General features: G+C 69.3%; 51 protein-coding genes and 1 pseudogene (1 of these 52 running past the window's edge). 25 read left to right on the plus strand and 27 right to left on the minus strand.

The genetic code is table 11. The features are described from left to right. Positions 1-281 precede the first annotated feature (281 nt). Positions 282-647, minus strand: coding sequence for a VOC family protein (locus tag P2Q00_RS47555; protein WP_275781165.1), 366 nt, complete (start codon positions 645-647; stop codon positions 282-284). A gap of 92 nt (positions 648-739) precedes the next feature. On the opposite strand from P2Q00_RS47555, the gene P2Q00_RS47560 reads away from it, so the two are divergent. Beyond that, on the plus strand, positions 740-1,705 hold the full coding sequence (locus tag P2Q00_RS47560) for a helix-turn-helix transcriptional regulator (protein WP_275781166.1): 966 nt from the start codon (positions 740-742) through the stop codon (positions 1,703-1,705). A 169-nt stretch (positions 1,706-1,874) separates the two neighbouring features. Further along, positions 1,875-3,239 (plus strand): hypothetical protein, encoded by a 1,365-nt coding sequence (locus P2Q00_RS47565; protein ID WP_275781167.1) that lies wholly within the window; start codon positions 1,875-1,877, stop codon positions 3,237-3,239. Between the two features lie 102 nt (positions 3,240-3,341). Here the strand turns inward: P2Q00_RS47565 and P2Q00_RS47570 are convergent, their stop codons facing one another. The 10 genes from P2Q00_RS47570 to P2Q00_RS47615 all read right to left on the minus strand — a co-directional run bounded on the left by P2Q00_RS47570 (position 3,342) and on the right by P2Q00_RS47615 (position 15,333). After that, entirely contained in the window at positions 3,342-4,301 is a 960-nt protein-coding gene (locus P2Q00_RS47570) for a hypothetical protein (RefSeq protein ID WP_275781168.1), read from the minus strand. 1 nt (position 4,302) lies between these two features. Continuing rightward, on the minus strand, positions 4,303-8,802 hold the full coding sequence (locus tag P2Q00_RS47575) for a PDDEXK-like endonuclease domain-containing protein (RefSeq protein ID WP_275781169.1): 4,500 nt from the start codon (positions 8,800-8,802) through the stop codon (positions 4,303-4,305). Positions 8,803-9,008: 206 nt separating this feature from the next. Further along, a complete protein-coding gene (locus tag P2Q00_RS47580) occupies positions 9,009-9,827 on the minus strand; it encodes a nuclease-related domain-containing protein (RefSeq protein WP_275781170.1) in 819 nt (272 codons plus the stop codon). Positions 9,828-10,256: 429 nt separating this feature from the next. Further along, the gene (locus P2Q00_RS47585; protein ID WP_275781171.1) at positions 10,257-10,811 is read right to left on the minus strand and encodes a flavoprotein; all 555 of its coding nucleotides are present in this window, start codon (positions 10,809-10,811) and stop codon (positions 10,257-10,259) included. Next, a complete protein-coding gene (locus P2Q00_RS47590; RefSeq protein WP_275781173.1) occupies positions 10,808-11,533 on the minus strand; it encodes a WbqC family protein in 726 nt (241 codons plus the stop codon). The genes P2Q00_RS47585 and P2Q00_RS47590 overlap by 4 nt, the downstream gene beginning before the upstream one ends. 28 nt (positions 11,534-11,561) lie before the next feature. After that, positions 11,562-12,251 (minus strand): YdcF family protein, encoded by a 690-nt coding sequence (locus P2Q00_RS47595; protein WP_275781174.1) that lies wholly within the window; start codon positions 12,249-12,251, stop codon positions 11,562-11,564. Positions 12,252-12,546: 295 nt separating this feature from the next. Continuing rightward, entirely contained in the window at positions 12,547-13,653 is a 1,107-nt protein-coding gene (locus P2Q00_RS47600) for a methyltransferase domain-containing protein (protein WP_275781175.1), read from the minus strand. Further along, a complete protein-coding gene (tgmB, locus tag P2Q00_RS47605) occupies positions 13,650-14,627 on the minus strand; it encodes an ATP-grasp ribosomal peptide maturase (protein WP_275781176.1) in 978 nt (325 codons plus the stop codon). The genes P2Q00_RS47600 and tgmB overlap by 4 nt, the downstream gene beginning before the upstream one ends. Further along, positions 14,624-14,848: a putative ATP-grasp-modified RiPP gene (gene tgmA, locus P2Q00_RS47610; protein WP_275781177.1), complete on the minus strand. Its 225-nt coding sequence runs from the start codon at positions 14,846-14,848 to the stop codon at positions 14,624-14,626. The genes tgmB and tgmA overlap by 4 nt, the downstream gene beginning before the upstream one ends. 68 nt (positions 14,849-14,916) lie before the next feature. After that, on the minus strand, positions 14,917-15,333 hold the full coding sequence (locus P2Q00_RS47615) for an ATP-binding protein (protein ID WP_275781178.1): 417 nt from the start codon (positions 15,331-15,333) through the stop codon (positions 14,917-14,919). A gap of 147 nt (positions 15,334-15,480) precedes the next feature. Here P2Q00_RS47615 and P2Q00_RS47620 point away from each other — a divergent pair. The 3 genes and pseudogenes from P2Q00_RS47620 to P2Q00_RS47630 all read left to right on the plus strand — a co-directional run bounded on the left by P2Q00_RS47620 (position 15,481) and on the right by P2Q00_RS47630 (position 18,363). Next, positions 15,481-16,608, plus strand: a pseudogene (locus P2Q00_RS47620) (helix-turn-helix domain-containing protein). Positions 16,609-16,621: 13 nt separating this feature from the next. After that, a complete protein-coding gene (locus P2Q00_RS47625) occupies positions 16,622-17,203 on the plus strand; it encodes an HD domain-containing protein (protein WP_275781179.1) in 582 nt (193 codons plus the stop codon). Positions 17,204-17,517: 314 nt separating this feature from the next. Further along, positions 17,518-18,363 (plus strand): hypothetical protein, encoded by an 846-nt coding sequence (locus tag P2Q00_RS47630; RefSeq protein ID WP_275781180.1) that lies wholly within the window; start codon positions 17,518-17,520, stop codon positions 18,361-18,363. 86 nt (positions 18,364-18,449) lie between these two features. Here P2Q00_RS47630 and P2Q00_RS47635 read toward each other — a convergent pair whose 3' ends face one another. From P2Q00_RS47635 to P2Q00_RS47655, 5 genes are all read right to left on the minus strand, one after another. Further along, positions 18,450-18,809: a hypothetical protein gene (locus tag P2Q00_RS47635; RefSeq protein WP_275781182.1), complete on the minus strand. Its 360-nt coding sequence runs from the start codon at positions 18,807-18,809 to the stop codon at positions 18,450-18,452. 34 nt (positions 18,810-18,843) lie between these two features. Continuing rightward, positions 18,844-19,731, minus strand: a complete 888-nt coding sequence (locus P2Q00_RS47640) for a glycine betaine ABC transporter substrate-binding protein (RefSeq protein ID WP_275781183.1) — start codon at positions 19,729-19,731, stop codon at positions 18,844-18,846. Between the two features lie 26 nt (positions 19,732-19,757). Further along, positions 19,758-20,402: a hypothetical protein gene (locus P2Q00_RS47645; protein ID WP_275781184.1), complete on the minus strand. Its 645-nt coding sequence runs from the start codon at positions 20,400-20,402 to the stop codon at positions 19,758-19,760. A 192-nt stretch (positions 20,403-20,594) separates the two neighbouring features. Continuing rightward, on the minus strand, positions 20,595-24,680 hold the full coding sequence (locus P2Q00_RS47650; RefSeq protein ID WP_275781185.1) for an nSTAND1 domain-containing NTPase: 4,086 nt from the start codon (positions 24,678-24,680) through the stop codon (positions 20,595-20,597). A 211-nt stretch (positions 24,681-24,891) separates the two neighbouring features. Then, the gene (locus P2Q00_RS47655) at positions 24,892-26,238 is read right to left on the minus strand and encodes a glycoside hydrolase family protein (protein ID WP_275781186.1); all 1,347 of its coding nucleotides are present in this window, start codon (positions 26,236-26,238) and stop codon (positions 24,892-24,894) included. A 296-nt stretch (positions 26,239-26,534) separates the two neighbouring features. Between P2Q00_RS47655 and P2Q00_RS47660 the strand changes: the two genes are divergently transcribed. The 4 genes from P2Q00_RS47660 to P2Q00_RS47675 all read left to right on the plus strand — a co-directional run bounded on the left by P2Q00_RS47660 (position 26,535) and on the right by P2Q00_RS47675 (position 30,910). Further along, positions 26,535-27,554: a LacI family DNA-binding transcriptional regulator gene (locus P2Q00_RS47660; RefSeq protein ID WP_275781187.1), complete on the plus strand. Its 1,020-nt coding sequence runs from the start codon at positions 26,535-26,537 to the stop codon at positions 27,552-27,554. Between the two features lie 76 nt (positions 27,555-27,630). After that, positions 27,631-28,986, plus strand: coding sequence for an ABC transporter substrate-binding protein (locus P2Q00_RS47665; protein WP_275781189.1), 1,356 nt, complete (start codon positions 27,631-27,633; stop codon positions 28,984-28,986). 203 nt (positions 28,987-29,189) lie between these two features. Further along, positions 29,190-30,059 (plus strand): carbohydrate ABC transporter permease, encoded by an 870-nt coding sequence (locus P2Q00_RS47670; RefSeq protein ID WP_275781191.1) that lies wholly within the window; start codon positions 29,190-29,192, stop codon positions 30,057-30,059. An 8-nt stretch (positions 30,060-30,067) separates the two neighbouring features. After that, the gene (locus tag P2Q00_RS47675) at positions 30,068-30,910 is read left to right on the plus strand and encodes a carbohydrate ABC transporter permease (protein ID WP_275781192.1); all 843 of its coding nucleotides are present in this window, start codon (positions 30,068-30,070) and stop codon (positions 30,908-30,910) included. Positions 30,911-30,949: 39 nt separating this feature from the next. On the opposite strand, the gene P2Q00_RS47680 is transcribed toward P2Q00_RS47675, so the two are convergent. Further along, positions 30,950-32,389, minus strand: coding sequence for a HAMP domain-containing sensor histidine kinase (locus tag P2Q00_RS47680; RefSeq protein WP_275781193.1), 1,440 nt, complete (start codon positions 32,387-32,389; stop codon positions 30,950-30,952). Next, on the minus strand, positions 32,390-33,097 hold the full coding sequence (locus tag P2Q00_RS47685; protein WP_275781243.1) for a response regulator transcription factor: 708 nt from the start codon (positions 33,095-33,097) through the stop codon (positions 32,390-32,392). 205 nt (positions 33,098-33,302) lie between these two features. On the opposite strand from P2Q00_RS47685, the gene P2Q00_RS47690 reads away from it, so the two are divergent. Next, complete coding sequence (locus P2Q00_RS47690) at positions 33,303-34,115, plus strand: helix-turn-helix domain-containing protein (RefSeq protein WP_275781194.1); 813 nt, start codon at positions 33,303-33,305, stop codon at positions 34,113-34,115. Between the two features lie 65 nt (positions 34,116-34,180). Beyond that, positions 34,181-35,590 (plus strand): MFS transporter, encoded by a 1,410-nt coding sequence (locus P2Q00_RS47695; protein WP_275781195.1) that lies wholly within the window; start codon positions 34,181-34,183, stop codon positions 35,588-35,590. On the opposite strand, the gene P2Q00_RS47700 is transcribed toward P2Q00_RS47695, so the two are convergent. Next, positions 35,587-36,477, minus strand: a complete 891-nt coding sequence (locus P2Q00_RS47700; protein WP_275781196.1) for an NADP-dependent oxidoreductase — start codon at positions 36,475-36,477, stop codon at positions 35,587-35,589. The genes P2Q00_RS47695 and P2Q00_RS47700 overlap by 4 nt on opposite strands. A 131-nt stretch (positions 36,478-36,608) precedes the next feature. Here P2Q00_RS47700 and P2Q00_RS47705 point away from each other — a divergent pair, with 131 nt between their 5' ends. After that, positions 36,609-37,019 carry a winged helix-turn-helix transcriptional regulator gene (locus P2Q00_RS47705; protein ID WP_275781197.1) on the plus strand — a complete coding sequence of 137 codons (411 nt, stop codon included), beginning with the start codon at positions 36,609-36,611 and terminating at the stop codon, positions 37,017-37,019. A 180-nt stretch (positions 37,020-37,199) separates the two neighbouring features. Here P2Q00_RS47705 and P2Q00_RS47710 read toward each other — a convergent pair whose 3' ends face one another. Together P2Q00_RS47710 and P2Q00_RS47715 are read right to left on the minus strand one after the other, a co-directional pair. Beyond that, positions 37,200-37,673, minus strand: coding sequence for a MarR family winged helix-turn-helix transcriptional regulator (locus P2Q00_RS47710; protein ID WP_275781198.1), 474 nt, complete (start codon positions 37,671-37,673; stop codon positions 37,200-37,202). A 55-nt stretch (positions 37,674-37,728) separates the two neighbouring features. Next, on the minus strand, positions 37,729-38,199 hold the full coding sequence (locus tag P2Q00_RS47715; RefSeq protein ID WP_338059422.1) for a hypothetical protein: 471 nt from the start codon (positions 38,197-38,199) through the stop codon (positions 37,729-37,731). A gap of 172 nt (positions 38,200-38,371) precedes the next feature. Here P2Q00_RS47715 and P2Q00_RS47720 point away from each other — a divergent pair, with 172 nt between their 5' ends. From P2Q00_RS47720 to P2Q00_RS47735, 4 genes are all read left to right on the plus strand, one after another. Continuing rightward, a complete protein-coding gene (locus P2Q00_RS47720; RefSeq protein ID WP_275781199.1) occupies positions 38,372-38,710 on the plus strand; it encodes a YnfA family protein in 339 nt (112 codons plus the stop codon). 65 nt (positions 38,711-38,775) lie between these two features. Next, complete coding sequence (locus tag P2Q00_RS47725) at positions 38,776-39,552, plus strand: SDR family NAD(P)-dependent oxidoreductase (protein ID WP_275781200.1); 777 nt, start codon at positions 38,776-38,778, stop codon at positions 39,550-39,552. Further along, positions 39,552-39,704, plus strand: a complete 153-nt coding sequence (locus P2Q00_RS47730) for a hypothetical protein (RefSeq protein ID WP_275781201.1) — start codon at positions 39,552-39,554, stop codon at positions 39,702-39,704. The genes P2Q00_RS47725 and P2Q00_RS47730 overlap by 1 nt, the downstream gene beginning before the upstream one ends. A 17-nt stretch (positions 39,705-39,721) precedes the next feature. After that, positions 39,722-40,984 (plus strand): tyrosine-protein phosphatase, encoded by a 1,263-nt coding sequence (locus tag P2Q00_RS47735; RefSeq protein ID WP_275781202.1) that lies wholly within the window; start codon positions 39,722-39,724, stop codon positions 40,982-40,984. A gap of 37 nt (positions 40,985-41,021) precedes the next feature. Here the strand turns inward: P2Q00_RS47735 and P2Q00_RS47740 are convergent, their stop codons facing one another. Then, positions 41,022-42,215, minus strand: coding sequence for an RtcB family protein (locus P2Q00_RS47740; RefSeq protein ID WP_275781246.1), 1,194 nt, complete (start codon positions 42,213-42,215; stop codon positions 41,022-41,024). 205 nt (positions 42,216-42,420) lie between these two features. On the opposite strand from P2Q00_RS47740, the gene P2Q00_RS47745 reads away from it, so the two are divergent. From P2Q00_RS47745 to P2Q00_RS47755, 3 genes are all read left to right on the plus strand, one after another. Next, positions 42,421-43,284: a DUF3558 domain-containing protein gene (locus P2Q00_RS47745; RefSeq protein ID WP_275781203.1), complete on the plus strand. Its 864-nt coding sequence runs from the start codon at positions 42,421-42,423 to the stop codon at positions 43,282-43,284. Positions 43,285-43,419: 135 nt separating this feature from the next. Then, positions 43,420-44,331 carry a DUF3558 family protein gene (locus P2Q00_RS47750; protein ID WP_275781204.1) on the plus strand — a complete coding sequence of 304 codons (912 nt, stop codon included), beginning with the start codon at positions 43,420-43,422 and terminating at the stop codon, positions 44,329-44,331. A gap of 167 nt (positions 44,332-44,498) precedes the next feature. Beyond that, positions 44,499-45,746 (plus strand): DUF2637 domain-containing protein, encoded by a 1,248-nt coding sequence (locus P2Q00_RS47755; RefSeq protein WP_275781205.1) that lies wholly within the window; start codon positions 44,499-44,501, stop codon positions 45,744-45,746. Between the two features lie 59 nt (positions 45,747-45,805). Here the strand turns inward: P2Q00_RS47755 and lysS are convergent, their stop codons facing one another. Next, on the minus strand, positions 45,806-47,551 hold the full coding sequence (gene lysS / locus P2Q00_RS47760; RefSeq protein WP_275781206.1) for a lysine--tRNA ligase: 1,746 nt from the start codon (positions 47,549-47,551) through the stop codon (positions 45,806-45,808). A gap of 147 nt (positions 47,552-47,698) precedes the next feature. Between lysS and argS the strand changes: the two genes are divergently transcribed. Next, the gene (gene argS, locus P2Q00_RS47765) at positions 47,699-49,459 is read left to right on the plus strand and encodes an arginine--tRNA ligase (RefSeq protein WP_275781207.1); all 1,761 of its coding nucleotides are present in this window, start codon (positions 47,699-47,701) and stop codon (positions 49,457-49,459) included. 96 nt (positions 49,460-49,555) lie between these two features. Here argS and P2Q00_RS47770 read toward each other — a convergent pair whose 3' ends face one another. Beyond that, entirely contained in the window at positions 49,556-50,020 is a 465-nt protein-coding gene (locus P2Q00_RS47770; RefSeq protein ID WP_275781209.1) for a peptidoglycan-binding domain-containing protein, read from the minus strand. Positions 50,021-50,317: 297 nt separating this feature from the next. On the opposite strand from P2Q00_RS47770, the gene P2Q00_RS47775 reads away from it, so the two are divergent. Both P2Q00_RS47775 and P2Q00_RS47780 read left to right on the plus strand, forming a co-directional pair. Then, positions 50,318-51,133: a peptidoglycan-binding protein gene (locus P2Q00_RS47775; protein ID WP_275781210.1), complete on the plus strand. Its 816-nt coding sequence runs from the start codon at positions 50,318-50,320 to the stop codon at positions 51,131-51,133. Next, on the plus strand, positions 51,130-52,008 hold the full coding sequence (locus P2Q00_RS47780) for a helix-turn-helix domain-containing protein (protein WP_275781212.1): 879 nt from the start codon (positions 51,130-51,132) through the stop codon (positions 52,006-52,008). Before P2Q00_RS47775 ends, P2Q00_RS47780 begins: the two co-directional genes overlap by 4 nt. A gap of 136 nt (positions 52,009-52,144) precedes the next feature. On the opposite strand, the gene P2Q00_RS47785 is transcribed toward P2Q00_RS47780, so the two are convergent. After that, positions 52,145-52,555 (minus strand): ATP-binding protein, encoded by a 411-nt coding sequence (locus tag P2Q00_RS47785; protein WP_275781213.1) that lies wholly within the window; start codon positions 52,553-52,555, stop codon positions 52,145-52,147. Positions 52,556-52,761: 206 nt separating this feature from the next. Continuing rightward, complete coding sequence (locus P2Q00_RS47790; RefSeq protein ID WP_275781214.1) at positions 52,762-53,751, minus strand: helix-turn-helix domain-containing protein; 990 nt, start codon at positions 53,749-53,751, stop codon at positions 52,762-52,764. Between the two features lie 252 nt (positions 53,752-54,003). Here P2Q00_RS47790 and P2Q00_RS47795 point away from each other — a divergent pair, with 252 nt between their 5' ends. The 3 genes from P2Q00_RS47795 to P2Q00_RS47805 all read left to right on the plus strand — a co-directional run bounded on the left by P2Q00_RS47795 (position 54,004) and on the right by P2Q00_RS47805 (position 56,086). Next, positions 54,004-54,693 carry a hypothetical protein gene (locus P2Q00_RS47795; RefSeq protein WP_275781215.1) on the plus strand — a complete coding sequence of 230 codons (690 nt, stop codon included), beginning with the start codon at positions 54,004-54,006 and terminating at the stop codon, positions 54,691-54,693. Further along, a complete protein-coding gene (locus P2Q00_RS47800; protein WP_275781216.1) occupies positions 54,681-55,211 on the plus strand; it encodes a hypothetical protein in 531 nt (176 codons plus the stop codon). The genes P2Q00_RS47795 and P2Q00_RS47800 overlap by 13 nt, the downstream gene beginning before the upstream one ends. A 104-nt stretch (positions 55,212-55,315) precedes the next feature. Further along, positions 55,316-56,086, plus strand: coding sequence for a DUF4253 domain-containing protein (locus P2Q00_RS47805; protein WP_275781217.1), 771 nt, complete (start codon positions 55,316-55,318; stop codon positions 56,084-56,086). Between the two features lie 215 nt (positions 56,087-56,301). Here P2Q00_RS47805 and P2Q00_RS47810 read toward each other — a convergent pair whose 3' ends face one another. After that, positions 56,302-57,338, minus strand: partial view of an aminotransferase-like domain-containing protein gene (locus tag P2Q00_RS47810; RefSeq protein WP_275781219.1) — the 3' portion only. It continues 190 nt past the right edge of the window; the window shows 1,037 of its 1,227 coding nt (coding positions 191-1,227); its start codon lies beyond the right edge, outside the window; the stop codon is at positions 56,302-56,304.

Consider the following 57,338-nt stretch of genomic DNA (forward strand, 5'->3'; position numbering starts at 1 on the left):
GCCACATACGCGGCCGCTTCGTCTTTGTCTGCCATGACTCGTCCGATCCGCCCGGCCCGAGGGCCCGAGGGCGAGCCCCGGGCCAGGTTTTCACATCACGGACTTACACGATCTTTCAGACACGCTCCACGCGGCGATGGGACGTGTCTGGCACCGCTTCACGAGCCGCCTACGGCTCTCGACGCTCAGGGGCGCATTCGCGTGGAGCACCCGTCGTCCTCTCGAAGTCGGACGACGGCAGGCGCGACACCTATCGTGCGCGCCTGCCGCATTGCGGCCTTTCAGCCCTGCGGTGCGACGCGGATACGGTTCCCGTCAGGATCAGCTGCGAGGAAGGTCAGACCGAACCCCGCATCATGAGGCTCCTGCAGGATCGTGACGCCCTTGGACTGCCACTGCTTGAAGATCGCGTTGACCTCGTCGGGCCCACTGTCGATGGCCAGGCACACCTCACTGGTACGCGGGACGTCCGCTGACAGATCCTCGAACTGGCCGGACCACACAGCGAGGTCAGCGCCTGGCCCGAGGTCGAAGGTGATGTATCCCGGAGTCTCGAACGAGGGGCTCATTCCGAGGAGGTCGCCGTAGAAACGTGCTGCGGCGGGAGCGTCGTTCACGTAGACGATGGACACGACGGATGTGGTCATGGTTCTTCCTTCTCGCAGGTCGTGGGTACGCATCCGCCAGCCTGACCGGGATATGCGCCGCATCATGTCGCAATTCCTGAAAAACTTGGCGTGTGACCCCAGACCGCTTCTTCTCCCTGATGCTGCTCCTGGCATCGAGGAATGCCGTGACCACACAGGAACTCGCCTCGGCGCTCGGGGTGTCCCTTCGAACCGTCACCCGGGACCTGAACTGGCTCCGCGAGGCCGGTCTGCCGGTGACCGCGCAACGGGGCCGCCTCGGAGGCGTGACCATGCTGCCCGGGTCCGGGCTCGACCTCACGCGACTCACACCGGGCGAGCGTGATCATCTCTCGCTCACCGGGCTGGACGAGAAGCAACGTGCGGAGCTCGACGCATCGGCCGAAAGCCGGCGCGCGCTCTCCAAGATCGCCGCTACACAGCCACGTCGAGTGCATGAGCTCCTGCCGCTCACCGACGTAGTGCACGTGGACAGCCGTCCCTGGCGTCAGGCCCGTGCTTCCGGCACGACCCCGGCTTCGCTGATCGGCCCGGTGCGGCGCGGTCGCCGGCTACGGATCGAGTACGACAGCCCACGCGAGTCATGCCCACGCGACCTGGTCGTGGATCCCTACGGGCTGTTCGCCAAGGCCGGCATCTGGTACCTCGTCGCCGACTGTGCCCAAGTGCCACGGATGTACCGACTCGAACGGATCACCACGTGGAAAGAAGTCGACCAGCCACGACGGATCCGCGAGAACCAGTCCCTGACCACCGTCGCTGCAGCGCTCGTTGACCAGTGGGAACACAACCATGCGATAGAGGTCAGCGCCACCATCGACAAGACCCAGATCGAGCGAGCGCGACGGATCCTCGGCCAACGACTCGTCCAGGACGACCATGAGGAATCCGCCACCGGCCACAGGGTGAGGATCCGCTTCCTGGACCTGGAGGACGTGCGAACGCTACTGCCGTTCGGGAGCGCCATCAATGTGCACGGCCCCGCCGAAGCCAGGGCTCACCTCCGCGACCTCGCCACCAAGCTTGCCCACCACTATGCGCCGTCACCAGCGTCCTGACCCGCAACACCTAGCTGGCAGCGCGATATTCACGGCACCGAGTTCCGCGTGCCCCCATCACGTAGATATGCGCACTTGCGTACGCCCCGTACCGGGCACATAGCTTCCGCCTTGACGTGTACAGATCGCATAGACACTGGGGGCGTGCAGGTTGAAGGCGAAACCAAGAGTGACGAAAGGCGTGTTACGGGACCTCGCGCAGCCGTCGAACGTAGCCGTTCAGTCGGACGTGGCGCTGGTCGGCAGCGTCGAGACGGCCGTGGCAAGGGACGACAAGAAGCGTGCAGAGAAAGGCACTTCGCTCCGGCGTAAGAGCGGCCTGGAGGCCCTGCCAAGGGCGGAACTTGGGCAGTCGGTAGAGCTGGCTCCGTGGCACGTACTGCACGATCTCGCCCAGGCTCTTTCCCTCTCTCGACAAGGCGCTGGGCGCGGTCTCGCCGAGCATTGGGGAAGCCTCAAGTACAGCCAGGCGCTCGATGCCGTAGCGGATAGCTACATACAGCTGTCCGCCGAAGCCAAAGGGATAGCCCGGGACTACAAGCGTCTGCAGTCTCGAGAATTGGGACAAGGTTTCGCCCTTGCCCTGGCACGACACGCCCTCGAGCGTCGCTATCCAGATCGTTTCGTGTCTTTCGTCAGCGCCGATGTAGTCATACGCGCTGGGTGGTCCAAGGGCTCGGCCGGTTACCCCTACCGGCCCGACTTCTTCGCCGAGGTCTGGAAACCGGGTGAGCCGTCCCGCGTCTTCCCAATTGCGACCACGGGGAACCATGGAGGCCCCAAACCTTCCTACACCCAACTCGCGGCGTCCTCGGCCCATGTCGAGGCCATGCACATCGGCGCGTGGAACGAAACCCCGTGCCTTGTCTTCAGTACGGAGTTCCCTTCGGAAGGGCCCGTCACAGTCCATGTCCTGCACGCTCGTGGAGAGGACGGCTGGCTATATGGCTCGCCCGCGCATCCGCTGCGGGGCTTGAACACTCCCGCCGAAAACGGGAACATCGTGCCGGGCATCCAGCTGCCCACCCACGGTGACGGCGCTCCCGAGTCCGAGCCCGGTTTCCATGTCCAGTCCCAGGACTCGGCGTGGTTCCAGCACGTCGTGGCACGGACAGCGATCGCCGGAACAGCTGCCTTCGCAGGCGATGGCGCTACAACCGCTCGCTACCTCACCACCGATCAGGGGAGTCGGCGCTACGACGCCGGTATCGCGCATGCGGCATCAGGAAGTGTCCAGGACTCGGCATACAGGCTCCTCGGCATCCCCTTCGTCGGCACGGATCACGTCTTCCGGCTGAACAACAAGCGCGTAGAGGCGTTCTCCGGAGTCGCAGCCGATCTCTTCGCCCTCCTCTCCGCTGGGAAGGCCGAGGATTACCGCGGCGAAATTTACGCAAGGCGCGGCGCCTGGCCAGGAAAGACGTGGGATCCGAAGTGGGGAGGCCCTGTCTCGATTCGAGAAGACGGAACAGTCCTGGCCATGCGCCTACTGCGCTTGAGGAAGAGCACGAGCACTGAGGACGCCTCGACGTAACCCGCCTTCAGGCTCAGTGTTCTATGTTCTGCGCGGGCGGAGGAGGCACCGTCAGACACTCCGCACTTTCTCCGCCCACGCTGGATCGAGCGCGCCCCCGGTTCATGCGCCCGCTGTTGTTCCACCACCCGGATGGCGACGAGCGACAGAGGCCGGCGTTGGGCGCTGTGGGGAGGCATTGGGATTGCGACCACGACCTCGCTCTGCGGGGGCACGCGGAGTAGGCGGAGCGGGAGGCGCTGCTGCCGTCGCCGCGAGATCGTTCAGAGTGGCGTTCACCACCGGCCAGCACATATCGAGCGTGTCGCGGTTCGGTACGTGTCCGGTCCGTTTCTCCGCCAGGGGATGAACGAGATTCCTGTAGTGCCGGACCAGCTCCGAGGCCAGTTTGGCATCGTGCTCGATCCATTTGTTTTCGTACGCGAAGTCGACGAAGTCGTTCAGCCCCATGTTCCGCAACGGCTTCGGCATGCGTGCACCTGCGGTGCGGACCTGCGCGGCATGCGCGAGCACACCCTCCAGGAGGCTGCCCAGCATGATGACCGCCGACGTGTAGGCGCCGTGCTCGTAGCAGGTGCGTGCCTCGTCCAGCCGGAGTTGCACAGTGGCGGCGAGTTCCGGGTCGCTCACGACCTCTGTCACGGAGACCTTCAGCTCGACACGCGGCAGCTGTCGTACTTCGTCCTCGAATCCTGCTTCGCAGCGGACGAGGACCAGTTGGCCTCTCTCCTCGCCGATGCGGCGTCCGTCGAGCACGAGTATCTCGTTGAGCCGCTTCAGCGTGGCCTGGTACTCCTGCTGCTGGTTGTAGTACTCAAGGCGGTTCGCCAGGCGCAGGACGGCGCGCTCGGTCTCGTCCGTGCCGTCCTCCTGACGCTCCTTGAGGAGGTCCTTGGCCCACTTGTGCCTGGGCGTGCCGGCATACTCAGGAACGTCGTCCCAGCCCGCGCGCTGGAAGAACTCGGCTATCTGGTACCCCTTCCGGTAGAGCAGCGGCGGCTCGTCCCCGCAGATCAGGTGGGCGATCTCGGTCAGTGTGCTGTCGTCGAAGATTTCGGTCACTTCAGGCTCCTTCGAGAGACACGGACGCATCCTCATCGGGCATCGCGTCGAGTTCGTCGGTGGTGGGGTCGGCCTCATCCATCTCGACCGGGGCCCAGCTGCTTCCCGCATCGCCCTGGACCTCCTCGGTGACTCCGGGCCGGATGCCGAGAGCGTCGAGGCGCTTCCACAGCGGGGTCAGCGAATCCTCCGGGGACAGGGCGAACTCGCTGCTGCGTATGCGCCAGAACTGCCAGCCGGCCCGGCGCAGTTCGCGCTCCCGCTCGTAGTCCTCGCGGATCTGGTCGGGGGTGGAGTGATACGGACTGCCGTCGCACTCCACGGCGAGGCGGCCCGTCTCTCCGACGACGACGAGGTCGATGCGTTTGCCGCTGACCTTCCACTGGGGGACGACGTGGTAGCCGCGTTCCTTGATCCTGCGGAAGACCCGCTGCTCGAAGAGGGACTCGAACGGATCGCACGGTTCGTCGGGCGAGACGGCGGACAGGCCGGGAGAGGTGCCCTGGAGTTCCGGCGGCGCCTGCATGTAGGTGAGCAGGGAGTGGCGCAGGTCTCTGCTGTTCAGCTGATCCGGTGTAGCGGAGGTGAACAGCCACATCTGGTCGCGGGCCCGGCTGGCGGCCACGTTGAACCGCCTTCCGTCACCTGGGCCGTTCACGAGCCGTATGTTGTCGGCGTCGACGACCAGGGAGAGCAGGATGACGTCCCGTTCGTCTCCCTGGAACTGTTCGGCCGTGCCAACACGGATGTTGTGCCGGTCCCGGATCGGGGAGTCGATCCGCGTGTCGATGAGGTTCTCCAACAACCTTGTCTGGAGTCCGGAACGGAGCACGATGACTCCGAAACTCCGTTTCGCGTACGCCTCGTCCTCCGCGAGTTCCAGCAGCTTGGCGACGATGCGTTCGGCCTCGGGCCGGTTGACCAGAGTCTCTCGCCGTCCCTCGCAGTGGCCTTCCTGGACATGGACGACTTCGAGGGGGCGCAGCCGGTCCGCTCCGTACTGGCGCAGCGGCACGAGTTCGTTGTCGGGATAGAACTGGGCAGAGGACCACTTGATAATCTCCGGCATGCACCGGAAGTGCTCGGTGAGCCGGATCGTCTCGCTGAAGCGCGCCGACAGCAGGTCGTAGAGGTTGGACTTGGGGCTGAGCCCGTCCCTCTGCCAGTCGGTGAGATGGGGCAGGAGCGAGTCGAGGAGTTCGTTGAGCCGCTCGTGCTTGCCTCCCGTGTAGAACGGGACACACTGCTTGTCGTCACCCACGACGATGATCCTCGGAGCGAGCCACAGCAGCATCAGCCCGTCCAGTCCGACCTGGCTCGCCTCGTCCACGATGACGACGTCGAAGGCGTCCGGCTCGGGATCGATCATCTCGGCCACCTGCTTGATCGGCATGACCCATGCCGGGACCGCGGCACGCGCGTCACGCATCGCGGAGCGGGCGGCCTTCAGGTGCCTCTTGCCGAGTGCCGTCATTCCCCTGCCCGCGTTCGCCGTGGCCGACGCGTAGGCGCTCAGTGCCTGTTTCTGTCCGGCCGTCATCCGGTCCAGGCAGTGGTACAGCGCCCGGTCGGCCGCCAGTTGGGTCACGGTCCTCCCCAACTGCGCTTCGGCTGCTTGCAGTTCTCCTTCTAGCTTGGCTTCCCTGCCAGGTGCCAGCATCGTGTCCTGGAAGGTGCGCGCTCGCCGCCACGCCCAGGCTCCGTCCAGGTCCATGAGGCGGGTCTCCCAAGCCGTCTCGGCCGGGGACTCGGCGAAACGCCGGGCCAGTTCGGGATGGTCCTCGGACAGCCGGTCCAGGAGTTTGCGGGCTTGACGGCGATCGGCCTCCCGGTGGAACGCCTCGGTCAGCGCGTCGATCGCGGACGTGTACGCCTGCGGATCACGGGCGGTGACGGCCCGGTGCACCTCCGCCAGTTCGGCGACTCCGCGGGCATCGGGCCGCGGCAGCTGCTCGGCGATGGAACGCAGCCTCTCCTCCGCCGCAAGGGCGCGGAGCAGTTGTTCCGCACCATTCGCCGACGTACGGACGTCGTCCCACTGCTGTGCCGTGCGTACGGTGGCCTTGATCCGGGCCTTGAGCAGGACATCGTGCAGCTCACGCACGGAGTGGGTGAACCCGTCGACCGCGCGGAGGGTCGGCACCCGGTCCAGCAGCTGCGACAGAGCCACCTCCGTGGAGCCCTCGGCCCCAGGCACGCCGACGCTCTGCCAGCGCTCGTTCAGCTGCCGGACGCACTGGCGAGCCGCCAGATGGGCCACCAGAGCGGAGATCTCCTCAGGCGTGCTGGACTGCCGCCCGTCCACCCGGCAGTCCCGCAAAAGGACTTCGGCTTCCTTCTGCACCGGCTTCGGAGCCAGCTTGCGCAGCTTTCCGCCGCCGCGCAGATGCTGTTCGAGGTCCTTGCCAGCAGCGATAAGACGCGCTTCCTCGGCAAGCGCCACATCGGGTACGTCGAGCACGGCGAAGGACAGGTGCTGAAGCACACTCTGCACCTCTGCGGCACGGGCGGACGACTGGCGTACTCCCTCCCACAACTGCTGTCGCCGACCTGCCATCCCGTCCTGCAAGGCGGTCGTGGTCCACTCCTCGGGCGGCCAGGCGGCTGGGTCCCCCGGCAGGCCCTCGCTCTGCAGCGCTTGTTCCGCCGCGTCCAGCAGCTCGACCAACGTCGTGATCAACTCGCTTCCCTGATCGGCGAGTTCGAGAGCGAGCGGGTCGGACGACGGTCCGGTACAGGCGCGCAGAGCGGCGTCCAGGGCGTTGACCGCCTCTTCGAACAGCACGGGCGCGACGAAGTCCGCGGGGTCTGGGCAACGGGCGGCATGCTCGTCCAGCACTCCGGCTCCGTGCCGGGACACCAGACCCAGCAGACGCTGTGCCTCGTCCTGGCTCAGCGAAGGTTCTCGGGGTGCCGAGGCGGGCAGGGCGGGCATCCAGTCATACTTCGGTGCACCGGCAGTGAGGGTCTCCACGATCTCCGCGAGCCGCCCCCGGTAACCGGGTGCCACGTCGGGGTGTTCGTACCACTCCGCCTCACGAACAGCGCGGAGTTCGTCACGGAGCCGCGCGCGGGTGTCCGACAGTTCCGAGCGCAGCGCCTCATGGCTCTTGATCCTCGCGTCGAGACGCTCCTTCGACTGGGTGGCACTGAGCTGGGAGAGCGCGCGCACGGATTGTTCCAGGTCGTCGCTGCCGTCCTGGCGCCGGTCGCCCTGGAGGACACAAAGGCTGCGCAGTTCGGCCGGCAGTTGCTGCCGGAGGACCTTTAGCGCCTGGCCCTTCTCACTCGTCACGAGCACCCGCTTGCCGTCTGCCAGCAAGGCACACACCAGGTTGGCGATGGTGTGCGTCTTTCCGGTGCCGGGCGGTCCCTGGACGACGACGCCCGTATCGGTCTGAAGGCGCCTCAGTACATCCCGCTGGGCTTCGTTCGACAGCAGCGGGAACAGCGGGTCGGGGCCGAGCGCGGGCGCCACGTCACGACCCCCCGCCGTACCCCACAGCCTGCGGTCCTCCGCTTCCAGCTGGTACAGCAACTGGGCCAGCCCCAGGGGAGCGACGGCACCGGGCTGGGCGAGGCGGTTCGCGATGCCGTCGTAGAAGTTCACGAGGGCGCCCTGGCCCCGCTGGCGGAGAATGATCGCCGGCGAGAACCCGAGCGTGGGCACCGGCAGCATCGGGTCGGCGGACGGGCGGCCCCAGCCACGGTGGAACGCCGCCGCGCGATCGGTGCCGAACGCCCTCTCCGACCAGTCGGCGAGCATGCCCTGGCAGTCACGGGACAGCGGATGGAATCCGTCCGCGTCGACACGGTCCCGCAGCGGGCTCAGCAGACGGGTGCTGTAGCCCTCGTCCGCGCCAAGGAACTCGCCGTCTTCCAGCCGCGCGGGGTCTCCGGGTGCGAGTGCGACGGTGATGGACATGTCCGCCGAATTCACGGTGAGAACCAGCGGCGCCGTCAGAATGTGCCGGGCGATACGCGCGGACGAACGTGCGGCCCCGATGGTCAGGAATCCGGCGCCCAGTACCGCCTCGTATTCCTCACCGTCCTGCTCAATCCTGGTCGCCATTCGGTACAGCTGCTGATGGAGTTCCCGGTACGGCCGGTCGACGAGCTCTTTTTCCGACCACTTGCGCCACGCGTCGAGCCATCGCGTGTAAGCGCGCAGCACGTCGTGCGCTTCCTCCCGGCGGATCTCGGAGACCTCGAACAGATCTCCGTTCTCGTCCTCCCGCCAGCCCTGGCCCGGTCCCGATTCGGCGAGCGGTGGTACTTCGGGTGTCGCGGTGGCGGCAGCCTCGGGGTCGACCCACCCCGCCAGCACCTCGGGCAGGACAGGAGCCGGGCGAGGCGGGCGGTGTGCCACCTTGAGCAGCGTCCGGTCGGCGTCCGGGTGCCGCCGAAGTTTGTCGTCCGGCAGGCCGGAGAGCCAGAGGACCTCCGGATACTTCTGCAAGTCCCGCACCGGCTTGTACGAACCTCGGACGATTTCGCGCATATATTCGATGAGTTGACGCGTGCGGTGGACCGCGTCCGGATTGTTCGCACGGAATGCAGAGCGAAGAGACACCTATCCCCCCAAATCTTGGCTCGATGGAAAGCCTTCCAGGATGCGGGAGGGAGGCGGCACCATCAACAGGGACCGGTGAGTAATGACGTGAACAAGCCACATTCCGCGAAAGTTGGCTGTAACCCAGTCAACCTTTAAGAGCGAACCCACGTGCGGCGATCACGAGCCGCCGCGTAGACCAACTCGACCTTGTCCGGTCGCCAGCCAGTCTTGAGGTGCTTGAACGCCGCGATGTCGCGCTCCTGAAGGACACACACGTCCCGAAGTGACGGCACGACCTGCAGCTCTGTCACCGCAACGAAGGCAAGCACCGGCTGAACCTCGACGGGAAAGCCGCACGCAATCGTCAGCGCAGCTGAGGCCCGCTGCGCCTCAGCTCGGCTCTTTCGCACGTAGGGGTACGACTGGCTGCCTATGCGAACAGAGTCGTCGCCCACCCAAACTCGCGCTCCGCGGTGGCACTTCGTGTTGAAGCAGAAGGCGCCGCCCGGACCAATCAGGACGTGGTCGATGTCGACTTCACCGGACAGGGGTATGGAGTGCAGAACTCGCCAGCCTCGCCACGCCAGCCTTTCCAGCTCCGCTCCCGCCCGGCGCTCGCCGACCAGTCCTGCGCGCCAGCTGTCCGCCTCCAGACGCCGACCGGAGAGCCTGGCCAACGCCCACCGCCAGAAGCCGGGCGCCAGCTCGTCCACCTTCATCTGCAGCGCGTCACCGGGCCGGTTCCCGGCAAGGCCGTCCTCAGGACGCAGTGCCTTGTGCGCTACGGGCGAAGAAGAAGCGGCGAGATAGGGCGCGAGGGCATCAAGCACCGCGTCCCGCTGTTCCTCAGCTAGAAGCTCCAGATACCCCGTGCGGCGGTCGAGCCATGCGACCTTCTTGCCGTCCGACTGATTCACGTAGAGACGATCATGCCCGTAACGCTTCCACGCAGAGACCTGTAAGCCGCTCATGCGCCCCCCCCCGTTTCACATCCCGTCAAAGACCAATGACCATGTGACCAGGATCAGAAACAGCGAGCAAGACGGCCTCATGTCTGCGCCGAGCAGGGTGGTGGCCGCGGGTGCTTCCCAGCCGGTTCTGCAGACAGAGCGAGGGCACATCCAGGGCACATGAGCCCGGGAAACGGCGTTGACCTGTGAGAACTACCGAGAGGAGTTTTCCCAGGTCATCGCACATTCACTTGCGAAACCCCAGGTCAGCGCCCTCCCGCCCCCAATCGCTGCACGAGTGGCAGGACTTCAGCCATCGGTTGCATGAGGCGGGGCATCAGCCTTATTGCCTTGTTTGGCCGTGAGCTGAGTTATCGCGGGGTTTGGGCTTTCTCGGGGTTCGGGCGGGGCTTTCGGGTCCCGCCCTTTGTCATGAGCCGGGAGCGAGCGTCACGGCCGGGCGGACGTCCTGGGCGTGAGCAGTTCCAACGCCTCGTCCCAGCGAAAGCGGTCTGCACCTCCGCCCGCTTTGGGTTTGTGGGGCTCGTACGAACCGATCAGGACGTCCATCTCCCGCAGCAGTTCCAGACTCTGCCGGTAGGCGGGATGGGCGGCCTGCGCCGCGTTCAGGTACGGCAGGACGGCGGTGGGGATGCCCATGCCGTACGCCTCGCACAGGACGCCCAGAGCGAGGGTGTCGGAGATGCCGGCGGCCCATTTGTTGACCGTGTTGAAGGTGGCCGGGGCAACGGCGACGGCGTCCGCGGGCGGCAGGGGGCGGGCCTCGCCGGGCGTGCGCCAGGCCGAGCGGATCGGATAGCCGGTCTGGGCTTGGATCGCCTCGGTGTCGAGGAAGCCCAGGCCCTGTGGGGTGGCGATGACGCCGACGTCCCAGTGCCGTTCCTGCGCGGCAGTGATCAGCTTGCCGACATTGCCGGCGATGCCGCAGGCGCACACGACGACGTACAGGAAAGGCTTCTTGTCCGACTCGCTCGGGGTGGTCACGCGGGGTCTCCAAGGAATTGAGCTGCTCGTACGGCGTCCAGCCGGGCCGCGAGGTCGTGCGGCCCGAGCTCGCTCCATGCCCAGAGACTGCTGATCCGCCGGGCCCGGCTCCAGAGCCGGTCGTCTGTGTCCACAGGCGTGTGGAAATCAAGCACGGGGATGCCGTGGGCGGCGAACGGTTGGTTATCCAAGTAGCGCCGACCGCCGGAGCCGCAGAGGTAGTACGTGCTGCCACTGGCCACGGCGAGGTCGGCGAGGCGCTCCGACCGGCCTTCACGGGTCGGGAAGGCGCTGCTGTCCAGCACTTCCCCGCTCCAGCCGAGAACGGCGAGCAAGGCGATCGTGGACGTCCTGGCGAGGTTCGCCACGCGGTCCGTGGTCTCGAACCGGTCGAGGACCGCGTCCAGAACCTCTGACACCGAGGCCCGGTGGGGGCTACGGCCGTAGAACTGGCGAATGAGCAGCCGAACCGTACGCCGGGAGCGTGGTGAGTCGGCAAGTCGTGCCTGATCGACGAGCGTGGGGCGCCCGTGGGGCAAGCGCGTGGGGAGCGTCAGCCACTGTTGCTGGTCGGGATCGTCCAGGGCGGCGAGCCGTGCACGGTGCTGGTAGTCGCGTCGCGTGAACTGCACGTCGTCGAAGACGATCCACCGGTCGGCGGCGTACAGCTTGGCCCGCGCGGACAGCCGCGGGAACAGGTTCGGCTGGTGTATCGCGCACACCCCGCCGGGCACCTGGAATCGGCGTGTGTCAGGTGCTGATGAGGCGGCTGTCGAAGCCGGCGCCCAAGAGGCGCTCGTAAGCGTCATGCACATCCCCCGGTACGTCCTGCTCGACGGCGAAACCGCGCTTCGGGTACTCGATCACCCGCTGCAGGTCGCCGACGAGCATGTCGACGACGAGCTTCTCGTCGCCGATCGACTTGATGTAGTCGTCCAACTCCAGCGGCTCGGAGGCACAGACGACGTCCGCCTCGGGCCACAGCTTGCGGCAGGTGACATAGGAGCGGCGCTCCATGTACGGCTTGGAGATCAGCAGCAGCGACTCGACCGCGATGCCGACCTCGGACAGCAACTCCCTTGCGAATGTGATGTTCTGGCCGGTGTTCGCAGCCTTCGGTTCCACGAGGATCGCGTCGTCCGGGACCCCCAGGCTCAGCGCGTGCTCGCGGTAGTGAACGGCCTCCCCGCGAGGGAAGCGGGCGCGGGTGGTGGGGCTGTTGCCGCCGCTGAACACCACGACCGGGAAGAGGCCCGCGCGGTAGAGATCAGCGGCAGCGGTGGCGACACCCAGGTCGTGGCTGCCCAGGCCGATCGCCGCCGAGCAGGGCCGCAGCTCGTGACCCATCTGGTGGTAATTCCAGATCAGCGTCGCGTCGTGGAACTGCTCGTCGGTGATCTGGCGCTGCTGATGCTCCGGCACTGGCACTCCCTGGCTCATCCTTGCTGCCTCCTTCGGATGCCCTCGATGCTGCGCAGTCGGTGGCTCAGCCTGTACTGGCGGGCCACCTGTGCCGCCTGATCGAGGACGGACAGCCCATCATTCCGGGTCGCCGCGTCGGCTTCATGGAGCTGGGCATCAGCCGATTGCCTGGTGTGGCCCTGGGCCCTGGCCTTGGGTTTCATGGTGTGCGGGCGGGACTTTCGGGTCCCACCCTGGTCATGTACGGGGAGGAGCCGTCCGGCAGCCAGGGCCCGTTGAGCGCACCTGGCGCCGCCTCCGGCGTACCGCACTCCTAGCCCACATCAGGGACGCGAGGCACGCGGCGGCTGGGAGAGTCCAGCCAAATGTGTTGTCCATCGGCAGTCACGGTCACGCCGAAGCGCTCCCGGGCCGGGCAGTCGTGCTCGATGTACAGCTCGTGTGCGGCTTCCACCGCGTCCCACAACAGGCGAGGTCCGGCCTGCCGTACGGTCTCGCCCTCCGCGCGCGCCCACGACCCGTCGGCGCTCCACAGTTCCACGGCCATGACGCGGCCGTCTGCGCCACGCTCTGATGCGGACGCTGTGTCCGGCGCGACCAGGGACAGCACGAAACGGAACGCGTCGTCCTCTGCAACCGTTGCGAGGTCCAGGCTTGTGAGCCGACCGCTCGTCGGACTCAGTCTGCCGGGGTGCACCGGTGTGCCGGTGGTGCCGGTGTCGCGTACGGCCATGAAGTACGAGCCGGTGGGCAGAAACCGGCCCTCCGCACGGCCGCGGTCACTGACTACCAGCTGCACTGTTCCCCAGCCCAGCGGGCACACGATCACGCCCGCGGGCCGTACCTGCTCCAGCCAGGCAGCTGGGATGGCACTGAAGCCGCAGGTGGCGAGCAGCCGGTCGTACGGGGCTCCGGATGGGCACCCATCGCGGCCGTCCCCGGCGACAACGAGCGGGGTGTATCCGCAGTGCCGCAATCTCGATTCCGCCAGCCGGGCCAGTACGGGGTCGACCTCCGCCGTGGCCACATGGTGACTGCCCAGCCGCTCGGACAGCAGCGCCGCGTTGTAGCCCGTGCCGGTGGCCACCTCCAGCACCCGGTGACCGTCGGCCACGTCCAGGGTCTGGAGCATGGTGAGCATCAGGCCGGGCGCCGTCGACGACGACGTGGCCACACCGTCCGTCAGCTGCGTGGCCAGCGCATCGTCGGCGTACACCAGGTCGAGCCACTGGGGATCGGCGGATGTCACGTGCCGCAGCGCGCCGCCGGCGAGGGTCCAGAACTCCGGCACGAATGGATGGCGTGGTACGGCCTCGAACACCTTCCGCCAGGTGGGATCGGTCAGTTGGCCGCCGGCTTCGAGGGTTTCGGCCAGCGCCGCGCGCAGTTGCGCGGCGCGCGCTTCGGTACGCGTCGTCATGGTCTTTCCTTGGCGAGTAGGTCAGCGAGGTGCGCGGCGATGGGCAAGCCCGTCTTGCTCTGGATCCACGACCACTCTCCGGACGGGTTGCACTCGAACATCACCCAGTCCCCGGACGGGGTGACGGCGAAGTCGAACGCGCCGAAGCCGAGCCCGAAGTGCTCCAGCCAGCCCAGCACGCCCGCCCTCACGTCGTCCGGCACTTTGCACACGTCGTAGGTGAGGGCGTCGTAGTCGCTGCGCCAGTCCACGCGGGCCGCGTCGCTGCCCGCGTGGATCTCGGCCGCGAACATGTCCGTACTCACAACGGTCAGCCGCACCTCATGGGACTTGGGCACCCACTCCTGAAACAGGTGCGCCGTCAGGGACACGGAGTCGTCAATGGTGTCGGGGTCGATCAGGATCGTCGGCACCCCGGTGCGACGCCCGTCCGCGTACTCCAGCGGCCCGCCCATGAGTGGTTTGCAGATCACCGGGCCGCCTACTCCGTGGCAGAACCTCCGGGCCACCTCCGGGTCGGTGGTGATCAGCGACCGGGGAGTGCGGAGCCCGTACGCCGCAGCTATCGGCAGCTGGCCCGGTTTGTGGGAGGCGATGCCGTCCACGTCCGGCCGGTTGACCCACGTCACCGGCAGCGCGTACAGCGTGCCGAGGAGGCCGGCCAATGCCTGATCGTTCGCCCACGAGCGGTGCGGTTCGGGCAGTTCCTCGGAGACGGCGGGAAGGCAAGGCCGTCTGTAGTAGACGGCCCTCACCTCCTCCAACCGCACCCAGCGGTGCTCGTCAGCCAGGACTCCCGCCCAGGGTGCTGCCTCATGCTCGACGGACAGGGACATGGTCTGTGGGAAGTCGCCCATGTCGAACCGCATCACCGGCACGCCCCTGGTCGTCAGTTCGTCGACCACCAGGTCGGCCGCAGGGTCCAATTCCTTGGTGACGACCAGCACCGGGCCGCCGGACAGGTGCTGGGTCACCGCATCAGGTAGGGGTCGGACGTGTCGTCGTTCTTGCTGTCCCAGTTCGTGTTCGTGCAGCTCCCCGCCAACGAGGCGGATCGGCTCCAGAGCATCCCGGAGCCGTCGGTCATGACGTTGACCTGCCGAGCCGGGTCGTAGGCAAATGAGCCCGCCTCCAGGGTCACGGTGTACGGGGTGCGTTCGGCGCGAGCGCCAAAGGGGATGACTGCCATGGGCATGGTTGCCTCCTGCTGGTTTCAGTGGTGCTCGGACTGTTCTCCACCCCGGCCGCGTCCGAGACGGCGGCTCAGGGCGCGTTGCGGGGAACGCGTAGTTCGGCCCACACCCGTTTCCCGCCGTGGACCAGCTCGCTTCCCCAGTCGTGGGCGAGCGCGCCCACGAGGAAAAGACCACGCCCGTTCTCGTCGTCACTGGACGGTGAGGCCGGAGTGGGTCTGGTGCGGGAGGTGTCCGTGACGACGATCCGCACGGCCTCCTTGCCGGTCCGAACGACGGAGATGCCAACCGTGGCCGCGTTGGTGTGCTCCACGGCGTTGGCGACCAGTTCTGTGACGATCTGCTCGGCGGGCTCGATCAGGTGCGAAAGGCCCCAGCTCTCCAGGGCCGACGCTATGTCCCGACGGGCCTGCTGGGCAGCTTCCAGCCTCGCCGCATATCGCTCCTGGCAGCGCTGTGGTCCTACCGATGCAGCCGTCGTGGTCATCGTCGCGTCCCTCGGGGGTGCTCGCGTTTTCGTGTGGTCCCATCACCGTCCGTCTAGGCTCGTCCGGTGATGCATACGACGCTAGAGAGTCGAGATCACTCCTTGAAGTGACCGTGAGTACAAGTGGTTTGCTGCGAACACACGGGAATGGGGCTGTGCATGCGGTCGAGTTCGCGACAAACCCTGACCGGCAGTCAGGGAACAACTGGGCGCCCTCGAACGGGCGTCATTTCCGGCTACGTCTTCCGGGTCATACGAGAGCAGCTGGGACTCACCCAGGAGGAAGCAGCCGAGCAGCTTCGGGTGTCTGCGGACACGATCGCCGGATGGGAGTCCGGCCGTCGCCCTCTGACCGCTGTGCCGATCGGGCAGATGCTCGTGCACCGTCACCGGCTCATGCAGATGGACACCGTTCCTGCACTCCTTCAGGCCCTCGATCGCGCCTTGGAGGCAGACGTCCTCCTCGCATGTGCCCTCGACGACAAGGCCAGGGTCGAGGACAGCCCACTCGGGGCCTGGGTGATGCAGCGCGACCTCGTCGAGTTGCTTGCGTGGCCCCTCAACCACGCACCGCCCCAGCCCATCCGTGACCTGCCCGCCGCGCCACGCAGGCGCCGAGGTCCCGCACCCTCCGGGCCGGAGCTGTCACCCTCCGAACGAACCCGCTTCTTCACACAGATGCGGCGCACCGCTGAGCAGGCCCGTGGCGAGGACCAGTTCCTCCTCCGCCGCCAGGCCCTGTACCTCTCCGGGTACGACGATCAGCCCGACACCCCGGAATGACTCGCCCACCAGCAGGCCACCGAACGCCCCGGGGACTGGCTCACGCAGTGGCTCAACTCCCGTTCGGTCGCCGCTGTTTCCGCCCGACAAGGAGATCGGGAACGTATGGGCCACTTCATCGATACCGCCCTGATCGACAATGACGCGGGCGAGGCCGCGAACCTGAACTACTGGGCGTACTGGATCGGCGAGACCTCCCATCTCGAGCTGAGCGACGACTTCATCGCCGCCCACACCATCGGACGATGGCCGGGTGACAAGCTGCTCACTCACCTCACTCAAGGGCTCGCACCGCATCACGGCTATATCGACCTCAACATCCACTCCGTGTGGTCCCTGCTCCAGATTCGGCCCAACCTGCTGCGATCCGGCACAGCAGGCTGCGCCCTGCGCGACCGGCTGCCCGTGATGTTGGATAGCCGGGAGCTGTCGGCGCGCGGGCGCCGGGAGCTGGAGAGCATCCGGTACGCGATCCGCCTCGCCGAGGCGTGAGAGGAGTCCGACGGTGGCTGAAGACCTGTCCGCGGTGGCACGCTTCCTGTACGAGGCGGGGACGCTGAAGCAGACCAAGCGCACCGGCTGGTGGATGGCCGGCGTACGCGACCCGGAGTCAGTTGCAGAGCACTCCTGGCGCACAGCTCTCCTCGCCACGATCATCGCGAAGCTCGAAGGCGCCGATCCCGCACAGGCCGCCTATCTCGCGGTGTGGCACGACTCCCAGGAGACGCGGACCGGTGACGTGAACTACCTCGGCAAGAAATACGCCACCGAGGCGGACCCCCAGGCGGTCACCGGCGACCAGGTCGCCGGTATGCCCGAGATCCTGGCCTCGGCTGTACGGGAACTCGTCGCAGAGTACGAGGCGAAAGTATCCGCAGAGGCGATCTGCGCCCGGGACGCCGACAAGCTGGAATGCATGATCCAGGGCATCGAGTACAAGGCCCAGGGCTACGAGAACGCACAGCGCTGGATCGACAACAGCCGAGGCCGGCTCACCACGAAGTCGGCCAACGAACTCGCCGACGCAGTGCTGGCGACTGGGTCTCTGGATTGGCTACGAACGGCCCTGGGGGAGAACTCGAACTAATGTCAGCCGACACCCAGTTGAAGCCAGACCACCGCAACTGAGCAGGCCGGTAACCGGTCTTCGGCCGCGATCCAGCGTCACCGGGCCCTGGCCCACAAGGGTCCGGTGAGCCACAGCGCTCCTTAAAGGACCTTCCTGAAAGAACCAACTACCCTCCCCTGCCCGCCCCTTGTCACCCTCAGGAGTGACTCGGTTGCGGCGCGTGCGCACGGAGGGTTACGTTCGCCGCGACAACCTCACACAGACGACGGCCCCCGGCCGGGACGGCAATCCCGATCGAGGGCCTGACCGATCAGGAAGAAATAAGCTTCCCGATGGCTGACCCGCAGTCTAACGCGCCCCTGCGCGCCGACGCCGGAGCTCCGACCGCTCCCCCGGCCCCGACCTCCGGCGTGATCCACGTACGTACCCGCCTCACCGCCAACTTCACCGTGATCGCCAACTCCCTGGCGCAGCGACCCGGAAGCGCGGTCACGGTCGGCGTCGCGGTCTACATCCTCTCCTTGCCCGACGGTGCCGCCGTGAGCATCGCCGCGCTGTGCGCCCACTTCAGCGAGGGGGAGATCCTGATCTCGCGCGCGCTACGGGAGTTGGAGGCCGCCGGGTACTTGGAGCGGCGGCGGGAGCGCTGCACCGGCGGCCGGATCCGTACCCGTACGTACTTCCATGACGTACCGGCGAGAGACCGCGACCGAGCGCCCGCCGAAACCCGGCCCGTACCGCCGCCGGACCCTCAACCGGCACCTGCTCGCGAGGCTCAGCAAGAACAAGAAGACGATGCCGAGGTCGAGGTCGACGAGCGGGCGCCCGTCATCCTCGCCTCACTCCGCATCGTCGATCCGCGGCTGATCCTGTCGCAGCGGGAAGTGGCCGAGCTGTCCCCGGCCGTCACACACTGGCTCGCGGCAGGCGTGGGCCCCGCGCAGGTCACGGAGGCGCTCACCACTCGGCTGCCGCGACACCTCACGGCCCGCCCGGCCCGTATCCTGAGCCACCGCCTCAGCGAACCACCACCGGCCGCACCCACTCCGGTCGCCGCCCCAGCCAGACCGGCCGTTCTCCCCTGGCAGACCTGCGACGGCTGCGAACGGGCCTTCCGTTCGGCGGAACCCGCCCTGTGTCGGGACTGCGCACTCGACGCTGCCTCCGAGGTCGCCTGATTTCGGATCACCCGCGATCGGCGAACGCCAAGGGCGGGACCCTTTCGAGTCCCGCCCCGGGGTGTGTCCAGCCGAGTGCCGAGTTCCTACGACACGTGGAAAGTCGTCGTCTGGTCCTTCGTCCTGGGAACGTACTGCTGCTTCCAGGTCCAGCCTCCGTTGCCGATCTGGTAGTGGAGCTCGACCGACGAGTTCTGCTTCCACCAGTAGTTCCAGCCGGTGGCGCAGGTGTGGGGGTTGGCCCTCCAGACCGGGGAGTCGTCCCAGTCGTCGTGCTGGTTGTAGCCCTTGACCCAGAACAGCATGGTCCCGCCCGAGTCGTTGCAGACCGTGATCTGTACGGCGGAGACCGGGTCCGCGCTGGCCGTCGTGGGGGCGGCGAGGCCGCCGAAGACGGCACCTGCAGTGAGTGCCGCTATCGCGAATTTTCTTCTGATGTCGCGCATTTCATTACCACCGTCCTGTTCGAGTGAGGGGGGATCAGCTGAGCAGCCCTTTGGACTTCAGCCAGGTTCGCGCCGCCTCTGCGGGGGACTTGCCCGCGTCCACGGAGGAGGCGAGCGCTGCCAACTGGTCCGTGGTGAGTGCCGAGTTGACTCGGGCCAGGGCTTCTCTCGCTGCCCGGCCCGCGTAGGGAGCCTGGATGAGCGGGAAGATGTGCTCGGGCGGGATGACGCCCTCGGGGTCGGTCAGCACGACCAGCTTGTCCTTGGTGATGGACGGGTCCGTGCTGCGCAGGGCCAGTACGTCGGCTGTGGCCGAGGTGCCGGCGGTGGTGAGGGTGACGCCGTACGCCTTCTTCAGGGAAGCGGGTGTGGGGGCGTCGGGGGCTGAGGTCGCCGAGCCGCCGAGGGTGAGGCGGCTGCCGGGCTTGCGGAGGTCGGCGAGGGTGTGCAGGTCGTGGCGGCGGGCCGTGGTCGCAGAGACCGCGAGGACCACTCCCCGCTGGGCCGCGGCCGGGGGCAGGGCGGTGATGCCCATCGGCAGCGCCATGCTCAGCGTCGCCGGCATGTTACCGGGCAGGGTGTCCCCGCCCGGGAACGTGCGCAGCAGGGTGCTCTCGTACGCGGGAGCCAGCCCGAGCTTCCCCGCCACCACGGCCTTGGCGGTGGCGGAGGGAGAGGAGTAGCGGGTCTTCGCCGGCTCCACCTTCTGCCCCGCCCTGGTGAGGAGTTCGGCGTACATCGCCGCCATCACCCGGCTCTCGGCGGAGGTGTCGGTGCCGATCACCGTCGGGCCCTCGCCGTCCGCGTAGGACGTGTTGGGCTTGTTCTGTGCGGCCGCCGCGCACCCGCTCAGCAGGAGCAGGGAGCAGATGGCGGCCGCGGCGAGGCGGAGTCGGGGCCGGGGGCTGATTCCTGGGGTCACGGAGCACCACATGCTGTCGGCCGGTCTCAGCGGCAGTGGGCGGAGCGGTCGCCGGAGCTCATCGGCGCGTCCTTGAAGTTGACGTAGCCCGTGTTGGGGTTGTCCTTGTTGAAGCCGGACGACTGGTAGTTGTTGACGTACCAGATGTAGTGGCCGTAGTAGCGCTTGCCGAAGTGGATCTCGTACCAGCCCTTGGCCTGCTGCTTGGCGGTACCGCGCTCGATCCAGCCCTTGTAGCCGGCCGGGACGTTGACCGTGTTGCTCTCGGTGTCGGTGTGCGACGCTTCCCAGCTGTGCGAGTACGTGGTGCTGACGCCGACCGTGAACACCTCGAAGAACTTGTATTCCGCGCTGATCGAGATGCCGAAGGTGTTGGTCGAGCCGGTCGTGTCCGACCAGTCGATACGGTGCTGGTTGGTCTGGCTCGCGCAGTTGTACGCGGTGCTGCCGACCTGGTGGTTCGGACCGGTGTACGTCCAGTAGTCCGTCGCGTGGAACTGGCACAGGTCCGCCCAGCTGCAGGCGTCCAGGAGCTCCTTGGTGGTGGGGCTGTCCGCGGCGGAGGCCTGGGGGGCCGCCATCAGCGAGGCGCCGAGGGTCAGGGCGGCGACGGCCCCGGCTGTGCGGAGGGTGCGCTTGGAGGAGGCGGGCTTACGGCGCGCGAATGCCATCGGTTGCTCCAGTGAGTTGGGGGGTTCCGGGCAGCCGACGGGGTTGCCATCGGCCGCCCGCCGGTGTCACTGACCGGGGAGTGCGGTGCACCGGGTGAACCCCACTCTTGGCGGCGCCGATTTGTTGATCAATGCAGGTCAGAGGTGTAAACAACCCAACCGGGGACGGGAACCGGACATGTGACAGCCCGTTCATCTGCCGGTGATTCGGGGCCGCGTTCCGTTCGCCTTCGGGGCGTGGTCCCCACGTGCGGATTTCTGTTGCGTGGTGCGGGGGTGCGCCTTGGGGACCGTGGAGGACTTGGCTTTACGGTGCTTCTCGGGAGACGGCACGGTGGCATGCCTATGCGCGTGGGGCTTCCGGGACGCGGGCTTATGAGCGGCGGGCGGTGACGAGGGCGTACGCGTCGGTGTCGGAGTCGCGGCGGGATCCGTTCCCGCAACCGAGGCGGCCGACTCGCCGATGTCCGACACGTCGCACACGCGCCGGTAGGGCACATCCGGGAGATACGTCCGCCATTCGTTGGCGGTCAGATTGCGGCCGGCGCGTGCGCAGAGGCGAGTGACGACCTGGGCGGTACCGACGGCGTACCGCTGGAACGGGACGTGGGCGCTGCCGGCGTAGACGGAGTCCCCGTGCGCACCGAACGCAAGCGAACGGATCGCCTCGCCCGGCGTGGGGAGGCTGCCGCCGAGGGGCTGCCGGGTGGCGGTGTCCCACAGGCGGAGCGCGCCGGAGCCGTAACCCACCGCGAGGGTGCGGCCGTCGGGGCTGAAAGCGAGGGCGGTGACCCGGGCGCCGAGGGCTCCGGCGGCGGGCGGGATGACGGCCTCCCGGTGGCGTGCGCCGCGGCCGCGCCAGACCGTGACGCTGCCGAAGTCGCCGCCGGTGGCCAGCTGAACGCCGTCGCGGCTGAGGGCGAGGACGTTCGCGCCACTGTCCGGGCCGAGCGGTACGCCGGTGTCCAGGCCGAAGGGCAGGGCGGCGGCCGGGCCGGTGAAGCCCGAGGCCAGGGCGGACTTCAGGGTTACGGTCAGGGCGTCGGGCCGGACGGTGCGCGTCCCGCGGGCGGTGTTCCACACCTCGCCGGTGGGTGAACCGGTGCGCGAGTCGGTGGGCGCTCCGGTGCGCGAGTCCGTGGGCGCTCCGGTGCGCGAGCCGGTCGAGCTCGCCCGCGTGAGCAGCAGTTCCCGCCCGCCCGGCGTGAGCGCGATCGAGCGGACGGCGGTCGACCCGCTCGGGTGAACTGCCGCCTGTACACGGCGAGTTGGCACGTTCCATACGACGAACCGGGCGTCGGGCGCCTCCGAGTCCCCGTTGCCGTAGGCGAAGGTCCGGCTGTCGGGGCTGAAGGCCATGAGGGGCTCGGCGTCCCCGGCTTCGGGCCGTGGTCCGGGTGCCCCGGGGGCGGGCAGTTCGGCGACCACGCGGCCGGCCCGGGTCTCGCGCAGGCGGAAGCGGTAGCGGGCGCCGTGCCGTTCGGCGGTGGCCAGCAGACGGCCGTCCGGGCTGAACGTCTCGTGGTCCAGGGGCCGTTCGAGCCATGGGGAGGTGAGGGGCACCGAGAGGTCGAGGGAGTGGACGGTGCCGCCGGTCAGACAGCGCAAGGTCGGGGCGTCCGGGTCCCAGGCGAGGGCGGTGACGGGCCCGTCGGCCAGGGCATGGCGGAACACCGGTGCCTGCGGAGCCGATATGCGCCAGACCGTCGTGCCGTCCGGTCCGGCCGCCGCGAGGAACCGGCCGTCCGGGGTGAACGCCAGGTGGGAGGCGCCCGGTTGGGCGATGCCCGCGAGCCGGCGGCCCGAGGCCGTGTCCCAGACGCGTATCCCGGTGTCCGAGACCGCCGCGAGCCGTCTTCCGGCCCGGTCGAAGACGAGGGAGGCGGACGAGCAGTCCACCGCCGGCGCGTCCTGCCAGGCGCCCGGGAGGGTGCGGTGGCGGACGATGTCCCGCAGCGTGAGCGGCCGGTCCCGCGCACAGACCGCCGCCAACCGGGCGTCCGCGGTCGGCACTACGGCATCGTCGGCATCGGCGGCACCAGCCGCACCAGCCGCACCAGCCGCACCAGCCGCACCAGCCGCACCAGCCGCGGAGCGTTCCAGCACCACCGGGTCGTCCGTGAATGCGCGCAACTGCGCTGTCGTATCAGGGCCGTTCACGATGTATGCGTCGACGCCGGGGTTCGAGTCGGCCGACGCGAGATCGCCGACGGGGTGCTGCGTTCCTGCCGAGTCCTCGGTCACCGGCGGCAGCCGCCACAACCGCTGCCCGGGGTCGGTGGCGGCCAGGGCGAGGGTCCTTCCGTCGCGGCTGACCGCGGTCACCGGGAGGTCCGGCAGCCGTCCGGATCCGGTACGGCTGTGCGTGGCCACGTCCCAGGACGACCAGCTGCCGCCGCCCGCGCTGAGCAGGGTGCGCCCGGAGTCGGTGAGGAAGGTGCGGGTGTCGCCGTTCTGGCCGGGGTCGGTGAAGGCGTCCCGTTCGGGTTCGGCGAGGGCGTCGAAGAGGGCCGCGCGGCTCTCGGGCAGCTGGGCGAGCCGCCAGGCGGCGATGCTGAGCAGTGTCCGGGTGCGGGGGTCGGTCACCCGGTCCCGGTCGGCGAGGTCGGCAGCCTGGCGGGCGCCTGCCAGGCGGCGCTCGCCCTCGGCGGTCCCGCTCTCGCGCCAGGCGATCTGTCCGGCGACCAGCGCCCCGCACATCACGCAGGTCAGCGCGAGGACGAGTCTTCGTATTCGGCGCTGCATACGGGCGGCCGTCCAGCGCTCCATGCGGTGGGCCACCCGGGAGGCGCACAGGAAGGCCCGCTCCCGTGCGGTGAGGTCGTCGTCGTGCCGCTCGCGGGTGAACAGCACGTCGGCCAGGGCGAGATGGATACCCCGGTACAGGGTGCCGGGGTCACTGGCGTGCTCCTGCCAGTTGCGGGCGGCCTCGGTGAGGTGGCGGTGCATGCGCAGCCGCTCGCGGTTCTCCTCGATCCACTGCTGCAGCCGGGGCCAGCCCCTGATCAGGGCCTCGTGGGCGAGCTCGACGTTCTCCTCGTCCACGGTGACCAGCCGGGCGCGGGCGAGCCGTTCGAGGACGACGGGCACCTCGGGGTCCGGCCACTCGCGCAGATCGGCCCGTCTGACCGGACGGCGGCTGTCGGGGGCGCCGTCGCCGGGGGCGATGAGGGCCAGCAGGAGCCGCCGGGCGGTGTCGGTCTGGTCGGTGGTCAGTCCGCCGTAGACCTCCTCAGCGGCCGCGGCGATCGCTCCGTGGACGCCGCCCGTCTCCTCGTACGCGGCCAGGGTCAGCACTCCGCTGCGCCGGCGCCGCCAGGTCTCGCGCAGGGCGTGCGAGAGCATCGGCAGTGCGCCGGGCTGGTCGTGGACCTCCTCGACGATGCGGGCGGTGAGCTCCCGCTCGACCCTGAGGCCGGCCGCCGTGGCCGGTCTGACGACCGCATCCCGCAGTTCCTCGCGGGTCATCGGCCCGACCGTCAGGCTCGTGTGCCGCAGCGCCTCGGCGAGGCCGGGGTGTTCCACGCACCGGCCGTGGAAGCCGGCGCCCACGGCGACGACCACGCGCAGCCGGCCGCAGGAGTCCTTGGCGGCGAGCAACTGCTCGACGAACAGCCAGCGTTCGGCCCGGTCCCGGCAGAGCGTGAAGATCTCCTCGAACTGGTCGACCACGACCACGCGGTGGGGCTCGTCCGGCCCCGGTGCAAGCAGCTGGCCGTGGGTGGCGACGGGGCGCGCGCCGGGCGTGATCAGCCGGAGCTCCGCCTCGCAGCCCGCCTCCTCCACGACCTTCTCCAGGCGGGGCATCACGCCGGCCCTCAGCAGGGAAGACTTGCCGCTGCCGGAGGCCCCGATGAGCACCGCGAACAGGTGCTCCTTCATCAACTGCACTGTTTTCCCGGCCAGTTCGTCCCGGCCGAAGAACAGCTCCTGGTCGCCCGGTTCGAACCGGGCCAGCCCCTGGTACGGCGACTCCCCCGCCTGGGCACCGCAGGCCACGACCTCGTCGGCCGCCGCCGCCAGCCGCTTCTCCCACTCGTCCGGATCCGCCCCGCAGGCCTGCGCGTACGCCCGCACGACCGCCACCGACGGCAGCCGCTCGCCCGAGGCCGCGCGGGACAGTGCGGCCACCGAGACCCGGGCCTGCTCGGACATCGTCCGGTACGACGGGGAGCCGGCTTGCGCACGCAGTGACCGCAGCTCATGGGCGAAGCGCTGTACGGGCCCCGCGTCGGGATCGAGCGGCCGCTCGGGGCGTCCCCGCTGCCGGCTGCTCATGGATGCTCCCGCAAATGGCTTTTCACGTTCACAGGCAATCGCTTTCACAACGGGCCGGGGACGGCTGCACGCTGGGCGGCGAGTATGTCATGACAGCTTGAGGGTTCAAAGGAACGAAATGTGAAGCAGATGCAAACCAGCCATGCCGCGGACGTGTAGAACAAACCCCCTGAAGGGGTGCGGGGCTGCATCGATATGCGGCTACCGCCGGCTACCGCTGCAAGGGGCCGGGCCACACCGCCGACGCGTCGTCGCGGCCTGGGTCGGGCAGACGGACGGGGCGGACCGGGATCGTGCGGGTGCGGTCATCGGAAAGCGCTGTCCACGGGGCAGTGCGGCCCGAGTAGCAAAGGGTGGTCAGCGCAAAGACGCCGTCGGCGTAGACCTCGACGTACTCGCCGACGGTGAGGATCCGCAGGGCGGCGGCCGGTTCGGTCAGGACGGTCTCGTCGGTGCGCTCGCCGCCGGGTCCGGTGATCCAGAGGTTCTTGCCGTCGCAGCCGACGGCAAGAACCGGGCGGTCGTCGTCCAGACCGGTCCGCAGGGTGATCTCGATCCGTCCGGAGACGGGCACATCCCCGACCGCGTGCAGCGCGGGCTCCTCCGTCTCCTCGCCCAGCCACTCGTCCAGGCCGGGCCACCACTCCAGGCGTGGCGCCGAATCCTCCGGTACGACAAGGGACTTGGGCTGCGCGAGCATGCCCCGGCAGCGTTCGCCGGAGTCGGTGAGCCCGACCCGGCGGGGCGTGGTGTGCAGGACGACACGGGAGCCGTCCGGGGCGGTGATGACGCGGGGTGCGTAGGAGCCGGTCGGGCCCAGCGGGCCGCGGCGGGTCCAGGGGCCGCGCAGCCGTGGTGCGGTCCACGCCTCGAAGCCGCGCGTCGAACCGATCGAGCCGAGCAGCAACCAGCTGCCGTCGTCGAGGCGTTCCAGGACCGGGCACTCCAACTCGTTGACGTCACCGGGTGAGATGAGCGGCGGCTGGACCGTCCAGTGCTCCAGGTCGTCCGAGGTCGCCCACGCGACACAGCCGCTGACCTCGACCGGCAGTGACGCGTCGGCGGCGCAGACGACCATGACCCAGCCGTCGGACTCGTCGTCGCGCACGACGAACGGGTCGCGCCAGCCCATGCGTTCACCGGTGCGGTACCAGCGGGCGTCCGCCTCCACGACCGGTCCGGTGCCGTGGCGTCGCCAGCCGGTGCCGTCGGTGCGGTCGGAGTACGCCAGCCCGACCGACTGCAGCGGCCAGCCGTCTGCCGTGAGGCCGCTCACGCCCGTGTAGAACATCGCCATGCCGTCGCCGTACGCGATGGGATGCATGGTCCACACGGCCTGCTGGTCGAAGCGGCCGGGCAGTCCGTTGCCGAAGGCCGTCCCCTCGGGCCGCCAGGCGACCAGGTCGGCGGAGGTGGCCCTGCCGTAGGAGGTCTCCATCCGCAGATGGTCGAACTCGGCCGTCCACGGACCCTGCAGATGCAGCACGACGTAGCTGCCGTCGTCGTCGCGGAGCACGGCGAAGTCGTTCACGCAGAGGCCGGGCGGGGCGTATCGCATGCACAGTTCCTGTCGACTAAGCGGTCCCGGTGAAGCTCTGGTGCAGTACCGCGCCCCCGTAAGGGGCGCGGGGAACTGCGCGACCAGCCCCCACCGGCCCGCGGGTTAATCGCCGCCCTTCCTGCGGAGCACTCAGCAACGCTCAAACGCATGCGCTGACCAGTTCTCCAGAAGGTCCCGCTTGAGAATCGGCCCAAGTAAATATGAACGCAAACGCTTGCGCAACAGCATGGGCGGGTTTACGGTCTCGTCACCCCCAGATCACACCGACGTGAAACCGACGGGAGAAAAGCGCTGTGACCGTCAGCATCACCGATGTCGCCCGCGCCGCCGGAGTCTCGGCGTCCACCGTGTCCCGCGCACTGCGCGGCCGGCCGGGCGTCTCCGACGAGGTGCGCGCCCAGATCACGGCCGTCGCCGAGCAGCTCGGCTATACGGCGTCCCAGTCGGCGTCCAGCCTGGCCAGCGGGCGCACCTTCACCATCGGGGTCGTGGTCCCGTATGTGGGCCGCTGGTTCTTCGGCACCGTGCTGGACGCCGCCGAGCAGGTGTTCAGCGCGGCCGGGTACGACGTCCTGCTGTACAACCTGGGCTCGCCGGAGACCCGTAAGCGTTTCTTCGCCAGGATGCCGGTCCGCAAGCGGGTGGACGCGGTGCTGTCACTGCTCATCCCCGACGAGGCGGAGTCCGCGGCGCTGCGTTCGCTGGGGGTGCCGCTGGCCAGCACGGTCGGCGACGCCCGGCCCGGCTTCAGCGTGGTCGGCATCGACGACCGGGCCGGTGCCGAGAGCGCCGTACGGCATCTGGTGAACCTCGGCCACCGCCGGATCGGCATGATCAGCGGGGCGAGCGGGCCGCTGCACTGGACGACGCCCGTCGAGCGCCGTCGCGGCTATCTGGGCGTACTCGCGGAGGCCGGGATCGCGCACGACCCGGCCCTGGAGGCGGACGGTGACTACACCGTCGAGGGCGGCGAGCGGGCGATGACCGAGCTGCTGGCGGCCTCCCGGCCGCCGACGGCCGTGTTCGCGCAGTCCGACGAGATGGCGATGGGTGCGCTGCGCGCCCTGCGGCGGCACCGGCTGAAGGTGCCGGACGACGTGTCCGTCATCGGCTTCGACGATCACGAACTCGCCGATGTGATCGGGCTGACCACCGTCGCCCAGCCGGTCGCCGGGCAGGGCGCCGAGGCCGCCCGGCTGCTGCTGCACCAGCTCGACGAGCCGGACGCCGAGCGGCCCGGACACGTCCGGATGCCCATCCGTCTCGTCCTGCGCGAGACCACCGCACCGCCGCGCCCGCGCGGACCCCAGTGACCCTCCCCCATGCCGGAAAGCACGCCGGAAAGCACCAGCGCACCACGAACCCTCGCACCGCACGGAGGCAGGAACCATGAGCTCGACCAACAGCCCGACCAGCAGAAGGCACCGCCGCACGGCCTGTACGGCGCTGGCGCTCGTGCTGCCCCTCGCGGCCCTGGCCGCGTGCGGCGGCGGCAGCGGCGGTGACACCTCCGCCGCGGCGGGCAGCGGCAAGGGCACGATCAAGGTCTGGGCCCACCAGGGTCAGACGAGCGAGGACGCCGCGCTGCAGAGCGCGGTGAAGTCCTTCAACTCCTCCCAGGACAAGATCAAGGTCGAGCTGAAGCTGATACCCGGCAACGACTACACCAAGACCATCACCGCCACCGACGCCTCCCAGCTGCCGGACGTGATGGAGTTCGACGGCCCGACCATGGCGAGCTTCGTCTACAACAAGAAGCTCGCCGCGATCGACGACTACGTCTCGTCGAAGACGCTGGCCAACGCCACCGCCGCGAGCAAGGCGCAGGGCGAGATCAGCGGCAAGCACTACGGCCTGGGCATGTACGACTCGGGCCTCGGCATCTACGGCAACAAGAAGCTGCTGGACGCGGCCGGTGTGAAGTACCCGAAGGGCCTGTCCGACGACTGGACGGCGGACGAGTTCAGCGCCGCGCTGAAGGCGCTCAAGGCAAAGGACTCCGACGGCAAGACCCTCGACCTCCAGGAGAACAACGGCCTCGCCACCGAGTGGGGCACCTACGGCTTCTCCCCGGTCGTCTGGTCGGCCGGCGGCGCCCTGCTGAAGGACGGCAAGGCCGAGGGCGCCCTCGACTCCCCGGCCGTGGTGAAGGCGATGAAGACCGTCCAGTCCTGGAAGACGTATGTCGACGCCAACACCGACGGCAACGCCTTCGCCAAGGGCCGCGTCGCGCTGAGCTGGGTCGGCCACTGGATGTACCCCGCCTACAGCAAGGCCCTCGGCAAGGACCTTGTCGTGCTGCCGCTGCCCGACTTCGGCAACGGGCCCAAGACCGGCCAGGGCTCCTGGGCCTGGGGGATCGGCGCGGGTTCGAAGAACGGCAAGGCCGCCGGCGCGTTCCTCGACTACCTCCTGAACGACACCAACGTCACCGCGATGACGACGGCGAACGGCGCCCCGCCCGCCACGAAGTCCGCGCTCGCCGCCAGCCCCCTGTACAAGCAGGGCGGCCCGCTCCAGCTCTACGCCGACCAGCTCGCCAAGCCGTGCGGCGACAGCACCATCACCAAGTCCTGCGTCGCCGTGACCCGCCCGGTCACCGCCGGATACCCCACGGTCACCGCCAAGTTCGGCGAGGCCCTGAACTCGATCTACGGCGGCACCGACCCGAAGAGCGCCCTGGCGAAGGCCGCCCGCGCCATCGACCAGGACTTCTCCGACAACGCCGGTTACAAGATCCAGTAACCCGGTAATCCAGTAGGACGCTTCGGCCGGGGGCGGGTGCATGCACGCCGGCGCCCGCCCCGGCCGGGAACAGGACCCCCGTGAAGACCGTGGAACCCGCGCACGCAGCGCCCTCCCGCACACAGGACGGCCCGCCGCCCGTGACCTCTGTGAAGCCGGCGCGTCCAGGGCCCAGGAACCGCGACTGGCTGCACGGACTGCTCATGTCCACGCCCGCCGTCGCCGGGCTCGTCGCCTTCGTCGGCATCCCGTTCGGCTACGCCGTCGTCCTCTCCTTCTACAACGTGCGCCTCGGCTCCCCGCTGGCGCCCACGTTCTTCGGCATCGAGCAGTACCGTCGGCTGTTCACCGACCCGGACCTGTCGGGCCCCTTCCTGCGGGCGCTGCTGAACAACCTGACCTTCGCCGTGGTCGTCGTACCGCTCCAGACGGGCCTGGCACTGGCGCTCGCGATCCTGCTCAACCGCAAGCTCAAGGCGATCGGCGTGTTCCGGTCCCTCTTCTTCATGCCGGTCGTCTTCCCGATGACGCTGGTCGCCGTCATCTGGCGCCTCATCCTCGCCCGCAGCGACCAGGGCCTGCTCAACTCCGCGCTGCACGCGGTGAGTTTCGGCAACTGGGGCGCCTTCGACTGGCTCGGCGACGGCGCCACCGCGATGGCCTCGGTCATCGTGCTGTCGGTGTGGCAGGGCGTCGGCTTCCAGATGGTGATCCTGCTGGCCGGCCTGCAGCAGATACCCGGCGAGCTCTACGAGGCCGCCGAGCTCGACCGCGCGAGTCGCGGGCAGCAGTTCCGCCACGTCACCCTGCCCGGCATCCGCGGCACGCTCGTCTTCGTCGCCATGCTGACGTCGGTGCTGTCCTTCCGCGTCTTCGACCAGGTGTACGTCCTCATCCACGGCGGCGGTCTCGACGAGGACGCCGCCCGCACGGTGATGTACCAGGCCGTCACCACCGCCTTCGACCAGAACAACATCGGCCAGGCGTCCGCGATCACCGTCGTCTTCTTCCTGATCGTCGTCGCCCTGACCCTCATCCAGCGCCGCGTCGTCCGGCCCGGCAACGAGGACTGACACCGACCATGGCCACGACCCGCGTCCCCCTGCGCCGCGCCGCCGACTACACCGTCCTCGGCGTCCTGGCATTCATCTTCGTACTCCCCGTCCTGTACCTGCTCCTGGGCAGCCTCAAGCCCTCCGACGAGGTACTGAACGGCCTGACCGGCTTCCTCCCCACCCACCTGACGTTCGCCAACTACGCGCACGTCCTCGACGCCCTGAACTCCGACAGCACCGGCTACTTCTGGCGCTTCATGGGCATCTCGCTGCTCGTCGCGTTCGTGGTCGTGACGGGCGGGCTGTTCGTCAACTCGATGGCGGCGTACGGCATGTCACGGCTGAAGTGGCGGGGCCGGGAGGCCGTCTTCACTCTCGTCCTGCTGCTGATGCTGGTGCCGTTCGAGTCGGTGGCGGTGCCGCTGTTCTACATGTTCAACGGCCAGCGCAACACGGTCTTCATCCAGGCGGTCCCGTTCATCGCCAACGCCTTCTCGGTCTACCAGTTCCACACGTTCTTCGGGAAGATCCCGCCGAGCATCGAGGAGGCCGCCCGCCTCGACGGCGCCGGGCCCTGGCGCACCTTCTTCGCGATCATCGTCCCGATGTCGAAGCCGGCGTTCGCCTCGGTCGCCATCCTCACCTTCCTCACCCAGTGGGGCTCGTTCCTGTGGCCGGTCCTGATGGTCTCCGACCCGTCAGTCCGTCCGCTCCCCCTGGAGATGAGCGTCTTCCAGGGCCAGCAGCCCCCGGACTGGGGCCAGATCCTCGCCTTCGGCGTCCTGCTGGTCCTGCCTGTCCTGGTCGTCTTCGCCTTCTTCCAGCGCTGGTTCGTCCAAGGCGTCGCGAGCTCCGCGGTCAAGGGGTGAGCACCTGCTCACCGGCTCCGAGCACCAGGAACGGCGGCGTCACTCCCCGGCACCCGCCCCGCTGCCCGGCACCCCGCCCACCGTGAACCCGATCACCGCTCCGCCCCCGTCCCGCTGCAGCGCGAACGGCGCACCGCCGTGCGCCATCGCGACCTCCCGCACGATCGACAGGCCCAGCCCGGAACCGGGCAGGGAGCGGGCGTCGGCCGCGCGGTAGAAGCGGTCGAAGATGCGGATCAGGTCGGTGTCGGCGATTCCGGGGCCGCGATCGAGGATCTCGACACGGACCGTGCCGGGCCGGGCGGGCCCGAAGACGGCGATCTCGATGGGCCCGGTGCCGTCACGGTCGAACTTGGCCGCGTTCTCGACAAGGTTGGAGATCGCGCGCTGGAGCATTCCGGGGCGGCCGTCGGTCGTCGTGTCGCCGCTCACGCGGACCGTGACCTCCCGTCCGCTGCGGCGCCGGGCGAGCCCCGCGACGTCCTCGGCGATGTCCGCGAGGTCGACCCGCTGCGGCGGCTCGGTGTCGGACTGCCCGGCCGCCAGGTCCACCAGCTCATTGACCAGGTCGGTCAGTTCGCGCGCCTCCTGGCTCAGGTCCGCGACCAGGTCGTCGCGGGTGGCCGGGGGGAGTTCGTCGATCCGGCGCAGCAGGGAGATGTTCGTACGGAGCGAGGTGAGCGGCGTACGGAGTTCATGGCCCGCGTCCTGGACCAGGCGGCGCTGGTCCTCCTCCGACTGGGCGAGGCGGCCCAGCATCCGGTCGAAGGCACGGCCGAGGCGGCCCACCTCGTCGTAGCCGGTGACGGGCACCTCGATGCCGAGCCGCCGGGTGCGGGCGACGTCCTCCGCGGCCGAGGTCAGGATGATCAGCCGGCGGGTGATGCGCCGCGCCAGCCACCAGCCGAACAGGCCCGCGGCGGTGACGACCGCGGCCATCAGGATCAGCGTCCGCTGCTGCAGCGCCCGCAGCAGATCCTCGGTGTCGGAGAACTCCTGCGCGACCTGCACCGCGCCTCGCTTGCCGCCGAGGGAGACGGTCGCGATGCGGTAGACGTCCGCGTCGACGCTGACGTCCTTGTGCTCCTCCGTCTTGCCCGAGACCTCGTCGGCCGCGACCGCCCGGTCGTGGCGCGTCACGGGCAGCCCCGGGCTGCCGGCGTCGACGACCTTGCCGTCCGGCCCCAGCACCTGCACATCCGTGCGCGCGGGCCGCACGATGTCGTGGCCCGGTGCCGAGGAGGAGAAGTCGTCCGTCGTCATCCGGTGCTGGCGCACCTCGTCGACCAGGTCCTGCACGACCTGGTCGAACACGGACTCCTGGTCCACCCGGACCAGCCGGGCCGCGGCGCTGTACGACAGCACACCGACCAGCAGCGTGACGGCCGCGGTGACCGCCGCGAACGACACCGCGAACGTGGTGCGCAGGGAGACCAGCCCGGGCCGCCGTCTGGCCAGCAGCCGCCTGAGCCGGCTCACTCAGTCCTCCCGCAGCACGTAACCCACACCGCGCACCGTGTGGATCAGGGCCGGAGTGCCCGGCTCGTCGAGCTTGCGGCGCAGATAGCCGACGTACACGGCGAGGTTCTTGGAGCCAGGCCCGAAGTCATAGCCCCAGATACGGTCGTAGATGGTCGAGTGATCAAGAACAATTCCGGCATTCCGCACGAGCAGCTCCAGCAGCTCGAACTCGGTGCGTGTCAGCTCCAGCTCGCGGTCGCCGCGCCAGGCGCGCCGCGCCTGCACGTCCATGCGCAGTCCGGCGGCCTCGATCTGCCGGTCGGAGGCCGGCGGCGGCTCCTTCGGCACGTCGGCCACGGCCCCGGTGTCCGGGCTGGTCCGGCGCAGCAGCGCGCGCAGCCGCGCGAAGACCTCCTCGACGTCGAACGGCTTGACCACGTAGTCGTCGGCGCCCGCGTCCAGGCCCGCGATACGGTCCGCCGTCTCGACGAGCGCGGTGAGCATGAGGATCGGCGTGCGGTCGCCCTCGGCGCGCAGCACCCGGCAGACCTGGAGGCCGTCGATGCCGGGCATCATCACGTCCAGCAGGAGCACGTCCGGCGGGGTCTTGTGGGCCTGCGCCAGCGCCTCGACGCCGTCGGCGACCGCGGTGACCTGGTAGCCCTCCAAGCTCAGGGCCCGTTCCAGGGCATGACGGATGGCGCGGTCGTCTTCGGCGAGCAGCACAGTCTGGGGCACGCACCCAGTGTGCCAAGGCCTCCTCCGGTTCAGCCGAGTCGGCCGGGCTACGATCAGCCTTTTTACCTCGCTCTCACCGTCACAGAGGCAACCGGAGACGTACGCCTACCGTCTTCTCACCTAGGCCGTCGCTCCCGTAGCCGCGCCCCGCGCGTTCCGCCGACTGTCAGTGCCGGACCGTACGCTCCCTTCCATGGCCGCCCCACGCCGTGACACCAGAGGCATCGTCGCCCCCGCGGACTTCCTCGCGCGCGTGGACTTCCGCCGCCCCGAGCCCGCCGAGCCGCTGCGCAGCCATATCGAGCACTACTGGCTGATCGACTGGGACCTGCCGGAGCCATACGTCTCGCAGGTGGTCCCGCACCCGGCCGTCCACATCGTCTTCCAGCAGTTCGAGAGCCAGGAACCCTTCGTCGAGGTCGCGGGCGTCCAGCAGGGCCTGTTCACCCAGAAACTGGAGGGGCGGGGACGGGTGTGCGGCATCAAATTCCGGCCCGGCGCCTTCCGCCCCTTCGCACCCGGGCAGGCGGTGAGCGAGTGGACGGGCCGCCGGATCCACTTCCCCGAGGCCTTCCCGACGGCCAACTGCACGGCCGTCCTCACCCCGGACGACGAGGACGCCCGAATCGCCGCACTGGACACCTTCCTGCTCTCCCTCTCCCCCCGCCCCGACCCCCAGGCCGACCTCGCCATGACCCTGGTCGACCGCATCCGCACCGACCGCACGATCCGCCGCGTCGCCGACTTCGCCCGCACCGAGGGGATGTCCGTACGACTGCTGCAGCGCCTGTTCGCCGGGTACGTCGGCGTCGGCCCGAAGTGGGTCATCCTGCGCTACCGCATCCATGAGGCCCTGGAGCGCGCGGAGGCCGAGCGGGACGTGGACTGGGCGGGCCTGGCGGCCGACCTCGGCTATGCCGACCAGGCCCATCTGGTACGGGACTTCACGGCGACGGTGGGGGTGCCGCCCACGGCCTATGCGGCCGCCGTACGGTCCTCCGGGTAGGCGGGGAGCGCGCGCCCGACCAAATCCCCTTGACGGACAAGGACCCCGCCCGGATATTTATCTGCGTGACGCAGACTCTTCGTAACGCAACAGAAAGACCCGCCCTCCCCTCCCGCGCCCGCTGGGCCGTCCTGGCCGTCGTCCTCGCCGCCGACGTCCTCGACCTCCTCGACGCGACGATCACCAACATCGCCGCCCCCACCATCACGCGAGACCTCGGCGGCGGCGCGAGCCTCGTGCAGTGGCTCGGCGCCTCCTACGCCCTCGCGCTCGGGGTACTGCTGGTCCCCGGCGGCCGGCTCGGCGACAAGTACGGGCGCCGGCGGCTGTTCCTGACCGGACTCGCCGGGTTCGTCGCCGCCTCGCTGGCCTGCGGGCTCGCCCCGAACCCGACCGCACTCGTCGTCGCCCGGCTGGTCCAGGGCGCGTTCGGGGCCCTCGTCATCCCGCAGGGCTTCGGCATCCTCGGCGCGACCTGGCCGGGAGAGGAGATCGGCAAGGCGTTCAGCCTGTTCGGGCCCGTCATGGGCCTGTCCGCGGTCGGCGGCCCGATCCTCGCCGGTTTCCTCGTCGACGCGGACCTCGCCGGACTCGGCTGGCGCCCCATGTTCCTGATCAACCTGCTGCTCGGCGGCGCCGCCCTGCTCGCCGCCGCCCGGCTGCTCCCCCGCGACTGCGGCGACCCGTCCGTCTCCGTCGACGGCCCCGGCTCCGCGCTCCTCGCGGGCGCCATGCTCGGCCTGCTCGGCGGCCTCATCGACGGCTCGGCGTCCGGCTGGAGCCCCCGCCCCCTCGCCCTGCTCCTCCTCGGCCTCGCCCTGTTCGCCGCCTTCTGCCACCGCCAGCGCACCGCCGCCGAGCCCCTGATCCGCCCGACCCTCCTCCACAACCGCGGCTTCACCTCGGGCCTGATCCTCGGCGTCCTCGCCTTCGCCGCGGTCGCCGGCCTCCTCTACGTCGTCTCCCTCCACCTCCAACGAGGCCTCGGCCGCTCCCCCGCCGGCACCGCACTCGCCCTGATCCCGCTGTCCGCGGGCATCGTCGTCGCATCCATCGCCTGCTACCGGCTGATCCACACCCACGGCCGACGGCTCGTCGTCGCCGGACTACTGCTGATCCTGGCCGGCTGCGGCTGCCTGGCACTCCTGCCCGACTCGTCCGGCTGGGCCCTCGTCCCACCCCTCCTCCTGACCGGCCTCGGCATGGGCACCTGCTTCGGCACCGTCTACGACGTCACCATCGGCGACATCGCCCCCGACGAGGCGGGCAGCGCAAGCGGCTCGCTCAACGCGGTGCAACAGCTCGCCAACGCCATCGGGGCAGCAGCCGTAACAACCGTATATTTCAAGGCAGTTGACGACGGCGAGACCCACGCTCTGCTCGCAAGCCTCACCGTGGTCGCCGCGACGGTCACCCTGTGCCTGCCCCTCGTACGACTGCTGCCGCGCAAGGCGCAGGCCGAGCAGCACCACTAAGGAATGAGCACCAACCGGCCGCGCACCCCACCCTCCGCAAGGCGGGCGTGCGCCTTCACCGCCTCCTCAAGGGCGTACGTCTCGGCCACCCGCAGCGTCAGCGCACCCTCGTCGACCAGCGCCACCAGCTCGGCCAGCCGCGCCCCGTCGGCGCTCACCTCGACCGCACCGGTCCGCACGCCGCGCACCGCCGCCGGGGCCGCCTGCGGGATGACTCCGACATAGACGCCCCCGTCCCGCACCCACTCCAGCGCCGCCTCCCCGAGGACCGCCGCATCCAGCACGGCATCGACACTGCCCGCCCCGACCGCACCGTCCACGAAGTACGCGGCGCCCAGAGACCGCACGAACTCCTCGTCGTCCTTCCTGGCCAGCGCGGTCACCGCAATCCCCCGGCGCGCGGCGAGCTGGACGGCGAACCCACCGACCGCGCCCGCGGCACCGGTGACCAGCAGCGACTGCCCCTCCCCCAACTCCAGCAGATCCAGGGCCTGTACGGCGGTCAGGGCGTTCAGCGGCAGCGTCGCCGCGTGCACGGCGTCGACCGTGGCCGGCGCCTTCGCCACCGCGTCCGTGTCGACCACGACGTACTCGGCGTGCGTACCCAGCGGCTTCACCATGCCGTAGTCCAACGCCACCACCTCGTCGCCGACACTCCAGGCCGTGGCCACGCCCGTCGCGTCCACCGTCCCGGCGACGTCCCAGCCGAGCCCGATCTGCTTGCCCCCGCCACCGAAGACGCCCTGCCGCACCCCCGCGTCCACCGGGTTCAGCACGGCTGCCGCGACCTTGATCCGCACCTGCCGCGCGGCCGGCTCGGGTACCTCGGTCTCCACGACCTCCACGACCTCCGGACGGCCGAAGGTCCTCACCACCGCAGCACGCATGACTGTCAACTCCCTTGAAATCACAAGCTGTTCGCCGTTTCCGGCTCCTCGACTGCCTGCAACCCTAGGAAGAGCTACTATCCATTGGTAAGTAGTTACCTGAGAGTGCGTACGTACCCCGGAGGGAAGCCATGGCGACCATGACCGCGGCCCAGCGGCGCGAACAGGCACGCGTCGAGTACGACGCATTCATCAAGAGCTGCCCCACCAACCAGCTCCTCGGCCGCCTCAGCGACAAGTGGGTCAGCCTGGTCGTCGCCGCCCTCTCCACCGGCGGCTCCCTGCGCTACAGCGACCTCACCCGCAAGATCGCCGGCGTCAGCCCGAAGATGCTGACTCAGACGCTGCGCACCCTGGAACGCGACGGCATCCTCACCCGCACCGTCACCCCGTCGGTCCCGGTCCGCGTCGACTACGAACTCACCCCGCTGGGCAGCAGCCTCGCCCTGCTCCTGACCGCGGTGAAGCACTGGGCAGAGACCCACATCGAGGAAGTCCACGAGGCCCGCGAGCACTACGACGCGCTCAACGACGGCATCTAGGCCCTAGGCCGTGTCCGCAAAGTCCCGCCTGCGCCGCGACGCCTGGCACGCACTCTCGCCGCACCGGGCGAAGCCCCAAGTACATCCAGTACGTAGGTCTCCGCCCGGCACGCCGAGAGCACGCACCAGACGCCGCGACGCCCGCCCTCCGGGCGGACGACGGGACTTTACGGACACGACCTAGACGTCACCGGCCCGCAGCCGCGTGACCTGCTCCGCGCTGAACTCCACCGTGCGCCTCATATGCCCGATCACCACGGCGAGTTCGGCGTCGTCCAGCTCCTCGAAGAGCGCGGACCAGCCGCCGCCGAGCCGGTCCCACATCCGCCCGAACTCGGCGATCCGCTCCGGCACGGTCACCACGAGCACCCGCCGCCGGTCGCCCGCGTCCCGCTCCCGTACGACGTAACCCGCCTTCTCCAGCCGGTCCACCAACCGCGTCGCCGACCCGGTCGTCAGCCCCGTCATCTCGGCGATCCGGCCACTCGTCACCGGCCCGCCCTCCAGCGTCAGCAGGTTCAGACACTGCAGATCGGTGGGATGCAGCCCCAGATGGTCGGCGACGGCCTGGTTGAAGAGGGCGTACGAGGCCATGTAGCGACGCGAGACACCGGCCAGCTCGTCGAGCAGCCGCTCACGCACGTCCCCGGCCATGCCTCGCTCCCCTACCGTCTTCATCTGCGCCGTGCAGAGATCGTACGACGCAACACTAGAAGTAGTACTCGTCACCTGTGTCGAGGACGAGCACCCGCTCCCGACCGGCCTTCCGGCTGCCGTCGACCACTCCGGCGCTCCACTCCGTGCCGATCTCCACCAGCACCTCGGACGGCGCACCCCGCAGCCGCAGCCGCACCTCGATCTGCTCACCCACGGCACCGGCGGCCAGCGCCCCCACCCGGCACAGCATCACCCGCGGCCCCGACCGCACACACCCGGCCGGCAGCAGCTGTCCGTTCTCCGGCGCCACCGACCAGCTCAGCCGCACCGTCGCCTCCGGCACCGCGGACGGCCCGTGATTGCGCGGCGTGAGCCGCAGGTCCACCTGGCCACCGGTCATGGAGACGACCCCGTGATACGACAGACCGGCCACAGGAGCCCCGTCGGCACCGCTCGGCGGAGCCGCCGTCACCACCACCCCCAAGGCGGCCGCCCCGACGGCAAGAACCCGCATCCTCCGCATACCGCCACCCTTCACTCCACCCGGTCGTACGGATGTATCCCACGCGGACCACGGGGCAGGCGCCGTCCATCAGGTGACAGCGCATCTGCTGTGACCGCACATCGGCCGGTGACAGCACATCTGCCGGTGACCGCAGGCAGGCCGGTGAAGGCAGCCATGCCAAGCTGCGGACATGCTCATCGCCCGCTCCGCCGCCCTCTTCGTCGTCGCCGCCGTCTTCGAGATCGGCGGCGCCTGGCTGATCTGGCAGGGCCTGCGCGAACACCGCGGCTGGCTGTGGATCACCGGCGGCATCCTCGCCCTCGGCGCCTACGGCTTCGTCGCCACCTTCCAGCCCGACGCCCACTTCGGCCGCATCCTCGCCGCATACGGCGGCATCTTCGTGGCCGGCTCGATCCTGTGGGGCATGATCGCGGACGGCTTCCGCCCGGACCGCTGGGACGTGACGGGCGCACTGATCTGTCTCGCGGGGATGGCCGTGATCATGTGGGCCCCGCGGAACGGCAGCTGACCTCGATACCCTGGCACGTGCACGCAGCACCGTCCCGGGCCGCCTGACACCTTACGGAGCACCCCATGGCCACCGCCGCACCGTCCGCCGCCTCCCGCATCGCCGTCGTCACCGGTGCGAGCAGCGGAATCGGCGCCGCCACGGCCCGGCAACTCGCCGCCGCCGGCTACCGCGTCGTCCTCACCGCCCGCCGCAAGGACCGCATCGAGGCACTGGCGGAGGAAATCACCGCGACCGGCCACCAGGCGACGGCGTACCAGCTCGACGTCACCGACCGCACCGCGGTGGACGAGTTCGCCACGGCCTTCAAGACGATCGGCGTCCTCGTCAACAATGCGGGCGGCGCACTCGGCGCCGACCCGGTCGCAACCGGCGACCCGGCCGACTGGCGCACCATGTACGAGACGAACGTCCTCGGCACCCTGAACATCACCCAGGCCCTGCTCCCCAAGCTGATCGCAAGCGGCGACGGAACAGTCGTCGTCATCTCCTCCACCGCCGGACACGGCACCTACGAGGGCGGCGCGGGCTACGTCGCCGCCAAGCACGGCGCCCACGTCCTCGCCGAAACGCTCCGCCTGGAGATCGTCGGCCGGCCGGTCCGCGTCATCGAGATCGCCCCCGGCATGGTCAAGACCGACGAGTTCGCCCTCACCCGCTTCGGCGGCGACGAGGAAAAGGCCACAAAGGTCTACGAAGGCGTGGCCGAACCCCTCACCGCCGACGACGTGGCGGACACGATCACCTGGGCGGTCACCCGCCCCCACCACGTCAACGTCGACCTCCTGGTCCTCCGCCCGCGCGCCCAGGCGTCGAACACGAAGGTCCACAGGGAGCTGTGATGACGGACGACGCCGCACGGGAGGCCGAGCAGCAGCGCCTGAAACTGGAGAAGAAACGCGAACGCTACGTCTGGTACTACCTGGCGTACTTCCTCTTCGGCATCCACATCGTCGCCTTCGTAATGATCTACGCCGTCCTGCACGCGAAGTAGACGTAGAGTCACCGCACGTGGACAGACACATACCTTTCGACGTGCTGCACAACTTCCGTGACCTGGGCGGCTACCCGACCCCCGACGGTCACTGCATCCGCCCCGGCCGCCTGTACCGCGCGGACTCGCTGGGCAAGCTGCGCACCGGTACGGCGGACTGGTCCCACTTCCTGTCCCTGGGTATCGGCACGGTGATCGACCTCCGCCACCCGTGGGAGATCGATGCCCGCGGCCGTATCCCGTCCGACCCGTCCTTCACCTACTACAACCTCAGCATCGAGCACCGCCCGTACAACCAGGCGGCGTTGGCCCCCGACATCGACCCCGGCCCGTACCTGGCGGAGCGCTACATGGAGGTGGCGGAGGACGGCGTCAAGGAGATCCGCAAGGCGCTGGAGCTGGTGACGGAGGCAGCGGAGTCATCCGCCCCCCTCGTCTTCCACTGTGCGTCGGGCAAGGACCGCACAGGCCAACTGGCAGCCCTGATCCTGGGTTTGCTGGAGATCCCGGACGAGACGATCATCGAGGACTACAGCCTCACGGAACTGGCAGCACCGGCCCTCCTGGCAGCCTGGAAGGCTCGAGAGGGCCGCGCCCCGACCTGGCTGGGCTTCGGCCGGGCCCCGGAGTCGGCGATGCGCCTGTTCCTGTCCGCTCTCAAGGCGCGCTACGGCGGAATCGAGACCTACGTCAACGAGGCCCTGTCCCTGGACGCAAAGTCCCTCCGCTCCACCCTCCGCACCCACCTCCTCGAACCCCGCCCCACCACGCACCCACCCCTGACGTACCGCAAGGCAACCCCGTCGGACGCAAGCACATTGGTCCGCCTCCGCGACACGGCCGCCCTCTGGCAACTGGCCCGAGGAATCGACCAATGGAAGCCGGGCGAGAAGGACGAGACCCACTTCCGCGCACGCATGGAGCAGGGCGAAGTCTGGCTGACCCACGCGGGCCCCCACCTGGCCGGCGCCTGGGAACTCTGGTGGGACGACCCGGCGGCCTGGGGCACCCGCCCCGCGGACGCGGGCTACATCCACCGCCTGATGACAACACCGCACACGGCCCCGCCGGGAACGGGCCGCGAGATGCTGGCGCAGGCGGAATCCCGCATCACCGCCACAGGCCGCCCGTACGCCCGCCTGGACTGCCTGTCCTCCAACCCGCGCCTCCGCGCGTACTACGAGTCGTCGGGCTACACGGTCGTAGGCGAACAGACGGCAAAGGACGGCGGGTTGGGCAGCCCGTACGCGGTGACACTGCTGGAGAAACGCCTCCCGTAACAGTGAGGCCCCCGGTTGCCGCCGGGGGCCTCATACGTCAACCCTTCACGCAAACGACCTGCTTCAGCTTCGCCACGACCTCCACCAGGTCCCGCTGCTGATCGATGACCTGCTCGATCGGCTTGTACGCGCCCGGGATCTCGTCCACGACGCCGGAGTCCTTACGGCACTCCACACCTCGCGTCTGCTCCTCCAGGTCCTTCGTCGAGAAGCGCCGCTTCGCCGCGTTGCGGCTCATGCGCCGACCGGCGCCGTGGGACGCCGAGTTGAAGGCCTTCTCGTTGCCGAGACCCTTCACGATGTACGAACCCGTACCCATGGAGCCGGGGATGATCCCGTACTCGCCGGAGCCGGCCCGGATCGCGCCCTTGCGCGTCACGAGCAGATCCATGCCCTCGTAGCGTTCCTCGCTCACATAGTTGTGGTGGCAGGAAATCTCCGGCTCGAAGGTCGGCTTCGCCTTCCGGAACTCCTTGCGGATCACGTCCTTGAGGAGCGCCATCATGATCGTGCGGTTGTGCTTCGCGTATTCCTGCGCCCAGAACAGGTCGTTGCGGTACGCCGCCATCTGCGGAGTGTCCGCGACGAACACGGCGAGATCTCGGTCGATAAGGCCCTGGTTGTGCGGAAGCTTCTGAGCCACACCGATATGGAACTCCGCGAGTTCCTTACCGATATTCCTCGATCCGGAGTGAAGCATGAGCCACACCGAACCGGATATATCTACGCAAACCTCGCAGAAGTGGTTGCCGGCTCCGAGTGTCCCCATCTGCTTGACGGCCCGCTCCTTCCGGAACTTCACCGCATCCGCAACCCCGTCGAACCGCCCCCAGAACTCATCCCACCCAGCCGTGGCGAGTCCATGGAACCGCCCCGGATCCACAGGCGAGTCATGCATCCCCCGCCCCACCGGAATAGCCTGCTCAATCTTCGACCGCAGCCGAGAAAGATCCCCCGGCAGATCATTCGCCGTAAGAGACGTCTTCACCGCCGACATCCCGCACCCGATATCGACCCCGACCGCCGCAGGGCACACAGCCCCCTGCATGGCAATGACGGACCCGACCGTCGCGCCCTTCCCGTAGTGCACGTCCGGCATGACCGCGAGGCCCTTGATCCACGGCAGTGTCGCGACATTGCGGAGCTGCTGCAGGGCCACGTCCTCGACCGTCGTCGGGTCGGTCCACATGCGGATCGGGACCTTCGCGCCCGGCATCTCTACGTACGACATACGTTCCTCATTCCCCCGAAAACCTGACAGAAGTCTTAAATCGCAAAACCGGCGCCAAGGTCGACGAAAAAGGACATCGGACCGGCGTCCACGGCAGTGCGTGCGATACACATTGTCTCCAGGGGACGCCCCCGTGCGGCAAGCGATTAACCAGCGGGGACACTGAAGCAACGGCCACAGAGCCACCGTCGAGAGGAGCCCGACCGTGCAGCGGAAGGCGTACGTATCCGGCGTCGCCGCGCTCCTCGCGGGGCTGCTGGCAGGCTGCACCGGTGGTTCGAGCGGCGGCAGCTCGACGGACGACGCGAACCCGGGTGATGCCGGTACGGCGAGCGTCGTGGCGCAGCCGGGCAAGTACCGGACGCTTCCGGGGCCGTGCAGTGCGGTGAGCCAGGACACGCTCGACTCGTTGCTGCCGGGCATCAAGCAGATCGCCGACGCGGACCAGCGGGAGAAGGCGTACGAGGGCGAGGCCACGCTTGCGTATGACAATGACCGGAAGGCCGGTTGCCGCTGGAAGGTCGATTCGACGAAGGCGACCGATCATCTCCTTGTCGATTTCGAGCGGGTTGTCTCCTACGACAACTCGGTGAGCGACGACACCCAGGCGCAGGAGCTGTTCGCGGCGAAGGAGACGGCGGCCGACCTGCCCGAGCCGACGAGTTCCGACAGCGGATCCCCCTCGGCTTCCGGTTCCGGTTCCGGTTCTGGTTCCAGTGACGCCGGGAGCGCCGATCCCAGTTCATCGGCCTCGGCTTCAGCCTCGTCCTCGGTCTCACCTTCCGGTTCCGGTTCCGCCTCCGCCTCTCCGTCCGCCACCCCGTCCAGTCTCCAGCCCCGTACCCTCGACGACCTCGGCGACGACGCCTTTCTGGACGACGCTCTGAGCGGCTCCGCTTCGACGGCCCGGCAGCGCACGGTGACTGTGGTGTTCCGCACGTCCAACGTCATTGTGACCATCGAGTACGAGGAGCAGCCGGCCACCGTCGGCACGGTCCCGGACAGCAAGGAAATGCAGGACAGGGCCCGGAATCTGGCTGCGCAGCTGGCGGACACGCTGGGCGGTTAGGGGCTGTTCGCCCGTCCCGTTCGCCAGCGCGTGAAGCAGAAGAACCGGAAGCGCACAGTTTCCTCACCGCGTACCGTGGCCCCTCGGACCCGATCCGCCGACCGCAGGAACCACAGCGTCATGAGTGAAGGAACCATGCAGCGACCAGCAGAGCGAGACCAGCGCAGCCAGCGAGAGAAGCGAGCGAAGCGGCCAGGCCGGCTGCTTGTGTGCGCGGTCGCAGTGCCCGTGATGGTGTTCGCCGCCGGCTGCTCCTCGGACTCCGGCTCCGGTGACGGGGGGAGCAAGGGCGCGAGTGCCGGTGAGACGGCGGCGGCGACCGCGAGCACGGCGCCGACGGTGCAGGCAGCGGCGTACAAGAAGTTGCCGGATTCGTGTGGGGTGTTGTCGAAGAAGACGCTGGCCTCGCTGGTTCCGAAGGGTGCCAAGTCCGGCAAGCAGGGCAAGTCGGGCGACGCGGCGACGCGGGCGAGCTGCTCCTGGAGCAGTCTGGACAACAACGGTGTGAAGGGCTCGCAGTTCCGCTGGCTCAATGTGTCGTTGCTGCGCTTCGAGTCGGACGCCACGCGTGGCGAGGGCGACAAGTTGGCGCATGCGTACTACGAGAAGCAGGTCAAGGACGCCCAGGCGGTTCAGGGTGCGAAGAACCTGAAGTCGCAGCCGGTTGCGGGGACGGGCGCCGAGGCGACGCTGGTGCGTTACGACCTGAAGAAGAAGGAGGGTTCCTTCAAGCAGCAGACGGTTGTGACGCGCGTCGAGAACGTGGTGATCACGCTCGACTACAACGGTGCGGGTCTGGCCGGTGAGAAGACCCCGAGCGCGGATGACTTGGTGAAGGTCGCGGAGGCGGCGGCCAAGGAGGCGGTGGCCTCGGTGTCGGCGGCGAACGGCGCCGGCGGCGCGGGCACGGGCAGTGGTTCGGGCACGGCGAAGCCCTCGCCGTCCAAGTCGGCGTCGAAGTCGGCGTCCGCGTCTCCTTCGAAGTCCTCCGAGCCCTCGAAGTCGGCTTCGGCCTCTCCGTCCTCCTCAGCGTCGAAGAAGAGCTGACTGTCACATCTGGACCCCGTCTGGACGCCAACTCGCAGCTCAGCACCGCTTTTTGATGGAGCCCGGCCCCCTGTGGGGACCGGGTTCCACCCGTTCCGTTACCAAGTCCGGCGCACACATGTGCCACTCTGTTGCGCGCAACAGCACGCAATGGGAGGGGAGTACGGGTGGCCGCGCCACTGCAGCTGACTCGGATGCACCGGATTCTCATCGGCGTGGTCGTGACCGGCGCGGTGATCATCGCCGGCATCGGCTTCGCCGGTTCGTATGCGGCGGTCCGTGAGTTGGCCATCAAGAAGGGTTTCGGGAACTTCTCGTATGTCTTCCCGATAGGCATCGACGCGGGTATCTGTGTCCTGCTGGCCCTGGATCTTCTCCTCACCTGGATCCGTATTCCGTTCCCGCTGCTGCGGCAGACGGCGTGGCTGCTGACGGCGGCGACGATCGCCTTCAACGGTGCGGCGGCCTGGCCGGACCCGCTGGGTGTCGGTATGCACGCGGTGATCCCGATCCTGTTCGTGGTCGCCGTGGAGGCGGCCCGGCATGCGATCGGCCGTATCGCCGACATCACGGCGGACAAGCACATGGAGGGTGTCCGTCTGACGCGGTGGATGCTCTCTCCGATACCGACGTTTCTGCTGTGGCGCCGGATGAAGCTGTGGGAGCTGCGTTCCTACGAGCAGGTCATCAAGCTGGAGCAGGAGCGGCTGGTCTACCAGGCGCGGCTGCGTTCGCGCTTCGGGCGGGCGTGGCGGCGCAAGGCTCCGGTGGAGTCCCTGATGCCGCTCAGGCTGGCTCGGTACGGAGTTCCGCTGGCGCAGACGGCTCCGGAGGGGTTGGCGGCGGCCGGCATCGAGCCGGCGCTGCTGCCGCCGGCGCGGGTGCAGGCCCCCGCGCCGCGTGCGGTGGAGGTGGCGCCGGTCCCGCATCAGGCGGGGGCGCCTGCCGAGGAGCGGTACGAGCAGCCGGAGCCGGACCAGAGCCCGTGGTTCAACGTCCCGCAGCAGGTCGAGTATCACGGCGATTACGACCCCGCGTACGACCCGGAGCGGTACGCCCAGTGGTACGCGGAGCAGCAGCAGGCCGAGCAGTTCCAGCAGGAGCAGTACCCGCAGGAGCAGTTCCCGGAGCAGCCCTCCGGGGAGGAGACCGGCAGCTTCCCCATTCCGGTCAGCCCGGGCCGCACCCGTGAACTCGGCGAGGGCGGCGGGCCTCCGGAGCCGACCGAGGACGACTACTACCAGGTCTTCCGGGAGTCGATAAAGACTGGGAACGGAGCGCCGACCCCGCGCGGGTTCATCGCCGACGTCGAGGCGACTTACGGCGTCTCGCTCGACGAGTCCGAGTCCAAGCGGATGGTGAACCGCTTCTCCAACCGCCTCAACGCGGAGCTGGCGGAAGAGCACATCGCCTGAGAGGACCCGCATGAGAAAGCGCCCGGTGCCATGCGGCACCGGGCGCTTTCCTCACTGCTTCACTCCCCGAGCAGGGCCCGCACCCGCTCCTGCCCGACCGCCAGCAGCAGCGTGGGCAGTCGCGGGCCGGTGTCGCGGCCGACCAGCAGGTGGTAGAGCAGCGCGAAGAAGGTCCGCTGGGCGGTCTTGATCTCCGCGGGCAGTTCCTTGGGGGTGGCGTCGGCGGGGAACCCGGCCTGCACCTTGGGCACGCCGTAGACGAGGTGTGTCAGCCCGTCGAGCGACCAGTTGTCGGCGAGGCCGTCGAGCAGCAGTCGCAGCGACTGCTGGGAGGCCTCGTCGAGGGACTTGAGGAGCTCGGCGTCGGGTTCGTCGCGCACGATGGTCCGCTGGTCGGCGGGGACGTGCGTGTTGATCCAGGCTTCGGCCTTGTTGTAGCGGGGGCGTGCCTCGTCGAGGGAGCCGATCGGGTCGGCGGGGTCGAGTTCGCTGAGGATCCGCAGTGCCTGGTCCTCGTGCCCGGCGGTGATGTCGGCGACCGAGGCGAGCGTCCGGTACGGCAGCGGGCGCGGGGTCGTCGGCAGTTCGCCGCCGGCCGTGCGCACCGCACGCGAGTGGGCCGCGACGTCCGCCGGGAGGGCGGAGGAGTCGGTGACCTTGCCGTCGAGCTTGTCCCACTCGTCGTAGAGGCGCTGGATCTCCTGGTCGAAGGCGATCTTGAAGGACTGGTTGGGCCGGCGCCGGGCGTAGAGCCAGCGCAGGAGCTGCGGCTCCATGATCTTCAGGGCGTCGCCGGGGGTGGGGACCCCGCCCCGCGAGGACGACATCTTGGCCATGCCGCTGATGCCCACGAAGGCGTACATCGGGCCGATCGGCTGCTTGCCGCCGAAGATCCCGACGATCTGGCCGCCGACCTGGAAGGAGGAGCCGGGGGACGAGTGGTCCACACCGCTCGGCTCGAAGATGACGCCCTCGTAGGCCCAGCGCATGGGCCAGTCGACCTTCCAGACCAGCTTGCCGCGGTTGAACTCGTTGAGCCGGACGGTCTCGGAGAAGCCGCAGGCGGTGCAGGCGTAGGTCAGCTCGGTCGTCTCGTCGTCGTACGAGGTGACCGTGGTGAGGTCCTTCTCGCAGTTGCCGCAGTAGGGCTTGTACGGGAAGTAGCCGGCGGAGCCGCTGCTGCCGTCGTCCTCGCTCGCCGCGCCGGAGCCCTCCTCGGCCTCCAGCTCGGCCTCGTCGACGGGCTTCTGCTGCTGCTTCTGCTTGGCCGGGGCCTTCTTGGTGCGGTACTGGTCGAGGATCGCGTCGATGTCGGCGCGGTGTGCGACGGCGTGCAGGATCTGCTCGCGGTAGACGCCGGAGGTGTACTGCGCGGTCTGGCTGATCCCGTCGAACTCCACGCCCAGCTCGGCGAGCGACTCGACCATGGCGGCCTTGAAGTGCTCGGCCCAGTTGGGGTGCGTGGACCCCTTCGGGGCGGGCACGGACGTCAGCGGCTTGCCGATGTGCTCGGCCCAGGTCTCGTCGATCCCGGCGATGCCGGCCGGCACCTTGCGGTAGCGGTCGTAGTCGTCCCAGGAGATGAGGTGGCGGACCTGGTACCCGCGGCGGCGGATCTCGTCGGCGACGAGATGCGGGGTCATGACCTCGCGGAGGTTGCCCAGGTGGATCGGGCCGGAGGGCGACAGGCCGGACGCGACGACGACCGGTTTGCCGGGGGCCCGACGCTCCGACTCCTCGATGACGTCATCCGCGAAACGGGAGACCCAGTCGGCGGTCTCGGTGCTCTGAGCCACGATCGGCACGTCCTTCTTTCTCCGGGGCAGCCAGTACGGTCAATCGGCTGACGCCCCATTCTCCCAGACCACCTCGCGCCCGGGAAAACGGCTTTACCCCCCATGGGATACTGGCTGGGTATATCCATCCCCACGAGGAGAACGGCACCCTTTCCTATGGCCTCGGTCAAGTCCCTCAGCGACTCCGTCCAGCAGCACCTCGCGTCCGCGCTCTCGGCCACCCTGCCGGAGGCCGCCGGAGCGGACCCGCTGCTGCGACGTAGCGACCGGGCCGACTTCCAGGCCAACGGGATCCTGGCGCTGGCGAAGAAGGCGAAGGCCAACCCGCGGGAGCTGGCGACGCAGGTCGTCTCGCAGATCGTCACGGGTGAAGGGCTGATCCAGGACGTCGAGGTCTCCGGGCCCGGCTTCCTGAACATCACGATCTCGGACCGGGCGATCACCGAGACCCTCGCGGCGCGCGCCGCGGACGGCGACCGGCTCGGTGTGCCGCTGAAGGAGAACGCGGGCATCACGGTCGTCGACTACGCCCAGCCGAACGTGGCGAAGGAGATGCACGTCGGCCATCTGCGCTCGGCGGTCATCGGCGACGCGCTGCGCGGCATGCTCGACTTCACCGGCGAGCAGACGATCGGCCGGCACCACATCGGCGACTGGGGCACCCAGTTCGGCATGCTCATCCAGTACCTGTTCGAGCACCCCGGCGAGCTGGCCCCGGCCGATGACGTCGACGGCGAGCAGGCCATGTCGAACCTGAACCGGGTCTACAAGGCGTCGCGTGCGGTCTTCGACGCGGACGAGGAGTTCAAGGAGCGCGCCCGCAAGCGGGTGGTCGCCCTGCAGTCCGGCGACAAGGAGACCCTCGAACTGTGGCAGCAGTTCGTGGACGAGTCGAAGGTCTACTTCTACTCGGTCTTCGAGAAGCTGGACATGGAGATCCGCGACGAGGAGATCGTCGGCGAGTCCGCGTACAACGAGGGCATGCCCGAGACCGCCCGCCTCCTGGAGGAGATGGGCGTCGCGGTCCGCTCCGAGGGCGCGCTGGTCGTCTTCTTCGACGAGATCCGCGGCAAGGACGACCAGCCGGTCCCGCTGATCGTGCAGAAGGCCGACGGCGGCTTCGGCTACGCCGCCTCCGACCTCACCGCGATCCGCAACCGTGTCCTCGACCTGCACGCGACGACACTGCTGTACGTGGTGGACGTACGCCAGTCGCTGCACTTCAAGATGGTCTTCGAGACGGCCCGGCGGGCAGGCTGGCTGAAGGACGGCGTCACCGCGCACAACATGGGCTACGGCACGGTGCTGGGCGCGGACGGCAAGCCGTTCAAGACGCGTGAGGGCGAGACCGTACGGCTGGAGGATCTGCTGGACGAGGCGGTGCAGCGGGCAGCCGAGGTGGTCCGGGAGAAGGCGCAGGACCTCACCGAGGACGAGATCCAGGAGCGGGCCGCGCAGGTCGGCATCGGCGCCGTGAAGTACGCGGACCTGTCGACCTCGCCGAACCGTGACTACAAGTTCGACCTGGACCAGATGGTGTCGCTGAACGGCGACACCAGCGTGTACCTGCAGTACGCGTACGCCCGTATCCAGTCGATCCTGCGCAAGGCCGGCGAGACGAAGCCGGTCGCCCACCCGGAGCTCGAACTCGCCCCGGCGGAGCGCGCGTTGGGCCTGCACCTGGACGCGTTCGGCGACACGGTCTTCGAGTCGGCCGCGGAGTACGCACCGCACAAGCTGGCCGCGTACCTGTACCAACTGGCGTCGCTGTACACGTCGTTCTACGACAAGTGCCCGGTGCTGAAGGCCGAGACGCCCGCGCAGGTGGAGAACCGTCTGTTCCTGTGCGACGTGACGGCCCGCACCCTGCACCAGGGCATGGCGCTGCTGGGCATCAGGACGCCCGAGCGGCTCTGAGAGCCACACCGCGGCCGACGCCGAGGATGGGCGCGGATGCGGGTACGCCCCGCCCGGATTGAACGGGCGGGGCGTACCGATCGGTGGGCGGTGTGGTCAGCACCAGCCTCCGCCGAGGTTGGCGAACGCCTTCCAGGCGGCCCTGGTCTTGGTTCCTGCGTCGCCGTCGATGCCGCCGGTGTCGTAGCCGATGTGGACGAGGAAGCGCTGGAGGCCGCGGATGGTGTTGGGGCCGACGTCGCCGTCCACGGTTCCGGCGTTGAAGCCACGGTCGTTGAGGAAGGCCTGCCAGGCCTTCCAGCTCTTGGTGCCGAGCTGGCCGTCGATCGTGCCGGGGTCGAACTTCCCGACGGGTGAGGCGTCGCGGACGTAGCACTGGACGCTCTTGCCCTCGGTGGTGTTCAGGCCGAGGTTGTTCGTCGCCTTGATGGTGACGGTCCGGGCGCTCGTGGCCGACGCCGGCGCGGCGAAGCTGGTGCCCGCGGTGGCCAGTCCGCCGGCGGCGAGTCCGACCACGGCGGCGGCGCTGACCAGGGTCCTGGCCAAGGCGTTCGATCGCATTCGTGTCCCTCTCGGGTCGTGGGTTGTGGTGCCGGGACGAGAGTGCGGGGCGGGCGACGGGGGCCGCCACGGTTGCCCCTGAAGTGACGTCCGGGCGGGACGTCCCACCCGCTGACCTGCGGGAACATGGCCCGAGGCGACGGCGTGGAGGGACGGCTGTCTCGGCGGGTGGTGGCCGATTCCGCATGGGTGCTGCGCACATGTTCCGGTGCGGTCCTGTGGATGCTGGTGCAGAATGCGGCACGGGGTACAGGGGCCACTGACCACGGCCGCTGTTCATGTACGCATGGGGGGACCATGTCGCGTTGGAAAGCGCTGCCTGCAGAACTGGATCCGCGTGTACGGCAGTTACTGGTGCGCTTACGCCGGCTGAAGGACCACAGCGGGCTGAGCGTGCGTCAGCTGGCGGCGAGGACGGGGTACAGCCCGAAGTCCTGGGAGCGGTATCTGGGCGGCCGTTCGCTGCCGCCGCGGGAGGCCGTGGAGGCGTTGGCGCGGATCGGTGGCGACGACCCGACCCGGCTGCTCGCACTGCACGAAGTCGCCACGGAGGCGTGGGGGAATCCGCGGGAGTCCGGAACTGCCGTAGCGGATACGGCCGTTGCCGAAGGGGATGCCCCCGTGTCCGTAGGGGCCGTAACGGAGCCGGAGATCCTGTCGGCGGGCCCGGGCAGGGTCGGAAGCGCGCGGTCGTTGCGCATCGCGCTGTTGGCGGGGGCGGTGGCCCTGGCGCTGGCCGTCTCGTCGGCGGTGCTGGTGACCGTGCGGCTCATGGACCACGGCGGCGGCGCGGCGACGGAGGAGACGACGACCACGGTCACCGTGACGGCTGGGGTGTCGGCGCCGACGTACACCTGCCACCTCAAGCAGGCCGACGGCCGCTGGTACGCGGGCAACAGCCGCACACGGGACGCCACTGTGGGGTACGGCGACGCCGGGCCGGAGGTGGCCGAGGTGCAGTGTCTGCTGCGCCGGGCGGGGATCTCGCCGGGCGGTATCGACGGAATGTTCGGCCCGTTGACGCAGGGCGCGGTCAAGCGCATCCAGCAGCGGGCGGGGCTCGAAGTGGACGGCCTCGTCGGGCCGCGCACCTGGAAGGCCCTGCGGGGATGACACCGGAGCAGGCGCGACTGGCCGCCGCGCTACGGGAGTTGAGAGCCCGCACCGGTCTGAGCCTGGCGGCCCTCGCGGCGAAGACGGCGTTCAGCAAGTCGTCCTGGGAGCGCTACCTCAACGGCAAGACGCTGCCTCCGCGCCCGGCGGTACAGGAGCTGTGCCGGCTGGCCGGCGAGGCCGACGGCCGGTGTCTGGCGCTGTGGGAGATCGCGGAGTCGGAGTGGAGCGGACGGGCGACGGAGGCGGATACGCCGGTGCCGTCCCCGGCTGTGGCTCAGGCAGCGCCTCCGGATCCGCCGGCGGCCGAGCTTGCGGCTCCGACGGAAGCGGTACGTGGCGGTGGCGGTCTCCGGGGTGTGGCGGCCGTGGCGGTGCTGGCGTCGGTGTGCGCCGTGGCCGTGGGGGGCGTGGCGGTCGCGCTGCTCCTGCTGCCGCGCCAGCACGGCGAACCCCGGCCGGCCGCCGCGGCCACGTCCGCACCTCCGTCCGCCGCGGGACCGTACTGCCGGGCTTTGTCCTGCGAGGGCAAGAGCCCGATGGACATGCACTGCGCCGCCTCACCGGACACCCTCGCCACGCATCACACGGCCGGCGGAGCCTGGCTGGAGCTGCGCTACAGCAGGGAGTGCGGGACGAGTTGGGCGCGGATGTGGGGCACGCGCATCGGCGACCGGCTCGAACTGAAGGCGGCCGGCCGGGTCCGCGGCGCCGTGGTCGAGAACGAGGTCGACGCGGACAACTTCGTCTACACACCCATGACGGTGACCCGTTCCGGAACCGTCGTCCGCACCTGCTTCCGGCCGGCGGCGGAGGACAAGGGGAAAGGCGGGAAGGAACCCGAGGAGGAGTGCTTCAGCTCCGTTTCGCGGTGACGGCCATCGTTGGGCAGAAACCCGCCGCGTAACAGCAGCCCCTCCGTCACATCCCGCTCGGCGTCCTCACGCCCGAAGTGCAACCGGGCGAGAAGCGGCTCGTCGGCCATGCGATCCCCCTAGCTGTCGCAACTGTTCAACACCGTAGCTGCAACACGAACTCACACCAGACGACCTTGCCCGGATCCCGCTCCTCGACGCCCCACTTGTCACTGAGCGCGGCGACGAGCAGCAGCCCACGCCCGCCCTCGTCGGCGTCGTCAGCGATACGGGGGGTGCCGTCCCCGCTGTCGTGCACCTCGACACGGAGTACGTCGCCGTCGCAGCGGACGCGGAGCAGGAAACCCCGGCCGGGCGGAACGCCGTGCACAAGGGCGTTGGTGGCGAGCTCACTTACGCACAGTGAGACGTCGTCGATACGGGGCCAGTCGGCGAGGCCCCAGAAGGGCAGCGCCCAGGCGGCGAGTTGCCTGGCGGCGGGCACCGAGCGGCGGTGGCGGGGGAAGAACTGGTCGAGCTGGTGGGGGAGTTGGATTTCGGCGTTCATGGGGCAAAGGTCGCGCAGAGTTACTACCGTTGATCAGTGTGTGATCCCGGACGAGGATTTTGTACGGCTGATGTACGGGTTGCGCTCGGCGTGATGGCCGTGGGCGACAGCAGGGCGATCTTGACTGCGTGCATGGCGTCGACCCTAGGGGACGCCCGCCGCGGGCCAAGTCGGCAGCCTTGTCTTGGAATTGGCTCCGGAATTGACTAGAGCCAACCCCGGCGGACCGCCTCCGCCCCCGCCTGGAATCGGCTCTGCGCACCGAGCCGCTTGAACAGGTCGGACATGTTGCGACGGACCGTACGCAACGAGACGCCCATCTTGCGGCTGATGCCCTCGTCCGTGAGGCCCGCTTCAAGGAGTCTGAGCAGGGTCAGGTCCCGTTCGGCGGGGAGACCGTCCGGCGGTGTGACCGTCACCGAGGCGCCGCCCAGGGGAGATGCCCTTTCCCAGACCATGAGGAAGAGCTCCTCGAGGGCTCGCACCAGGCTGGGGTGGCGGATCAGCAGGACTCCGTGTGCCTGGTCGTCGGGGTCGACCGGCATGACGGCCGCCGAACGGTCGCACAGGGTGAGGTGCATGGGGAGCGTCGGCATGGTGCGGGCTTCGCCGCCCAGGGAGGCGAGCCACGCCGCACGGTCCACGGCCGTGGCGTTGTTGCGCACGCTGTCGAGGTGGACCGTGCGCGTGCGGACCCCGCGCCTCAGGAGAGAGAGGGCGACGGACTGCCGCTCGTCCAGCCACTCGTCACTCGCCGCGGCGGCTGCGGGGGCGAGGGCGCAGACCTCGGTCCTGGCGTTGTTCACCAGTTCCGTGACGCGGGCGCGTACGGCCTCGTCGCCGGTCAGGCGCTCGACACCGCCGTCGCCGATCAGTGCGGCCCGGGCTGCGTACTCGGAGGTGAGGGCGGCCAGGGCCGCACGGTCGCGGGAGAGTCGCGCGCGCTGCTCGTCCAGTTCCGCCTCCAGGCGCTGGAGCCGGGGGGACAGCCCCACCTCGGGGCTCACCGGGACGAACCTGTGGTCCGTGGCCTCGTGCAGCAGGGACAGCTCGGTCAGGCGGTCCAGCGCCGCGCGCACCTGGTCGGAGGTCAGGCTCGTGTGCCGGGTGATGTCCTCGAAGGTCCAGGACGGGTGGAGCAGCATCGCGCGGTACACGTCATGGGTGGCTCTGTCGAAGCCGACGGCTTCCAGCATGGCTGGTCCCCCTGCTGATGGCTGACTGGTCAGGTCAAGAGAATCGACCGTACCGGACATCCGGAATAAACGGAGTGAGTGATTCCACATGGCATGCCCAGGCCATGGCCACAAAGTGCCAGCTCGCAGGCGTCCGCGGCGACTTGCCCTCGCCTAATGTCGGCGCTCCCGGAGAGCCGCGGCCTCACCATCCGCCCGCTGCCGGACGACCTTGAAACAGGGGAACCAACAGAAAACCGGGGACTGCACCACATGCTCAGGAAGTCACGCGGCACTGCCCGCCGCACGACCGCGCGCACCGCGACGGTCGCCGCCGCCGTCGCCATGCTGGCCACCGCCACGCCCTACGTCGCCTTTGCCGACGGCCCGGCGACAGCGAGCGACGGCAGCGTCGTCAACACCACCCCTCCTGCCCAGCCGGAGGAGGCCGTCACGGACGTACCCGCGGACCAGGTCGGGGTCGTGCCGAAGGACGACACGAAACCGCCGAGCGCCGGCAACGCGCCCGCCGTGGAGCAGTGCGACCAGGCCAACGTCTACCTGCCGAAGACCAAGGGGAAGCAGTACCACCAGGGCGTCGGGCCGACGAACTCCAACTACAACAACACCTCCCGCACCGCGAAGTCCACGTTCACCTCCGAAGTGACCGGCAGCGTCGGCGTCAGCGTCTCCGCCGGTCTCACCATCAGCATCAACGCGCTGATCGGCAAGATCGAGCAGAAGTACGACGTCCATCTCTCGGCCTCGCTCACGGCGAAGCTCGGCAACACCATCAGCGTGGACACCCCGCCGAAGACCACGACCAACGCGAAGTACGGCGTCTACCGGCTGAAGAACACCGGCATCAGCTACCGCATCTACAGCAACTGTGAGTCGTCTCCGCAGAAGACGGTCACCAGCTACACGCCCCTGAAGGTGGGTTGGTACCTGTGGGAGAACTGACCGCCCACCGTCGGGCGCGGATCGGCGCCCTGACGGCCGCATGCCTGGTGACGGCGCTGGCCGTCGCCGGGTGCACGGCCGGCGGAGACGCCGGCGGGTGCACGGCCGGCGGAGACGCCGGCGGCAAGAAGACGGCATCCCCGTCCACCGGATCCCCGAATTCCGCGACGACGCCCCCTCAGCGCGCCGAGCACATCGACGGCGAGACGGTGACGAAGGCTCCGCAGATCGTCGACGGCAAGGCGATCGTCTCCGTCGCCTCCGTACGCGGCAACCGCGAGCTGCCGCTCGACGGCGGGGTGCGGTCGGGCCCCGTCTCGATCGCCGTGAACTGCGAGGGCAAGGGCACCTTGACGGTCGAGCTGACGCCCGTCGGACTGAGCTTTCCGCTGGAGTGCGTGGCCGGCGAGGTGAGCAGCACGTACAACCAGATCGCCCTCAAGAAGGCCCGCAAGGACGCCACGGTGAGGGTCACCGCGAGCTCGGGGGTGCGCTGGTCGCTGTCCGTGGGGCAGTGAAAGGAAGGGAAGAAGGAAGGGGAGAAAGAGGCGGGGCCCCGCACTCACCCCAGCCCCAACCGGCCCCGGGGGCATTGTCAGTGGCTGCCCCTACAGTCGGTGACATGGCGACTCTTCCCAACCCCCTGCCGAATCTCGCGTCCCTCGGCCTCGACCTCCCGCCCGGCCGACTGATCGACGAGACCGACGAAGGGCCCTGGCACGAACCGCTGTTGTGGCTCGCGGACGAGCAGGCCGCGCCCGGCGCCTGGTCCGCGCTGCAACGCGCGGCACGGGCGGTCGGCCTGCTACCGCTCGTCGTGGACGTGGGCGGCGGCCTCGGCGGCCCCGAGAAGTGGGAGTTGGCGCCCGGGGCCATGTCGTACCCCGGGGACCACGACGCCGAGGAAGTACTGGCCGAGTTCTGGGAGTCGTACGCGGCGGAGGACGAAGAGTGGCCCGGCCTGGCCGAGGCCCCGCACGACACCGCCGACCCCGACGCCACCGCCGCCGACGCGGTGGACCCCCTCCTCGCCGCAGGCCGCCCGCTCAGGGCCCCGCACCTCGCCCTGGTCCCGGCCCGCCGTAGCGCCGACATCCTCACGGCGATCGGTTGGTTCGGCCCGGCGAACCACGAGAACGACACCGCCCGTCTGTCGGCAGTACTCCGCTCCTGGGAGGACCGCTTCGGCATACGTGTGATCGCCCTCGGCTATGCCGAGCTGCTGCTGTCCGTCGCCGCCCCGCCCACCACCCTCGCCGAGGCGAAGGCCGTCGCCGCCGAGCACTTCGCGTTCTGCCCTGACAACATCCTGCAGGGCGCGGACACCACCCTGGCCGCATACGCCGAACACCAACTCCTCAACCAGCCGGCCTGGCACTTCTGGTGGGACTGACGGCCCGCCGCAGGCCACCGCACGCAAACGCCGCGGCCGGTCCGGTGGTGGGCTCACCGGTCTCGACCGCGGCGTAGGGGCTCTCTTCAGACGCCGAGAAGGTGGTGAAGGGCGACACCCAGACCGAAGAGCAGAGCAGCAAGGACCATCTGAGACCTCCATGTACGAAATGTGAAGTTTCTGGCGTTCTCGATAACGTCACACCCAGGCCTGCGTTACGGGCACGATCCAAAGGAAAGGCCGTCGCCCCGCAACCCCTCCCCCAGCCTCCTGAGCCCCTCCCCGATCTCCTCCGGCGTCTGCGTCACAAAGCACAGCCGCAGGGTCGAGCGGTCGGGGTCACCGGCGTAGAAGGGCGCCCCGGGGACGTACGCCACGTCGTGCCGCACCACCTGCGGCAGCAGCGCGGTGGTGTCGTACGACTCCGGGAGGCGGGCCCAGAGGAACATGCCACCCTCGGGCCGGGTCCAGGCCGAGCCCTCGGGCAGCGCCTCGGGCAGCCCGGCGAGCATGGCGTCCCGGCGCTCGCGGTACACGCCCGCGACCCGCGCCACATGCGCGTCCAGGTCACGGTCCGCCAAGTACCGTGCCGCCGCCAGCTGGTTGACGGTCGGGGTGTGCAGGTCGGCGGCCTGCTTGGCGACGACACAGGCACGCAGCAGTTCCCGGGGCGCCCGCAGCCAGCCCAGCCGCAGACCCGGCGCCATGACCTTGGAGAAGGAGCCGAGCAGCACGGTCCGGTCCGCCGCCTCCTCGTGGGAAGCGATCCAGGGCACCCGCTCGCCCTCGAAGCGGAGTTCGCCGTACGGATCGTCCTCGACTATCCACAGCCCCCGGCGCGCGGCCACCGCCGCCACGGCCGCCCGGCGGTCGGCCGGCATGGTGCGGCCGGTCGGGTTCTGGAACGTCGGCACGGTGTACAGCAGCTTGGGCCGCTCCCGCACCACCAACTCCTCCAGGGCCACGGGATCGACGCCGTCGCCGTCCCCGGGCACGGCCACCACCCGCGCGCCCGCGAAGGCGAAGACCTGAAGTGCCGCCAGATAACAGGGACTTTCGACGAGGACGACGTCCCCGGGCTCCAGCAAAGCCGTCGCCAGCAGGGACAGCGCCTGCTGCGAGCCTGTGGTGACGAGAAGGTCGTCGGGGTCCGTGGCCAGGCCGCGAGCCGAGGTGCGCGCGGCGAGCGCGGCCCGCAGCGCCGGCTCGCCCTCCGTCGTGGAGTACTGCAGGGCCTGCGCGGACTCCTGAG

The sequence above is a fragment of the Streptomyces coacervatus genome (assembly GCF_029223485.1).
GTDB classification, from domain to species: Bacteria; Actinomycetota; Actinomycetes; order Streptomycetales; family Streptomycetaceae; genus Streptomyces; species Streptomyces coacervatus.

Bases quoted from the DNA above. Each gene is read 5' to 3' on its own strand.
- P2Q00_RS47575 (WP_275781169.1), bottom strand. From the start codon at position 8,802: ATGCGCGAAATCGTCCGAGGTTCGTACAAGCCGGTGCGGGACTTGCAG.
- P2Q00_RS47595 (WP_275781174.1), bottom strand. From the start codon at position 12,251: ATGAGCCAGGGAGTGCCAGTGCCGGAGCATCAGCAGCGCCAGATCACC.
- P2Q00_RS47650 (WP_275781185.1), bottom strand. From the start codon at position 24,680: ATGAGCAGCCGGCAGCGGGGACGCCCCGAGCGGCCGCTCGATCCCGAC.
- tgmA (WP_275781177.1), bottom strand. From the start codon at position 14,848: ATGCCCATGGCAGTCATCCCCTTTGGCGCTCGCGCCGAACGCACCCCG.
- P2Q00_RS47600 (WP_275781175.1), bottom strand. From the start codon at position 13,653: ATGACGACGCGTACCGAAGCGCGCGCCGCGCAACTGCGCGCGGCGCTG.
- P2Q00_RS47715 (WP_338059422.1), bottom strand. From the start codon at position 38,199: ATGCGGAGGATGCGGGTTCTTGCCGTCGGGGCGGCCGCCTTGGGGGTG.
- P2Q00_RS47555 (WP_275781165.1), bottom strand. From the start codon at position 647: ATGACCACATCCGTCGTGTCCATCGTCTACGTGAACGACGCTCCCGCC.
- P2Q00_RS47805 (WP_275781217.1), top strand. From the start codon at position 55,316: ATGGCGACTCTTCCCAACCCCCTGCCGAATCTCGCGTCCCTCGGCCTC.
- P2Q00_RS47580 (WP_275781170.1), bottom strand. From the start codon at position 9,827: ATGAGCGGCTTACAGGTCTCTGCGTGGAAGCGTTACGGGCATGATCGT.
- P2Q00_RS47790 (WP_275781214.1), bottom strand. From the start codon at position 53,751: ATGCTGGAAGCCGTCGGCTTCGACAGAGCCACCCATGACGTGTACCGC.
- P2Q00_RS47690 (WP_275781194.1), top strand. From the start codon at position 33,303: ATGGCCGCCCCACGCCGTGACACCAGAGGCATCGTCGCCCCCGCGGAC.
- P2Q00_RS47675 (WP_275781192.1), top strand. From the start codon at position 30,068: ATGGCCACGACCCGCGTCCCCCTGCGCCGCGCCGCCGACTACACCGTC.
- P2Q00_RS47785 (WP_275781213.1), bottom strand. From the start codon at position 52,555: ATGAACGCCGAAATCCAACTCCCCCACCAGCTCGACCAGTTCTTCCCC.
- P2Q00_RS47635 (WP_275781182.1), bottom strand. From the start codon at position 18,809: ATGCGCGACATCAGAAGAAAATTCGCGATAGCGGCACTCACTGCAGGT.
- P2Q00_RS47665 (WP_275781189.1), top strand. From the start codon at position 27,631: ATGAGCTCGACCAACAGCCCGACCAGCAGAAGGCACCGCCGCACGGCC.
- P2Q00_RS47730 (WP_275781201.1), top strand. From the start codon at position 39,552: ATGACGGACGACGCCGCACGGGAGGCCGAGCAGCAGCGCCTGAAACTG.
- P2Q00_RS47700 (WP_275781196.1), bottom strand. From the start codon at position 36,477: ATGCGTGCTGCGGTGGTGAGGACCTTCGGCCGTCCGGAGGTCGTGGAG.
- P2Q00_RS47740 (WP_275781246.1), bottom strand. From the start codon at position 42,215: ATGTCGTACGTAGAGATGCCGGGCGCGAAGGTCCCGATCCGCATGTGG.
- P2Q00_RS47670 (WP_275781191.1), top strand. From the start codon at position 29,190: ATGTCCACGCCCGCCGTCGCCGGGCTCGTCGCCTTCGTCGGCATCCCG.
- P2Q00_RS47710 (WP_275781198.1), bottom strand. From the start codon at position 37,673: ATGGCCGGGGACGTGCGTGAGCGGCTGCTCGACGAGCTGGCCGGTGTC.
- argS (WP_275781207.1), top strand. From the start codon at position 47,699: ATGGCCTCGGTCAAGTCCCTCAGCGACTCCGTCCAGCAGCACCTCGCG.
- P2Q00_RS47655 (WP_275781186.1), bottom strand. From the start codon at position 26,238: ATGCGATACGCCCCGCCCGGCCTCTGCGTGAACGACTTCGCCGTGCTC.
- P2Q00_RS47780 (WP_275781212.1), top strand. From the start codon at position 51,130: ATGACACCGGAGCAGGCGCGACTGGCCGCCGCGCTACGGGAGTTGAGA.
- P2Q00_RS47645 (WP_275781184.1), bottom strand. From the start codon at position 20,402: ATGGCATTCGCGCGCCGTAAGCCCGCCTCCTCCAAGCGCACCCTCCGC.
- P2Q00_RS47725 (WP_275781200.1), top strand. From the start codon at position 38,776: ATGGCCACCGCCGCACCGTCCGCCGCCTCCCGCATCGCCGTCGTCACC.
- P2Q00_RS47615 (WP_275781178.1), bottom strand. From the start codon at position 15,333: ATGACCACGACGGCTGCATCGGTAGGACCACAGCGCTGCCAGGAGCGA.
- P2Q00_RS47630 (WP_275781180.1), top strand. From the start codon at position 17,518: ATGGCTGACCCGCAGTCTAACGCGCCCCTGCGCGCCGACGCCGGAGCT.
- P2Q00_RS47705 (WP_275781197.1), top strand. From the start codon at position 36,609: ATGGCGACCATGACCGCGGCCCAGCGGCGCGAACAGGCACGCGTCGAG.
- P2Q00_RS47775 (WP_275781210.1), top strand. From the start codon at position 50,318: ATGTCGCGTTGGAAAGCGCTGCCTGCAGAACTGGATCCGCGTGTACGG.
- P2Q00_RS47750 (WP_275781204.1), top strand. From the start codon at position 43,420: ATGCAGCGACCAGCAGAGCGAGACCAGCGCAGCCAGCGAGAGAAGCGA.
- P2Q00_RS47795 (WP_275781215.1), top strand. From the start codon at position 54,004: ATGCTCAGGAAGTCACGCGGCACTGCCCGCCGCACGACCGCGCGCACC.
- P2Q00_RS47720 (WP_275781199.1), top strand. From the start codon at position 38,372: ATGCTCATCGCCCGCTCCGCCGCCCTCTTCGTCGTCGCCGCCGTCTTC.
- P2Q00_RS47770 (WP_275781209.1), bottom strand. From the start codon at position 50,020: ATGCGATCGAACGCCTTGGCCAGGACCCTGGTCAGCGCCGCCGCCGTG.